Raw genomic sequence first — 50,619 nt, 5'->3', positions numbered from 1 at the left:
ATTAGACAACCATATCGGTGCAATCTGGTATTTCATCCATCATTATAATGCATCATTACTTGTTTAGCACTACCGGAATTTCGATGATAAATTCGGTGCCTTTACCAGGTTCCGAGAGGCACTGCAATTTGCCGTTGTGTTTTTCAACGACAATTTGGTGCGAAATTGATAAACCCAAACCTGTGCCTTTGCCTACGGGTTTTGTGGTAAAAAATGGGTCAAACAAACGCACGATCTGATCTTCGGGAATGCCCGGGCCGTTGTCTTTAATCCGAATATAAATGCGATTGTTATCAATCATTTCAGTTTGAATCGTAATTGTAGGAAAGATAGTATCGGCTGTATTTTTTGCTTTGCTGCTGCTTTCTTCCAAGGCGTCAATCGCATTGGCCAATAGATTCATAAAAACCTGATTTAACAGTCCGGGATGGCATTGTATTTGCGGCAGTTCTCCGTATTTTTTTATCACTTCAATGCCCTGCCAGTTTGCCTTGGCTTTCAGCCGGCTGTTCAACATTAACAAGGTACTTTCTAAACCTTCGTGAATGTCGGCAGTCTTGATTTTCGCTTCGTCCGCCCGCGAGAAATTGCGCAGAGTTTGAATAATTTCTACAATGCGCTCGCATCCTATCTGCATCGAATTGAGCAATTTTGGCAGGTCTTTTGCTAGAAATTCTAAGTCTATATCATCGGCTTGTTGCTGAATTTTGGCAGGGGAATCTGGGTACTCTGCTTGATACACTTGCACGATTTCTAACAAGTCGAGAACGTAGTCTCGGACATGGCAGAGGTTGCCGGCGACAAAGCCTACTGGGTTGTTAATTTCGTGGGCAATTCCTGCTAGCACCTGTCCGAGGGAAGACATTTTTTCGGTTTGTACTAACTGCATTTGAGTTTGCTGCAATTCGTGCAAAGCTGTTTGCAGTTCTTGGGATTTTTGGCGATCGCGATCGGCGGCGGCGGCCCGTTCTTCCTCAACTCCGATCGCCCCGGCAATAATTCCGATCAGCTTGCAGTCGGCTTCTGTGGGCGCGATCGGGTCAGTGTAGAGAACGCACAGCGCACCCACGTAATTGTCGCCCAGCCGCACTGCTTGTCCCAGATAGCTTCGCAGTTGGTAGCGGATGACAGCGGGATCGATTTTGCCGTAGATCGTGTTCTGCAAGTCAGGAATAGCCACAGCCCGATCGCTTCCTTTGCTGCATACGTCGGTGCAGATGTGGCCCTCGGCGCGATCGACCAGCGGGTAGTCCGACGGCGCTTGCCAAGTCGCGATCGCGCGCAGCAGACCGCCACCGAGGCGGCTGTAGATAGCGCAACTTCCGCCCAAAAGCTCGCCTGCTAAGGATGTCAGGCGCTGGATGTTGTCACTGGCGTCGGTGGTGAATCCCAAAAAGCACTCGTTAATTTTGCTGAGGCGGTACTCTGCTTGCCTGCGCGCCGTCATGTCGCGGGAGTTGATCACAATTCCGCTCACAGCGGGGTCTGCTAGCAAGTTGATGCCGACGCCTTCGAGAAAACACCAAGAACCGTCAGCGCGCCGGAACCGACCTTCTAGGGCGATCGGATCGCCTGGATTTGCGATCATTTTTTCGCCGTCGGACATCAGCGACGGCAGGTCGTCTGGGTGGATGAAATCGACGGCAATTTGACGGGCGAGTTCCTCGGGTTCGTAGCCCAAAACTGTTTCTACAGAAGGGCTTTCGTAAACAATACGACCGCTGGCGTCGACAATAGTAATCATGTCGGAACTGTTGAGAATCAGCGATCGCCATTTAGCTTCATTTTGCAACAAAGCTGACTCGGCTTGTTTGCGATCGGTAATGTCCTCTACCATTTGCAAAATAAACTGCGGCGTTCCCTGACTGCTGTCGATGACAGAGGCGCTGAGGCGTCCCCACCTGATGCTGCCGTCTGGGCGGAGGTAGCGTTTCTCGATTTGGTAAGCTTCGCGCGAACCCGCGGCCAACTGTTGGCGCAACTCGCGCGAAGCTTGTACGTCTTCCGGGTGCGTGCATTCGTCCAGGCCCGCACCCCGCAGTTGAGCTTCCGATCGCCCCAGCATAGCTTGAAATGCCGGATTAGTGGCGATCGCCATACCTTCGAGGGTAGCGACTACCATGCCGATCGCAGCGCGTTCAAAAATTGCCCGAAACCGCTGTTCGCTGTCTCGCAAAGCTGCATCCGCTGCCACTTCCTGGGTGATGTCGCGCCCCGCGACTGCCAAACCTTTGCGCGAACCGTCGGGGTTGAACAGCGGCACTTTCCGCACTTCAAACAAATTGCTGCCGCCTGTGGGCAAGGGGACAATTTGGCGGCTGGAGGTAAGAGTGCCTGCTTGCCAGGTGGTTTCGTCGGTTTCCTGCCAATTTAGCAGGATTTCTCTGACTCTGGCATCGGCGGCGGCAGCGAGTTCGGCAGTAGTTTTGCCCTGGTAGTCTGCGGTTTCCCAGCCCAAAAGTTGGAGGGCGCAGTCGTTGGCAATCAGCCAGCGCCCCTCGCTGTCTGTGAGGTTGATCGCGTCGGGCACGGCGTCGATCGCGGTTTTCAGCCAGTATTCTTGATTTCGCAAGGCTGCTTCGGCTTGTTTGCGGGCGGCGATTTCGGCGACGGTTCCTTCGTAGTAAAGGAGTTCGCCGCCTGCGCCGCGGACTTCGCGCACGTTTTCCGAGATCCAGGTAGTGCTGCCGTCTTTGCGGTGGACGCAGGATTCAAACTCTTTCAGGGAACCGTTTTTGCTGATTTCGGCAATGAAGGAAGCGCGGCGGGCGCGATCGGCGTAAAGGTTTTTTGCCGAACATTTTGCGATCAGTTCTGACGGGGAATCGTAGCCGTACATTCGGGCGAGTGCCTGGTTGGCGCTGAGGTAGCGCCCGTCTGGGGCGGTTTGAAAGATGCCTTCGGTGGCGTTTTCAAAGATGCTGCGGTATTTTGCCTCGGCTTGTTTGAGGGCTTCTTCTGCTTGTTTGCGATCGGTGATATCAGATTGGACGCCGATGAAGTGAGTGACGATCCCGCTGCTGTCGCGCACGGGCGAGATGGTGAGTTCGTTCCAGAAGGGGGTGCCGTCTTTGCGGTAGTTTTTCAGAACTACTTTGCAGTCGTGTTGTTCTTTCAGGGCCGCGCGGATTTGAGCGACGGCAGCGCCATCGGTATCCGGGCCTTGCAGGAAGCGGCAGTTGTGCCCGATTATTTCGCTGCGATCGTAGCCTGTAATCCGCTCGAAAGCCTGGTTGCAGTAGACTATGGGCTTGTCCGGCCGGGTAGCGTCCGCGATCGAGATGCCGTTGCTGGTAGCTGCCAGGGCGCGATCGTACAGCCGAAATACTTCTTCTATTAAATTCGGTGGATTGCCGCCAGTGCGAGTCGGCGATAGCGTTTCAGAAGGAATGCTTATATCGATCTGCATGAGTTTCTATAAATTGAGTTTATTGTCTATCCCGACTGGCCGCACCCTATATTTTAACAGAATTTCCTGTTTGCCGAAGGCAGAAGTTAGAAGGCTCTTATGCAGAATTTTGGCTGTAAATTTTACCTAGAAAAAATCAGGCTTCCCTCGTTTTTTTCTTTCTGCCTTTTGCTTTCTGCTTTCTACCTTCTCAAGAATCCTAATTGTTAACTTATAATAACTGTTACCGCGATAACTCTATCTTTGGTATGGTTTATTGGGCAGCCTTTGGGTGGCTTACAGGTTCGGGCATTTATTTTTTCACTTCAATCAAAAAAATAGAGCGTCCGGCTATATTAAAATATTTCTTAGTTAATGTCTTTTACTTAAATGATTCAAACTCTTCTGAAAAAAATAAGGAAAAATTAATTTTTAACGAACACAGCAAGTTCCGAAATATCGTCGATCGCGAAAGTCGGTTCTAGGGCGAGACACTGAGCGCGATCGCCGTATCCGTAAGCCGCCCAACAAACATCTATCCCAGCATTTTTAGCAAACAGCAAATCAATCGCTGTATCGCCAATCATTAAAATTTGACTGTTATCCAATTCCGGGAACAGCGGTTTAATAATCGAGTGAAAAACAGCCGAATTTGGTTTCGGGATTATTTGTCCGTTATCACCTAAAATTAAATCAAAAAAACTGTGGATTTTGAAATTTTTTAGTAATAAATCAACAAAACTAACGTGTTTGTTGCTGAAAACTCCCAAGCTCAATCCCGACTGGCGCGCCAACTGCAAGACTTGCTTTGTCCCCGGAAATAAATCTACCTGCTTTTCACCTTCAGTCCGATAATAAGAGCGGTAAGTTTCAACCCATTCGGGAATTGCGCTTTCCTCGATCGCCGGATGGAGGATTTTAAAACTATTTGGTAAATTGATGCCGATCGTACCTATAATAGTATCAGCAGCAGGCGGGGTAATATTGAAAGTTTCAAAAGTTTTGGTAAAGCAAAATACAATAGCTTTGTGAGTAATTGCCAAAGTGCCGTCGAAGTCAAAAATAATTAACTTGTACTTACTCATATTTATGAAAATTTTCTATATAGCAACCGGAGGCTTCCAATGACATAATAGCATTATTAATCTCTAAGTCACCAATTATAACTATAATTTTTTAACATTCAAGAGGTCAACATGAGTGTCGCCGAAAAACTAGAAATTATAGCAACAGATTTCCCCGACCCCACTCAATTACCAGACTCCGACGGTACTTTTGTAAAAAACTTCCAAGAACATCCTCAAAGCATCCTGTTAACAACTTCAATTCGACCCATTCTAGACCAAATTCATCCCGACGGACAATACTGCATCGGTCAAGATTCCGGTATTTATTGGCGAGTGCTCCGGCCCCCGGAACCGCCAGAAAGAGGAGCCTCAACACCTGATTGGTTTTACGTGCCCGACGTGGCGCCAACTATTGACGGAAATCTTCGCCGCTCCTATGTAATGTGGCAGGAATTAATGCTGCCTCTAATTGTACTTGAATTTGTTTCTGGCGATGGCAGTGAAGAAAGAGATAGGACTCCTCGCCAGGGCAAATTCTGGATTTACGAGCGGATAATTAGACCTGCTTTTTACGGCATTTATGAAGTCAAAAAGGCACAAGTTGAAGTGTATCATTTGGTAGAGGATCGGTTCGAGTTAGTCCCACAAAATAAGCGCGGACATTACCCGATCGCACAAATACGAGTGGAATTAGGCATTTTGCAAGGGGTCGATCGGGGCGTAGAACTGCCTTGGCTGCCCTGGTGGGATGCTTCCGGGAATTTGCTGCCGGCGGCCGAGGAACGGGCAGAACAAGCCGAATTGGCTGCTGAACGAGAACGACAGAGGCGCACAGAAGCTGAGCTGCGAATTCAAGCTTTAGAAGCGCGTTTGCGAGAGTTAGAAGGCGAGTAATTCGATTTTAGATTTTAGATTTTAGATTTTAGATTGGGGATGACTGATGATTATCGGGGTTGGGTTCTTCATAAGTCATTGGCAATTCTTCAATCAAAAACTTAAATTCGCATAAGTCGCAGATGCCGGTAGAGACACGGCAATTCAGTGTCCCTAGGAATATCATGTGCTGTAAAAATGCGATCGCCTAGCAGCCTCCTCAGAAACTATATAAACATTCATCGGTTATTATCAAAAATTTGCGTATATTAGCTTAAGTATTGCATCACTTTTTGTATAAGTCCTATGGCACTAATTGTTCAGAAATATGGCGGAACCTCGGTTGGTACAGTCGATCGCATTCTGGAAGTAGCCCGACGAGTTGTAAAAACAGCACAGCTCGGCAACTCTCTGGTTGTCGTACTTTCAGCGATGGGCAAAACCACCGACGGTTTAGTTAAACTCGCCAAGGAAATTTCCGCAAATCCCAACAAGCGGGAAATGGATATGTTGCTTTCCACTGGGGAACAAGTCTCGATCGCACTTTTGAGCATGGCATTGCAGGAAATGGGACAGCCCGCAATTTCCCTCACCGGCGCCCAAGTTGGCATTGTCACCGAAGCCGCCCACACCCGCGCCCGGATTTTGCGAATCGACCCGAATCGGCTTGAAACCCAGTTAAAAAGCGGTAAAGTCGTTGTGGTTGCGGGTTTCCAAGGCATCGCCAATGCCGGAGAATTGGAAATTACCACCTTGGGGCGCGGCGGTTCCGACACAACAGCAGTGGCCCTCGCCGCAGCGCTGCGGGCCGACAGGTGCGAAATTTATACCGACGTGCCCGGAATTCTGACTACAGATCCGCGCTTGGTTGCCGACGCCCAATTGATGGACGAAATCACTTGCGACGAAATGCTGGAATTGGCGAGTTTGGGCGCAAAAGTCCTCCACCCGCGCGCTGTAGAAATTGCCAAGAATTACGGCGTGCCCCTGGTAGTGCTTTCTAGCTGGAGTGACGCCCCCGGTACGCGGGTAGTGTCGCCGCCCGCCCAATCCCGGCCTTTGGAGGGCTTGGAACTCGCAAAAGCGGTGGATGCGGTGGAATTTGACTTGGATCAGGCGGGGGTGTCGCTGTTGCGTTTGCCCGATCGCCCCGGCGTAGCAGCGCGGTTGTTTGGTGCGATTGCGCAACAAAACCTCGATGTAGACTTAATTATCCAGTCAATTCACGAAGGAAATACTAACGATATTGCCTTCACAGTGAGGCGAAATTCCCTCAATCAAGCTGTCGCCGTTGCAGATGCGATCGTGCCAACCCTCGGCAAGAATTCTCGCCCAGAATTGGGAGAACCGGAAGTGAAAGCAGAAGAAAAGCCGATCGCTAAAGTTAGCATTGCGGGTGCAGGAATGATCGGGCGTCCGAGGGTAGCGGCGCAGATGTTTAAGACTTTAGCGGATGCGGGAATTAACATTCAAATGATTTCCACTTCCGAGGTAAAAGTTAGTTGTGCGATCGATGCCGAAGATTGCGATCGGGCCGTTGCCGAACTCTGCAAAGCATTTGATGTCGCCAACTCCCCTATTGGGCGGCGTTCATCATCCCAAAAACCGCCCGCAGTCCGCGCCGTTGCGTTGGATATCAATCAAGCGCGTCTAGCAATTCGCCAATTGCCCGATCGACCCGGAGTAGCAGCAAAACTGTTCGGACTTTTAGCCGAGGAAAATATCAGCGTAGACACGATCATTCAGTCGCAGCGCTGCCATAATATCGACGGCATATTAAGTCGCGACATTGCATTTACCGTAGCACAAATTGACGCCGAAGCTGCTAAAGACGCCCTCAAAAAAGCCGCCCCCGAATTCGGATGGGGCGAAGTAGCTGTCGATACACAAATTGCCAAAGTTAGCGTTGTCGGTTCCGGGATGGTAGCGCATCCGGGAGTAGCGGCAAAGATGTTTGAAGCGCTTTCTCGCCAGCAAATCAACATTCAAATGATTGCTACTTCCGAGATTAAAATTAGCTGCGTTGTGGATGAGGAACAAGGTGTAACTGCTTTGAAGGCAATTCACGCAGCCTTTGAACTTGCCGGCACCGAAAAAATCCAAGTTCCCGCCTAATCGAGGTTTGTAGTTGCGCTTCAGCGCCGGCAGACTCAAGCGCAACTACAAGCTTAAAAATTTCATTAATTAGGGTTTTCGGTAGGGACACGGCAGTGCCGTGTCCTGGCAAATATCGGGGACACAGCAGTGCTGTATCCCTACAAATATATTCGGATTTGGACAAGGCAATGCTGTGTCCTTGCAAATATCGATCGACAGTCAACGATCGGAGTTTTGAGTGCAATTTTCACAGCATGAGGCTGTGTTAAAATGAAACTGGCGCCTAAAAGGGATTGAATCTTATGACTGTAGCGAAAGAACAGATTACTGATAGCAGTAGCCATAGCGGTTTATCAAATTTCCGCATCACGGTCGAACGTCTGCTCGAACTTTTAGATTTAGAACAAGAGGATGAGTACGGGATTTTGAGACCGACTGAGTATGCTTTCAGAACCGCGATGAAATGGATTGTAGAAACCTATGATATTTTGGGTGATAATTTTCCTAAAGCATCCACTGGTACAGACGATCTAGGTAGTATCAGACTTGCGTGGCAAAATGTAAATGCCGATCGGAGAGTACGCTTGTTCTGCCCGCATAATGCTGATGAGAAAGCTTACATTTATCATCAAAAGAGTGAGGAGTATGGATCGGAAGATATTACTTCAGCAGCAACCTTAGCCCATTGGCTAGAGTGGTATAATAAGGTATGACCGATAAATATTCTCGGAGGGAATCAGATGTAGTCATAAATATCTAATGATTCATTACAGTGGCAAGTAAAATACCAGGTAGCTCCTATATTTATTGTAAAACACTCTTATAAGTCTTAAAAACTGCTATAATATCTATTATTCTTAGACAGAGTTTATTCTCTCTGCTCTCCGAATGATATGTTATAACTAACGACTTATGAATACGAAATATCAATTCAATACTTTACCTGACAGTGCTATTGTCTATAGAGCTTTACTCCGGAGACAATGGATTGACGAAGCAAATTTAGTTGTATCTTCCGCTTATTTACTGCGAGCGAATGAACCGGGTTTATCGGTGACAATTGCCAGTGTTTGTTCCCCCGAACAATGTGCAGCAAAGTTCAACTATTGTTACGGAGTTGCTAGTCTGCAAGTAGGACAAATTCGTGAATTAGGTTTAGATGCAGTACCTGATTCAGCATCCCACGCTCAAATTGTCGGTTTACCTTATGTCACAGATGACCGAGACACGGCTGAAAGATTAGCTGATTTGTTAGCAGAGCGATCGAGGATTGTATGGCAACCTTCGCCAACATAGCTTAGCACTTTGTCAGATAAAATCCGCGTTAAAAACCCCTGATAATACTGAGCGGTTGAAACCGCCCAGTATTTCTTTGGCGATCGCCTCTACCACCGGTACACAAACCGAATTGCCAATTTGCTTGTAACTTTCCCCCGCACTCGGATAACTCTTAAAATCTTCAGGAAAACCCATAAGACGGTAACATTCCTTCAGCGTCAACTTTCTCACCATATCTTGCTCGGGAATGTAGATAAAAAACCTGCCCGATGTTTCTTGCGACGGAATTGTCGGATGCACTCCATCTACCGAATAAATGCGATTAGGCTGTCTGTGAACTCTCGATAAATGTTCTGTATTCGGCCTCACGCCAGTTTTCCAAGTACCTTTATTTCTGTAACCTACAAATACAAGTCCCGAATCTTGCTTTCTCGGATAATCAATTAAAGTATACTCTGATTTGTCCAATATTTCAAAATCCCCTGTCTCGTCTAGAAATTCCCTGAGTTGCGGAGGAAACTTGCTTTTAAGCCGAGAAAAATTAAATTCTTTACCTTTAGTTGCAATGATAAATATTCTTTCACGATGTTGAGCAATTCCAAAGTCTTTAGCATTCAGTATTTTGTAATTCACGCTGTACCCCAAATATTCCAGACTGGCAATAATTACTTTTAATGTATTTCCCTTGTCGTGATGGATTAAGTGCTTGACATTTTCGAGAACAACTACTTGAGGTTGCTTTATTTTTATAATTTTACAAATATCAAAGAATAGCGTACCTCTCGTATCTTCAAAACCTAGCTTTTTGCCGCAGATGCTAAAAGGTTGGCACGGAAACCCGGCGACTAAAATATCAAAGTCTTCTAACTCGACGGGATTAATTTTAATGATGTCTGCAAAAGGAACATCGCCGAAATTTTCCCTGTAAACTTCTCGGCATTTGCTGTTGATTTCGCAGGAAAAAACGCATTTAAATCCCTGTTTTTCAAAACCTTGTCTGAAACCTCCAATTCCTGAAAACAAATCTATAAATTTCATTTTTGCTTAGCTTTAATAAAAACAAATTCTCTATATAACAATAACCGAGTTTGCATCAGAGATAAGTGAGCAACGGCTAAAAAAAGACAATACCCCGAGTCCCGACTTCTTCAAGAAGTCGGGGATCTAACAGCGATCGCGTCTTAAGTTCACTCATCAATTTCTCTGTCGAGCCCGATCGACTGTAGCATAGGAGCGGCAAATTGCAGGAATTGTCGATCGCCCAAAACTTTCTCCCGCATTCAACCAACCAATGTCCCAAACTTGTCCCGCAGCCCACTAAACTAGAAATAGCAGAACAAATCACAGCTATTGTCTATTTTCTTTCACTAACCATGAGTCAAACCTTGGAAAACCTCACCGCAATTGATGACAAGCTATCCAAACGCCACCTCGACCTCGATCCCGGCGGCTACTTCATCATCTATATCGATCGCGAAACCAGTTTAATTTGTGCCAAACATTTCACCAACATCATCGACGATCGAGGCCTCGCCGTCGATCCCGAAACTGGTAAACCCATCCCCGCCCGCGGCAAAGTTGAACGCACTCAGGCAACACTTTTTACCGGCAGAACCGCCAAAGAACTTTGCGTCAAAATCCTAGAAGAAACCCGCCCCAGCCCGGTGACAATGTTAGATCACGCGGCTTATCTGGGACGGGAATTTGTGCGGGCAGAAATTGCATTGTTGAGCGATCGAGAATACGTTCAAGATTAGTGCAGCCCTGCCATACTTTCTTGACAAAACGGCAACCGATCGGATGCAAGCAGCACCGATCACGAAAAACCTTGATACCAGAAATAAGTCACCATCGGAATCACTGTCGCCAATACCAACAGCACAACCACAACAACTGTGGCATTGCCTTGGTCTGTTTCTTCAGCTTTTTTAAACGTGCCTTCAACTTGAATGTTGTCAACAACTTCAGGAGGACCCGGATCGGGTTCGCCCGACAAAACAGTTGCAATGCGCGTACTTGCAGCCGCAAATGCCTCGTTGTATTTATTGCCTTCGCGCAGCGGCACTTGCACGGTTTCCCCAGCCACACTCTGGGCAATTTCATCGGTTAGCAGGGATTTGACTCCTTCCCCCGTCCGAATTGCCGCGCTGTTGGTAACAGTGTCGAGAACGAGTAAAATTTGATTAGTCCGATCTTCTTTTGCGGGAAACCACTGTTCAAACAGTTGGTCGGTGAAAGTGGCAGTCGTTTCGCCGTAGTCTAAGCGGTGGATGGTGACCAACCTGACTTGTTTCCCTGTTTTGTTTTCCAGGTTGTCGAGTACGCTGCTGATATTGCTTTCGCTGCTGCGGCTGAGCACGTCGCCTTTGTCGAACACCCAAGTACGATCGCCCGCCGACAACACCGGCATTTCGTACACGCCAGTCGCCAATGCCGGCAATACCGCCATCTGCGATGCGATTAGGGCGATCGCGATCGCCGCGGCCAAAGGTTGGAGATATTTTCTCCAGTTAAATAATTGCTTCAGGAGTCTAGTCATGAGGTTAACCGTAAAACTGACTTTTTTCCAAAAATACTATAGAAATCCCCGTAAAATTCATTTTACACAGGGCAATATTTACAATTAGCTCGCCACTCGAACTCCCCGCCCGATTATTTTAGGATTCTAACTATGGAACCAGCAGACACTTATAAAGGTTGGATTATTCAATCCCAGAAAGTCTTCTACGTCGAGGTTTGGGATAGCCGCGGCAACCGCCACGTCGCCGTCCAAAATGCCAAGACTGAGGAGGAAGCTTTGGAATTGGCCAAAAAGTGGATAGAAAAATATGAGTCCAAACCTGGAAGAATGGCGATCGATGTACCCCATCCTTTCGGAGACATGATCGATATGCCATTTTAACTCAGTTGACTATTGACTGTTAACATTACAGCTTGTAGGGTGCTCTGCTAGAGACAAAACCTCTTCAAATTGATCAATTAGGGGGATGGACGCACCCAAAGACTATGCCAGTTGCGTCCCAAACTACATTTGTCATGAGATAAAATTACGAAATGGCTCGCAATTTCCGCGTATTTTCCACTAAACTCAGAGCAAATTCGTCGAACCTTTCAGACAGTTTTTCATCCAACAATTTACCGTCGGGACTAAAAGCTTTCCAAGCTTGTCCGATCGCAATTTGTTCCGGAATTACCCAAGCGTGCACCCATCTCAAAATCACGCGCATATCGTTGAGTGCGTTGCTGTTAACTTGCCCTCCCAAAACGCTAATCGCACCCGCAACCTTCCCGTCTAAATGCTCAAAACTCATCAAATCCAGGGCATTCTTGAGAGCACCGCTGACGCTACCGTGATACTCCGGCGTTGCCAAAATCAAGCCGTCGGCTTGCTTAACCGCATTTCGCAGCTTTTCCACATCCGGGTAATCGAGATAATCATTCTCGCCGTCGCAGAAGGGCAGCTTGAGCGATCGCAAATCCAATATTTCAACTTCCGCGCCCAGGGCCTGCGCCCGTTCTGCTGCCACCTTCAACGCTAACTGGCTGTAGGAGCCAGCCCGCAAACTTCCGCCAATGCCGACAATCTTTACCATAAAACTCAAAAACAATCACTGCTCGACTAAAGCGTACTCATTCCGACTATGAATAACATAGCAAGTTCGATCGGCAACTGTCAATCGATTTTAGATTTTAGATTTTAGATTTTAGATTTACGGAGGGGGCCTAGAAACCGGGTTTTTTGAGCAAAATCCATCGATTTTAGATTTTAGATTTTAGATTTTAGATTTACGGAGGGGGCCCAGAAACCGGGTTTTTTGAGCAAAATCCATCGATTTTAGATTTTAGATTTTAGATTTTAGATTTACGGAGGGGGCCTAGAAACCGGGTTTTTTGAGCAAAATCCTTGGTTATAGCCCGCAGATTACGTAAAAAACCCGGTTTCTAGAGGAGCCGTGGATTCAAAACCCCCCCTCTTGAGGTGCCTCTTAAGATGCCAGCGAGAGATAAACCCATTCAACACCCGCCCTCTTGTTAACATAAATAAAGGTAGCAAACCAAAAGCGGTCAATCTTGGCAGTCTTCAACCTTGGGCAAAGCAATATGAAAAATTCTTGGAAACACGCATGGCTGGGGCATCTAGCTGTAAACAAAGACAAATCGAGCCAGAATCCTAAAAAATCAATTCCAGGACGGAATCTGTGGCGCATCCTGGGCAGTTTGGTGATTTCTCAAGGAATATTGCTCTCGGCCCCGGTTTTTGCCGAGAGCACCCCAACCACCATGAGTTACAGCCAACTGATTGACAACATAGAAAAAGGGCAAGTCAGTAAAATCGAAGTAGACGAAACTCAAAGAACTGCCAAAGTTAGGCTAAAAAATCAAAAAAGCGATCAGGCCCAATCAGTTACCCTATTCGACTACAACAACCGAGAACTGTACTCGCAAATCCGCGCCAAAAAGATTGACTTTGAAGTCAAACAAACAGCCGACAACGCGGCCGCAGTCAGTTTAGTAGTAAACTTGCTAGTGATTTTTGCAGTGTTGGCAGTGTTGATGGCAATCCTGCGCCGATCGACCCAATCTCAAGGAAATGCCATGAACTTCGGCAAATCCAGGGCCCGTTTCCAAATGGAAGCCAAAACCGGCGTGATGTTCGACGACGTAGCAGGCATCGAAGAAGCTAAAGAAGAACTTCAAGAAGTCGTAACCTTCCTCAAAAAACCCGAACGCTTCAACGCCATCGGCGCCAAAATTCCCAGAGGAGTTCTGTTAATCGGGCCTCCGGGAACCGGCAAAACAATGCTGGCAAAAGCCATCGCAGGCGAAGCAGCCGTCCCCTTCTTCAGTATCTCGGGTTCCGAATTTGTCGAAATGTTTGTCGGAGTCGGCGCCTCGCGCGTCCGCGACTTGTTCCGCAAAGCTAAAGAAAATTCCCCCTGCATCGTCTTCATCGACGAAATAGACGCCGTAGGAAGGCAGCGCGGCGCTGGTATCGGCGGCGGCAACGACGAACGCGAACAAACTCTCAACCAGTTGCTGACAGAAATGGACGGCTTTGAGGGTAACAGCGGCGTGATTGTGATTGCAGCTACCAACCGCCCCGACGTGCTCGATACCGCCCTGCTGCGCCCCGGCAGGTTCGATCGGCAAGTAACGGTAGATTTGCCCAGTTACAAAGGGCGTTTGGGGATTTTGCAAGTTCACGCGCGCAACAAAAAACTCGACCCAGAAGTTGCCCTAGACACGATCGCCCGCCGCACTCCCGGCTTTTCCGGCGCTGACTTGGCAAACTTGCTCAACGAAGCAGCTATTCTCACAGCGCGGCGGCGTAAAGACACGATTACTAACTTAGAAGTTCACGACGCGATCGACCGGATCACGATCGGGCTTACGCTTAACCCGCTGCTGGACAGCAAGAAAAAGTGGATGACAGCATACCACGAAGTCGGACACGCCCTAGTCGCGACCATGCTCACAAATGCCGACCCGGTGGAAAAAGTAACGATTATTCCCCGTTCCGGCGGCATCGAAGGCTTTACTAGCTTCGTGCTCGACGACGAAATGCTCGACAGCGAAGGTTTGAGGAGTCGGGCTTTGCTGTTAAACCGAATTAAAGTAGCTTTGGGGGGACGGGCGGCGGAGGCAGAAATTTATGGCGATGCTGAAATAGACACCGGTGCCAGCAGCGATCTCAGAAAAGTTAGCAGTCTTGCGAGGGAGATGGTAACGCTTTATGGAATGTCGGATTTGGGGCCTGTGGCTTTGGAAAGTCCGAACAATGAGGTGTTTTTGGGTCAGAACTGGAATTCACGATCCGAGTATTCCGAAGAAATGGCAATCAAGATCGATCGGCAAGTCCGGGAAATTGCCTTTGACTGCTACGAAGAAGCTCGCCGGATTATCCGCGAAAACCGCGCTTTGGTAGACAAACTTGTCGAAGCGCTGTTGGATGAAGAAACGATCGACGGCGACGAATTCCGCCAAATTGTCGCTCGGTACACCGAGTTAACAAAAAAAGAGTTGGCCCCAACATAAAGAGTCATTAATCCTTGGTCATTAGTCATTAGTTATTCAAGTTTGTAGTGAGGACTTTATTCCTAATTATCCAAAAAATAAGGACTTTATTCCTTACTACAAACCAACAAAAATGACTGCTAACTAATGACTAATGACTGCTAACTAATGACTAATTAAGATTGTTGCGCGTACATTTCCCTGAGTACCAAAGCCGGGTCTACCCAGCGACCGCCGTACTTCAATCCCCAGTGCAGGAGAGGTTTGACAGGCTCGGACGCCTGTCCCACAACGAGATCCGTACGAAGAGAGTTTTTTACACTTCTATTGCTGCTGAAGGCCAATCCTCCTTTGATGTGGTTTCCGGCATAGCGAACCAGAAGGTCGCCAAAGCAACCGCAGCGATCGCAGCCAAAGTCAAAAATCCAGCATTATATCCAGCTTTTTGAACGATAAACCCAGTCATTAAATTGCTACTGCTAGCCCCTATTCCCACCGCCGTGCCGATCGCCGCTTGCGTGAGGTTAAAGCGTCCCGTCCCCTTCGTTAAATCAGCAACCACAAGCACCGAAAGCACCCCAAAAATTCCCGCCCCAATGCCGTCAAGCGCCTGCACTGAAACCAAAAAATAGGGATTGTCGCTCAAAGTATAAAGTACGCCGCGAATGGGCAGCACAGCAAAGGCAATCAAAAAAATTCTTTTGCGCCCGCCGTGCGCCAAACGCCCCGCCCAGCTAGACACCGGAATCATCACTAGCTGAGCTACAATAATACAGGCGGACATATAAAGAGATGCGCCCGTTGCTTTGCCAGCAGAGAGTTCTTGACCGACGAGAGGCAACATCGCGGCATTAGCAAAGTGAAAAAGTACGGCACAAAGAGCAAAAATGGCAAGGCGGCGATCGCTAAATAGCTGCGCGAACCCAGAAACGCCAGCCTGATTTCCACCCTCTGCCTCTGCCTCCTCCATTTCGGCCCCCCGCGCCCACTCGTGATTTATATCCTCTTCGCGCACCCGGAGCACCACGATCGCGCTGGCGATCGCCATTCCCCCCACCAGCAAAAAGATCCCCTCCCGTGCAATAAAGTGGCCCACTAAACCCGCCAGTGTCGCCGCAGCCACATTACCTGCATGATTGAACGATTCATTGCGGCCGATCCGCTTGTCTAACTTGCTGTGCCCAACTATGCCCAGCGTAATCGCTGCTACCGCCGGCGGGAAAATTGCAGCCGCAACGCCGTTCAAAGCTTGCGCCGAGATCACCACCGCAAAAGTTGGCAGCAAAATAATCGAGCCGCAGCCGAGCGCTACCAGCCCCGCCGCGAGCGCGATTAAAAGCCGTTTAGCCCGCAGCCGATCTACCAAAGCCCCGGCAGGAGTTTGAGCAATTACTGTAGCGATGCCCATCGCAGACATAGCAATCCCGATATCAGCCGGGTTCCAGTTGCGGGAAGCTTGCAGGTAGATTGCCAGATAGGGCCCCACACCGTCGCGCACGTCGGCCAGAAAAAAATTCAAATAGTCCAGGGCGCGCAAACTCTGGCGGTGCAGCCTTTTAGAGGTTTCTTGCATGAGTTTTTAGAGGATCGGTAGCCTTCTCCTTAGTTCTAGGAATTGGACGAGGTAGAGAAGTTAGAGCTTTGCTGAGAGTACATTTCCCGCAATACCAAAGCCGGGTCTACCCAGCGACCGTCATACTTCAATCCCCAGTGCAGGTGAGGGCCGGTCGTGCGGCCGGTCATCCCAACTCTGGCAATTCTCGCACCGGCCGGCACAGTTTGACCCTGCCAAATTACCAGGCCGCCTTCGCGATCGACATAATAACGCCCGCCGTTAGCTGTTTCCACCCGACCTCTGAGGTGACAGTAGATGTGTTCCCAATTTCCCGATCGCACCACCATACCAGTGCCGCACCGGCCATCTTCCCAAACTTCCACAATTTGCCCGCCCCACCAGTTGCGGATATAGCTGCCTTCCGGGGCGGCCAAGTCCAAACCGTAATGAAAATCGCCGCCGCGGGGGCCGAAGGCGGAACTGTAGGCTTCAAAATTTTCGACGGGAAAAGAAGCTTCTTGCCACAAATTACCCGTCGCTACTCTGCTTGGTAAGCCAGACTGAGCTGTTACCAACTGCTGCTGCAAATAAGGGCCGATCGAAACAATGCCGATCGAAAGTGCCACTAGCAGCATCTGTCTGGGACGAAAAAAGCGTTTTGCCGTCAGCGGGCCTGTAGAGTCTTGCACGATTTTTTTCACGGCTGAAAGTTGAATGTATTTGGGGGTGTGGGTTGTCGGGCCAATTCGCTGCAAGATTGCCTTCGTCAGCTCTACCCGCCAAACGAATCAGTTGACCAACGTGTATCTTACTGCATACAGAGCCGGTGTCAAGGCTTCGGGTTAAATGCTATAGGGAACAGAAAATTATTTTCCTGCGGAATTCCTGATGCGGTTGAATTCGATCGAGCTTTTGCTTGACACTATAGTTAGTTCGGGGATTTTGGATGCCGTCTGAAATCTCAAATTCATCACCAACATCAAGCAATGCTTACTGAAATTTTTCCCTTTAGTTTTGCTATAGACGCAACTGCGATCGCAGGTGCGTCTTTGTGGTCTTTGGCCCTCTATTGGGGCCTGTCGCCCCTGACAGAATGGGTAATCCTGCAACTCAACCGCTGGATGAATTTTGCTGAGAGATCCCTCTACACCTCGGAAGCCGAGTTTGAAAGAACCCGCCAAGCCAGAGAAGCTCAAAATGCTTTTTACGCCTCGCTGTTAAGCATTCTGCCCTTTTTGATTGTCGGCGGATTGTGCAATTGGGGCGTCGAATGGTCGCTGGGCACTGGTTGGGCGGTATCTATGGGTACGATCGCCTGTATTGGCGGCGGCGTTTACGAACTCGGCCGCCGAGACGGTCAATCTTAGGCGATTTTAGATTTTAGATTTTGGATTTTGGATCGATCGAGATATTCGGAGATTTACCAGTCTCTAGAATTGATCGTAATCTCAAATCCAAAACTCAAAATCTAAAAGAAATATGACATATCGCGTCTATTATCACTCGCGCCTCAAACAAAATTAGCAATGTATTTTAACCGTAATTTGACTCAGGATGTTTGCCTAAAAGCCGCAGTTGCCGTTCAGTAGCGGTAGCGAGAATTTCGGGATTGAACTGCCACGGCCAAGGCGAAAATTTCTGCGCTATGTCGCGGTGGGAATAATGCACTTGGAGTAAGTAGCGAGTTCCATCTGTTGTCGTATTTTTGCCGCCGGAATGCCAAATTTCACTGCGGAAAAACAGCACATCTCCTGCTTTGCATAAAACTGGTTCTGGGGAATGTCCGTTCCAAGTTTCTTCCCCGCGATCGGGTTTTCGACCAGATTTGTGACTGCCAGGAATAATGTAGGTAGGACAGAGGTCTTCAGCGATGTCGCTGAGATAGAAATGGGCTGTACAAATCCATACTGGCAGTTGAAAAGTGCGATCCTCTCCGAGGGCTGCGCTAACGGCAAACACGCTTTCTGGTATTGGTACAAACACCTGATCGACGTGGACGCGCCAACCGTCATAACCGGGCCCGCTTTTCCACGCAGTCATGCCGATAATGTGGCAATCGCTGCCCATTAATGCTTCTGCTAACTCAATTATACCGGGTCGATCGGCATAGGAAAGCCACAGGCGATCGCGATTAAAAACGCATTTAAAATGATGGTTCAATTCACTCCAACTGCTGCCGTCGAGTCCGAAGGGTTGCAGGCGATCGAGTGCTTCCCGCGCCGCCGCTATTTCCGACGCGCTGAGCACACCGGGAATCAGCGCAAAACCATCTTCGCGCACCGCCTCTACCGCCCCCGCTGTGTCGAAAATGTCACAAGTCTTTTGCCGATAGCTGAAAACTTCGCTTAACGTGCTTGCGTTCATAATTCAAATCAGAGTAAAATTATTAACTGTTATTAAATTAACACTAATTATGCTGGATATTTACATACTATGGAGCCAGCAATCCGGTTTCTTGGTACATTAGGACTTACACAAAATCTAATTATGTATGGTGCGCACTGCGCACATTATGTCTGATTTGGGGATAAATTAAATGCAATACCAACCAGAACCAACATCATTAAATCAAGCCCGCGCCGCCTTCCAAAAAATCTGGGGATACGACGACTTTCGACCGCCACAAGGAGAAATCGTCGGCAGTTTATTAGCCGGAAAAGATACAATAATAATTATGCCGACAGGTGGTGGCAAATCAATCTGCTTTCAACTGCCAGCTTTGTTGCAAACAGGCTTAACTTTGGTAGTTTCGCCGTTAGTCGCACTGATGGAAAATCAAGTACAAGAATTGCGCGATCGCAATCTGCCCGCTTCCCTCCTCCACAGTCAATTGCCAACACAGCAGCGCCGACAAACTATGCAATCGCTGCAACAAAACAAATTAAGATTGCTGTACCTGTCTCCCGAAACATTACTCAGTAAGCCTGTTTGGGAAATTATCAGTCAGCCGCACATCCAAATCAACGGTTTAATATTAGATGAAGCTCACTGTTTAGTGCAGTGGGGTGATACTTTTCGACCAGCTTACCGCCGTTTGGGAACAGTGCGATCGGCTTTGTTGAAAGCTAAACCAGCCAACAGTAAAATTGCGATCGCAGCTTTTACCGCTACCGCCAACCCCGACGCGCAGCAGACAATCAAAAATGTCTTGCAACTGCAAAAACCCGAAGCATTTTTGCTAAGTCCCTACCGTTCTAATCTGCACCTGCAAGTGCAAACAGTCTGGACGCCGAGAGGACGCAGGCAGCAGTTATTAAATTTTATTAAAGCTCGACAAAAACAAGCAGGTTTAGTCTATGTCCGCACTAGGAAAGATAGCGAAAGCTTGGCGGATTTGTTGGAAGCAGCCGGTTATGAAACAGCAGCATATCATGCAGGTTTAAGTCCAGAAGCACGACGAAACATAGAAAAAGCTTGGCTGAACAATGAGCTTAAATTTGTGACTTGTACCTCAGCATTCGGGATGGGAATTAACAAGCCAGATGTCCGGTGGGTGGTTCACTTTCAAGCACCTTTGCTATTATCGGAATACATCCAGGAAATTGGTAGAGGCGGACGCGACGGCAAATCGGCGATCGCCCTGACATTGATTAGCGAACCGACGGGTTTGCTTTATCCCGAAGATAAACAAAGAGCACAATTTTTTCAAGATAAATTGCGATCGCAATATCGAGAAGCTCAGCAATTAGCCAAAAAACTGCCAGTTAAAGGCGATATAGAAGCAGTTTCCCGCGAATTTCCTGAAAGCGCGATCGCCCTTTCGATTCTCCACAGCAGCGGACAATTAACATGGCAAGATCCTTTTAATTATGCGATCGACAAATCCGCACAGCAAAAAGGCGAAAAACAAAACTTTACCGCAGCGGAAGAAATGGCAAAATATCTCAAACATCGCGAGTGCAGGTGGCAATTTTTGCTGCAAGCTTTTGGCTTTACCAAGGAAGCTACATCTATGCGGTGCGGCCACTGTGACAATTGTCGATAGAATTGACAATTATACTCAAACGACTTAACCACTCCAACCCAAGAAACCGGGTTTTTTACCCAGTCTGCGGGCCCAAAGGAAGTATTGCTGTGAAACAATCCGGTTTCGACGCACCCGTGCGCTCGCGAACTCACTCACAGATGTTATGATTAAGATATTTGCTTTACACACTTGGCAAAAAATAGTAAAAAGTAAATGATAGAAACAGACACTGCGGCACAGATTTACACAGTAGAAAATACAGAGGAATTCGATCGCAGTAATCTCAATCAGCGATTAGATATTTGGCTGTCAAACCAGATACCGGACTTATCCCGATCGCGAATCCAAAGCCTCATATCACAAGGCAACGTCAAAGTCAACGACGAAACCTGCACCTCGAAAAAAATATCAGTAAAAACGGGCGATCGCATCCACCTCACTTTACCCGAAGCACAGCCCACTTCCTTGCAGGCTGAAGCAATTCCCCTCGACATCCTCTACGAAGACGACAGCCTAATTATCATCAACAAACCAGCCGGATTAGTCGTCCACCCAGCCGCCGGACACCAAGACGGTACATTAGTCAACGCTCTCTTAGCCCACTGTCCCCTAGCAGAAATAGGCGGAGTTCAGCGGCCGGGAATCGTGCACAGATTAGACAAAGATACAACAGGTGCGATCGCGATCGCCAAAACCGACATTGCCCACCAACACCTGCAAGCCCAACTCAAAACCAAAACCGCCCGCCGCGAATATTTAGGCATAGTTTACGGGGCTCCCAACACCGAAACAGGCACAATAGACTTACCCATCGGGCGGCATCCCACAGACCGCAAAAAAATGGCAGTAGTACCAGTAGAAAAAGGCGGTCGCCCCGCAGTTACTCACTGGACAATCAAAGAAAGAATCGGCAACTATTGCTTAATGCACTATCAATTAGAAACCGGCCGCACCCATCAAATTCGCGTGCATACAGCCGAAATAAAACATCCCATTGTCGGCGACCCGATGTACAGTTCCAACCGTTCCATCGGCGTCAATTTAACCGGACAAGCCCTCCACGCATGGCGGCTGACATTGCAGCATCCAGTAACAGGAGAATTAATAGAGGCGATCGCACCTTTACCCGATCAATTCAACACCCTATTAAAAATATTGCGCCTGCGCTCTCACACTTGATCTCTTGGGCAGTTAAAACTGCTAAAGTTCTTACTATAAACATTTTTTGCCCTTCCTTTTTTCTTCATTAAACTTCTTGCCTAAATCTTTGATGCAAGAGGGAAACCGCAGATGAAAGTAGATGCACGCAGATCGACGCAGATATATTTAAAGATAGTTTGCGAAGGCATTCAATTCAAGTCTAATATTTCTCCATTAAATCCCGTACATTGCTCGTTGGCGAAATTCTTCCCAAAAAATTATGAGTCCTAAGTTTTGGATTCCAAGTTTATCAAAAAACTCAAACCTCAAAACTCAAGACTCAAAACTCTCTCAGCCTAAAAGCCGATCGATTCAGTCGATCGCCCGACACAAATAATCGCATCAGGGCAGCATCAATTACCGGCGACGGGGAACCATCGTGTCGATATTGATATTAGCTAGAGGCACGCGCTGCGGCGGAGTAGCAGGCAGGGGCATATTGCGCGCCATACCCAAATAGTTCGACGGATCGCCAGCTTTGGGCTGCTGCTCTTGAGGAACAAAACGGCGGACACTTGTTTGCCAGATGATTTGCGGGAAGCCAAGCTGCGAACGGTGGTACTCACCGTAGCGGGGCGTCTTCAAGTTGAAAGGAGTGTCCCCTCCAACTCGCTGAGGCAAAATTCGGCGCTGCTGGTAAGGTACTGTATCGTAGCCGAACTTTTCCAGGTACTCATCGCTATTGACCAACTCGTCAATAAAGCCTTGAGGCCCCTTATTGGCTACCACGATCGACCAAGCAATCTTTTCGCGCTCGCTGTACACATCCCGGCCCAAAATGCGCTGCACGCACATTTCCACAAACCGATAGTTGCTGTTAGTTTGATAATTCCGCTCCAAGAAAGGAGAAGAAGTCGCCAAACCGCGAATAAAGTCCCGCACAGTAATTTGGCCGAACTTGAGTTGCGACTCCAAAGACTTTTGGCGGTTGCTCTTGAGGATTTGGTGTTCGCTGTAAATCTGGCGATATCCAGCCCAAATCAAATTTTCCATGTCTCCAGATGAGAGCACATTTTCAGTTGTGAAAACTCTGGGCTTCTCGTCGCTCCCCACTTCAAAACCAGCAACGCGCTGGTTTTGGCTCTTGGGGGCGTAGCTTATCAAAGGTAGCGCCACGTTAAAATCTCCGTTATCTCAAATTTCAGAAATAGTTGACACCGTGAGCTGCCAGCATAACGGATACAACTAACCAACATACAGATTAGGGGATTCCCGCAATCTAAATCTGATTTTCCTGAATTTTTGCAACAATCTGTAACATTTGTTGACTTTGGGGAAGTCAGCAGTCAGTAATTAGCAATCACCCAGGTTCCCAGTCTCTGGCTGGGAACGCCACTTGAGAGGCTCTGCCTCGTCTAATCTAACCGGAGGCAGAGCCTGAGACCCAGGATTCCCAGGCTGAGTCTGGAAACGAAGCCAAAGTTATGACCGATGACTAATGACTAATGACTAAATTACCAGCCCAGAGCCGAATAAAACTCGCTGGCGGCCACTTGATCTCCTGCGGCTTCTGATGTTGCATCCGAGTCTGGTTCCACCCGAATTTCGGTACAAAAAGTCGAAGTGCTGAAACCGCCAAAGCGCTTTACACTACTCGTCCGCATCCGCACGTTGGGATTAGCAAACCAGAAACGCTCGATCGAACTCATCGTCTCGTATTCGGTAATCAGCAGCAGCCCATCCTCGTCATCCATCTCAAAACGGCCAGCCACCGGCACAATTTCCGCATAGCCGCGTTCCCGCAACATCAAACCCTGCCGGGGATTTTCAGGATCGGGGACGATCGCGAACACCGTAGATCCCTTGTGATTCTCATCATCTTTATCCCACGCCATCGAACCGTGCCAAGTTACAAAAGCCCCCCCAGCAGCCCGGCTCGGATCGACTTCGTGCATTTGGCAAATCTCGGCCACTCGCGCGTCATCCGCAGCCAGCGCCGTTACCTGAATATTTGAATCCCCAATCTCCGCTTGGCGGAAAGCGAGGTGGTGAGTGCTGCGCTGAGAACGCCACTCCCCAGCACTGCTTTGAAAAAACTCCATTGCATCCATACAAACTATCTCCTTTGGCTTATGCTTCCCGCTCTTGACGCCTTTTTATGATAGAGCTCCCCCCACTTAGATGTACTTTTGCGACACAAATTAGTCTCAAAATGTCTACTTTGGACATATTGTCAAGGGAATGTTATGATAGTTTACAATGTAGGAACACAACAAATCCTGCGAAACGTCATCCCGATCAATCTCGCATCGATCTCAGCAAACTGGAGGAGCGACTTATGGATATGCCTACAACCAGCCTCAGCATGGAACAGCAGTTCAAACTGCAAGTGCTGCGCGAAGAAGTCAAAAGGTTAAGCCAAGACCAAGCTCAGGAATACTTGCTCGAAGTTATGCGGCAAAACATGGTCAAAGAAAACCTGTTAAAGCATTGGATGAAGAATATGTGAACTCTTCAGCATTTCTTGACAAAAATCAGTGGCTTGTATTTGCAAAAAGTACGATCGAGCTTTTAATCATAAAACCCAGAATCCCGCTTTCTCCAAGAAAGCGGGATTCTCAATTCAGAAAAGTTTTACGCAGTTTTTTTTGTCGCTACCATACTCAGAAAATAAAATGTTTTTAGTCTCTTATAGAGGGACGACAGTTTTTGTAGCGACAGGCTTCAACCTGTCGGGGACTCAACCAAAACGGCCGCTCACATAATCTAAAGTAGACTCTTCCTTCGGACTTTGGAAAATGACCTCAGTCTTGTCACACTCCACAAGATAGCCAAACCGCTTCCCATCGTCAGAAAGTTTAGCATTGAAAAAAGCAGTCAGGTCAGAAACCCGAGAAGCCTGCTGCATATTGTGAGTAACGATCACAATCGTATACTTCTCCTTGAGTTCCCGCATCAACTCCTCAATCTTAATCGTAGAAATCGGGTCAAGAGAAGCGCAAGGTTCATCCATTAACACTACATCAGGATTAATCGCGATCGCCCTAGCAATACACAAACGCTGCTGCTGGCCGCCCGAAAGAGAAAAACCGCTTTGCTTCAACTTATCCTTCACCTCATCCCACAAATAAGCTTGGCGGAGCGACTTCTCCACCAGCTCATCCATATCCCCCTTATAATTGTTCACCCTCGCACCGTAAGCAATATTGTCATAAATCGACTTCGGGAAAGGATTCGGCTTTTGGAATACCATCCCAATCTTGCGGCGCACCTCTACAGCATCAATATCAGGAGCGTAAAGATTTTGACCGTAGTAATCAATTCTACCCTCTAAACGAAAACCGTTAACTAAATCGTTGAGGCGGTTAAAACATCGCAGAATTGTACTTTTACCGCATCCAGACGGCCCAATCAAAGCAGTAATGCGATTTTTAGGAATCTCCATACAAACATTTTTAACCGCGTGAAAAGCGCCGTAAAAAATATTGATATTTTCTGTCCGTAAAATTGTTTCCGTTTGCTTGTCTAAATCCATCATCATACAGGTAAAAATCCTCTCAAATTTTACTCAAGACCTGGGTTACATTCGGCCTTCACCATAAGTGCATGAATGCCTTTTTAAAACTCACCCTTTAATACACTTTTTTGTGAGTAGCCCAGCGAGAAAGAATACTCGTCAGCAACACCATACACACCAAAATCAAAGATGCAGCCCAAGCCAATTCTTTCTGTGCCTTAAAAGGAACCGTTGCAAAGTTGTACACTAAAACCGAAAGACTCGGAGTTGGCTTATCAAATCCTGCCGGCCAAAAAGGCGAATTCAGCGCCGTGAAAATCAAAGGAGCCGTTTCTCCAGCAGCGCGAGCAATTGCCAGCGTCACACCCGTTAAAATAGCCGGAATTGCCGCAGGCAAAACCACCTGCAACACTGTCTGATAATTAGAAGCACCCACACCAACCGACGCCCATCTAATATCTTGCGGGACGATTTGTAGAGCTTCGTCAGTAGTCCGCACAATCGTGGGCAACATCAGCACTGCCAGCGCCGCGCCCCCTGCAATTGCCGAAAAACCTCCCATATTTACCACGAACAAACCGTAGGCAAATACCCCGGCAATAATCGAAGGAACGCCGCTGAGGACATTAGTAGCAAAGCGCACCCAGCGAGCGATTTGGCCGCTGCTGAACTCCGACAAATAAACTGCTGCCAATACACCAAAAGGAACAGCAATTAAAGAAGCAATTCCCACCGTCATCAATGTACCGAGAATTGCATTAGCAATCCCGCCTCCCGACAGTCCGGGCGGTGGCGGCAGCTTGGTAAACAAATCTAAATTCAGGCGATTGAAACCTTGTACGGTGACGTAGGAAAGCACTGCAAACAAAGGTAGCAGAGTGATGGCCAAAGCTGATCCAGCCAGTACAGTCATCCCCAGATTAAACAGCGCTTGCGGGCTGTTTTTAACCTTATTCAAACTGCCTGTTTTCGATACCAAAGGATTCTCGTCGGAGACGCTATTTGACATAAACTAAAACTATGTAGGAAATTGCGGCAAACTTCTAGTTGTACTTTGCTCTTACTTGAGAAACAATCCACTCTGCCAAGATATTAACAATCAGCGTCAGAATAAACAGAATTAGCCCCGCGTACATCAGAGCTGCTACTTGCAAGCCAGAGGCTTCGGCAAACTGATTTGCCATCAGAGAAGCAATAGTATTTGCAGGAGCTAGCAGAGAAGCACTTAACTGATTGGAATTGCCAATTAACAGAGTAGCTGCCATTGTTTCTCCCATCGCGCGACCGAGCCCGAGCATAATTCCGCCGACAATGCCGGAAAAAGCCGCCGGTACGAGCACTCTAAAAATTGTTGTCCAGCGAGTAGCTCCCAAACCCAGAGATGCTTGTCGCAATTCGGGCGGGAGACTTGCTAAAGAGTCGCGGGAGATAGCAGTAATAATGGGCAAAGTCATGATTCCCAAAATTACTCCGGCTGGTAACATTCCCGGGCCCACTGGCGGGGTGCTAAAAATCGGCAGCCATCCGAAGTTACCGTTGAGAAACTTTCCGATGCTGCTAATTATAGGAATTAATACAGCAATTCCCCACAAACCGTAGACTACGCTGGGAATGGCGGCTAAGAGTTCTACTAAAAAAACCAAAGCTGTGCGGATTTGTAGTGGTATGAAATCTTCGCTCAAGAAGATGGCAGTCCCTACTCCTAATGGTACTGCAATTAGGAGCGCGATCGCCGAACTGACGATCGTCCCGTAAATCATCGGCAGCGCGCCGTACTCTTCTTTAACCGGATTCCAGCTACTGCTAAACAGAAAGCCCAAACCGTACTGTTGAATCGCAGGTAAAGCTCTGTAAGCAACGGTGAGCGCGATTACCAGCAAAATTACACCAACTCCTATTCCCAAAATCCGACTCAGCCAGATAAAGCCTTGGTCTAAGGATTTTTCTGCTTGAGAGCGCGATCGGCTCTCTGATTGAGCGCTGTTACGATCTGAAATCATAGAAAAAAAAACCAAATATATAGTAGCGGAAAATAGCCTGTTTCGGAAAAAGCTAGAAGGAAGCAGAAAGAAAGACGATAAATAAAATCAAAGAGGGGCGGGTTTATTAATCCCCTGACTTTTCAACAAATTTTTCTGGTAAAACCCGCCCCTACAGAAATATCTCTCTTTTTTTCTTCCTTCTTCCGTCTTTCTTCTTCCTTCTTCCCTCTTCCTTCTTCCCTCTTCCTTCAATTACTATTTGGCAACCTCAATCTTGTAGTCTGGGCTGATGCCGTCAGCGGCCGCGGCTACTTTTTCTTTAACGCTTTGGGGCAGAGGAACGTAGCCCAATTCGGAACTAACTTTTTGACCTTCATTCAAGCCGTATTCAACCATTGCCTCGATTGCTTTGGCTTTGTTGGGGTCAGCAACTGTTTTGGGGACGAGCATCCAAGTGTAGGTGACAATTGGATAGGATTGAGCGCCTTCTGGGTCTTCGATAAATGCTCGCAGGTTTTCCGGCAGAGGCACAGTCGCTAGAGCTGCTGAAGCTGACTCGTCGTTAGGTACTACAAATGTGCCTGCTTTGTTTTGTAGCGATGCAAATTTGAGATTGTTGTTTTTGGCGTAGCCGTATTCTACGTAGCCAATGCTGCCGACGGTTTGCAGAACTTGGGCTGTGACGCCTTCGTTGCCTTTTGCGCCTACGCCTACGGGCCACTGTACTGTTTTGCCGTCGCCTACTGCACTTTTCCAGTCGGGGCTGATGGCACTCAGGTGTTTGGTGAAGACGGCGGTGGTACCGCTGCCGTCGGAACGGTGGACGATGGTGATGGCTTGGTCTGGCAATTTAGCGCCCGGATTGGCTGCTGCAATTTTGGGGTCGTTCCACTTGGTTATTTTTCCGGCGAAGATATCTGCGTAAACATCCCTGGGCAATTTCAGTTCGGGTACATCTGGCAGGTTGTAGCCCATGACGATGCTGCCGGCTGTCATGGGCAGTAAGAGCACGCCTTTGTCTGCTGGAACTTTGGCGATTTCGTCGTCTTTCATTGCGGTGTCGCTGGCCCCAAAGTCTACTGTGCCTTTGGTAAATTGTTCGACTCCGGCGCCGCTGCCTACTGATTGATAGTTAATTTGTACTTTGGGGTTGATTTTGTTGAAGTCTTGAAACCAACGCTGGTACAGAGGGGCGGGGAATGAGGCGCCGGCTGCGGTGATGGCTACGTCTGAGGCTAGGGCGAGTTTGGTGTTTTCCGCTGTGCCAGTGGCTGCAACGGGGGATGCTGCGGTGTCGCCGGGGCTGGGGCTGCTGCTTGTGGTTGTGCTGCCGCCGCCACAAGCTGCTAAACTCAGGGCGATCGCCATAGCAGAAATTGCTGTAGTCAGACGGTTTGGATTAATCAAGTTGAGACGAAAAAGCATAGGTATAAAAAATCTGCGATCGTTATATGGGTGTCGGCATCAGCATAGCGCGCGAAAGTAAAGGTTAGGTTAAGAATCTTTACACTTTATGGCAATTTAATATTAATTAATATTATTAATGTTATTTATGAGCTTGACAATTTTCAATTTATAAGATACATGGTCGAGAAATAGCTACGGAAACAAGCAGTCGATCGCCCTCGGGCGCAAAATTCCCGATTAAACGATCGCAAGATCCAGGCTGGAGAACCAGAAAACCATACAATGGTGGTTATTTTGACAGTAGTGCTAGTATTAAGAATTTAAAAGCTGCGGGCATTGAAGCTTGCCTCGGACAAATGCCTTCTGCCTTATACCTTCTGACGAATGCCGTTTGATGATAATGCCTGCTCCTATTGAATTAATCTGGGCTGTTATTGGTTTGCTCCTGACGATAGGAGGCACTTTTTTGCCTGCATCTGTCACAATTCCTATTGGGTTGTGGGACGATCGAGGACTTCAGGCGTACTCTTTAGGTGTTACCTATCAAATTGGAGCCGTTTTGCTAGTAGGCTGCATGGGGGGAAAAAATGCTGCGGCTCTCTCGCAAATTGCTTATTTGGCATTAGGATTAACTTTGTGGCCAGTTTTTTCTCAAGGCGGCGGCATCGGCTATCTCAAAGAAGCGAGTTTTGGGTATTTGCTGGGTTTTGTGCCTGGTGCTTGGGTGTGCGGCTGGGTAGCTTTTAAGGTGGCTTCGCGGCTGGAATCTATGGCTTTTAGCTGTTTGTGCGGTTTGTTCACTGTTCACGCGATCGGCTTAATTTATCTAGTTTTTACTTACTGGCTGCCTCCGGCAAAAAAAACACCTTTATTCGATGAGATTCTTAAATATTCGATTTATCCTCTGCCGGGACAATTGGCGGTAGTTTGTGCGATCGCAGTGCTGTCATTTACTTTGCGCCGCTTGATGTTTTATTGATTGGGTAATTGGTAATCGGTAAGGTAGTTACAAATAAATATTAGATGGGGAGGGCGGGTGAGAGCAGTCATAAAATCGCTTGTCTCATAGATTGTTAGCTAAACCCACCCTTACAAGATACTATGTTTTTTTGCCTTTACTTACTTAATCAAGAATTGGTAATCGGCGATTGATAATGGGGGATTGGTAGTTGTGTCAAATAAGGTTATACTGTCATTGCGCAACGGGAGAGTCTTCTCGCTGCGGCTGGGATTTCTTTGCTGCACTGAATTCTGCTGGTAATAACTAGCGAAATTTGAGTAAATTATCCCATGCCCGATGCCCCATTTTCTATTCCCCAATCCATGCGTTTTAAAAGAAATCCCTTGTTCTGGGTTGCTGCTGTTATCAGTTTAGTTTTAGACCACCTGACTAAGTTTTGGGTGGTACAAAATTTTGACTTGACACTTCCTCCGCAGACGCAGCCGCTGTTACCCGGGGTGTTTCACTTCACTTATGTTGTTAATACCGGTGCCGCTTTTAGTCTGTTCAGCAATGGCGGGGCGATTTGGTTGCGGTGGCTGTCTTTGGGCGTTAGTTTGGGATTGATTGTGCTGGCTTGGTTCGGGCCGCGAATTAACCGCTGGGAACAAGCTGGCTACGGTTTGATTTTGGGGGGAGCACTGGGGAACGGGATCGATCGATTTGTTTCTGGCCATGTTGTAGATTTTATCGATTTTCGGCTGATTCGGTTCCCGGTATTTAATCTGGCAGATGTGTTTATTAATGCTGGGATTGTCTGTTTGCTGATTGCAACTTTTCACAGTGCACCGCCGACTCCGAGAACTCAGGACGATCGCAATTCTATTTCAGACTAACTTTTAACAAGTCAATCGATTTTCGATTTTCGATTTTCGATTTTCGATTAACCACCCACGGGTTGTACCGTTCTCAGGTTTATCGGAGGCCGAGCTTTTTTGTGCTTATCCACTGATGAATCCGGCGGCCTCGCAACCAATTGCTTTCGGTCATTTGTCAGTTGTCTGTTAGCAGAAGGTATAGGTGTCAACTTAAGATTAGAGTCATTTATGAGCTATAATTAGATTCTTTATTGCTAAGGCTAAACTTGCCAGCTATCCAAAGCAATTGGGTCACAAACCCCCGGATTTATCCGTGGGAGAAATTCCATAATCTAAAATCTAAAATCTAAAATCTAAAATCGGATGACTCCTAATCCATTTGCTCAAGAACGCTTACTATTTGCCCCAGCAACCCCCGATGCTGATGCTATCCCGACTATTTTTGCTTTTCCCAACGAGTACACGGTGGGTATTACCAGTCTCGGCTATCAGATAGTGTGGGCAACTTTGGCTGTGCGATCGGATATTGAAGTCAGCCGTTTATTTACTGATATCCGCGAACAACTTCCCCGACATCCAGAATTACTGGGATTTTCGCTTTCTTGGGAACTAGACTATGTAAATATTCTAAATTTATTGGAATCTCTAGAAATTCCGATTTGGGCGTCAAAACGAACTGATAATCATCCGATCGTTTTCGGCGGTGGCCCGGTTTTTACTGCTAATCCAGAACCTTTTGCCGATTTTTTTGATGTGATTTTGCTGGGAGATGGCGAACATCTCATTGACAATTTTATTGATGCTTGTAAACAAGTCCGTACCGCCGACAGACAAACTAAATTGCGGCATTTAGCCCAAGTTCCGGGAGTTTACGTCCCCAGTTTGTACGAAGTAACTTATCTGGATGCGGCTGAGGGTATTAAATCGATTCAGCCTGTCGATTCGGGAATTCCCAGTATGGTTGAAAAACAGACTTATCGCGGCAATACTTTATCTGCTTCCACTGTGGTGACAGAAAAAGCGGCTTGGGAAAATATTTACATGGTGGAAGTGGTTCGGAGTTGTCCAGAAATGTGCCGTTTTTGTTTGGCAAGTTATCTGACTTTGCCGTTTAGAACTGCGAGTTTGGAGGATTCGCTAATTCCGGCGATCGATCGCGGTTTAGCTGTGACTAATCGTTTGGGTTTGTTGGGTGCTTCGGTCACTCAGCACCCGGAATTTGAAGCGTTGCTGGATCATTTGAATCATCCGAAATACGACGGCGTGCGGCTGAGTCTTTCTTCGGTAAGGACGAATACGGTGACAGTTAAATTGGCAGAAATATTGACAAACAGAGACAGCAAATCTGTGACGATTGCGGTGGAAAGCGGGAGCGATCGCCTCCGCCAAATCGTTAACAAAAAACTCACAAATGACGAAATTATTCAAGCTGCTATCAATGCTAAGGCTGGCGGCTTAAAGGGAATTAAACTTTACGGGATGGCGGGAATTCCCGGCGAAGAAATGGAGGATTTAGAGGAGACGGTGGCGATGATGCGGGCGATTAGAAAAGCCGCTCCCGGTTTGCGGTTGACTCTGGGATGCAGCACTTTTGTACCGAAATCTCACACTCCTTTTCAGTGGTTTGGAGTGAATAAAGATGCGGAGAAGAGGCTGAAGTTTTTAGACAAAGAATTGCGGAAGTTAGGTTTAGAATTTAGACCTGAAAGCTATAACTGGTCTGTGATTCAGGGTTTGTTGTCAAAGGGCGATCGGCGGCTGTCTCGGCTGTTGGAATTAGTGCGGCATTATGGCGATACTTTGGGCAGTTATCGGCGGGCATTTAAGGAGTTGCGGGGACAGTTGCCGGAGATGGATTTTTATGTTTTTCAAGAGTGGAAATTGGATCGGGTTTTGCCTTGGAGTCATTTAAAAGGGCCGCTACCGGAGGCGACCTTGAAGAAGCATTTAGCGGAGGCGATGAGTCATACAACACGACAGCCAAATCAAGAATGTGAGAATTCACTAAGTCCCGTTTAGTAAATTAGATTATAATAGTCTCATGCGTGTCATTGCCAAAGAGCCGAAATCCATCTGGCATAAGGCTCACGGTAACAGGAATAGATCTCAAATGGGTTCTATATTTCACAGCTCAAATTCATTGGATATAAAAATTTGTGAGGGTTTACTATTATGAAATGGAAAAAATTGATCCTTACACTCCTAGTTATTTTGCCAGTTTCAGGTACTTTTCATAAGATATCTGCTTCCTATGGAAACACAATATTCATCGCCCAAGAGAATAGAGAACCCGATAAGTTGGAACTTTGCTATATTGCCCAATCGTTTAGGAAAATCGAGGACTTAGAATTTGTTACTATAATTGACTATAAGGCTCTCAGTAGAGATGAAGGACAGGGCTACGGAGCAAAATGGAAAAATAAAGACAATACTCTCGATTTATATCTGTACGATCTTAATTATCAAGATATTGGAAATTCTTTGGATTCTCCTTTTGTAGAAGAAGCACTTAATTCAGCTATAGAAGGAGTTAGATACGCTCTTCAAAAGGGAATATACCAAAAAGCAGATATTGGAGTCACTTCCACTCGGGAATTCGGTGAATTAAAATTTTTATTTGTACCGATGAAAATTATAGTTTCTGGAAGACAGGCAGAATCTGTAATTATCTTGACTGTACTTCAAGGGCGGTTTTTCAAAGTTCGCTTAACATCTTTTGAAGAAAATCCAAAACAAAAAATAGAACGTATTCTTACGAAATTGCCTCAACTCATTCCCACAAAATCCAAAGTAGCTAGTAACTGTCCTACTGACCCATCCTAAGTTCACCTTTGGCAAACTCGAAATTATTTTGGGGACTTTGGGAGATTGTCAATCAGTTGGAAATGGAGTCTTTGAATTAAGGATAAACTATGGCTCTGGTTTCCGAATTTATTTTGGGCAAATAGGAATGACAATTGTGATTCTCATCTGCGGAGGCGATAAAAGCACTCAAGACAGAGATATCCGCCAAGCTAAAGAATACTGGACAGATTATAGGAGTTAAGACAATGCCTAAAAGCCTACCTTATCATCCATTTTTGATTGAATCTCTCAGAAAAAATCCCGAACTAGCAGCAGCCTATATAACGGCGACATTAGAGGAGGAAGAGCCGGAACCTGAACTGCTAAAACGAGCTCTCAGCGATGTAGCAGAAGCTCTCGGTCAACCAAAAATGAATCCTGAACAATATGAATTGCACTTAAAAAAAATGGATGAATTGCTGTCGCAGCAAGGAAGTGATGCGATTTATAATCTGGGAAATTGGCTGAATGCTTTGGGATTGAAACTAACTGTTGCTGTTTGTACTGATACCGAGGATAATACTGCAAATGCTGAAACGCGATCGCACTTAACTGTCTAGCCCAACGATACAATGCCCAATTTTAAATATTCGTCGCTGATTAATGCCACCGTTGAAGCAGTCTGGAACTTTCACGAAAAGCCGGACATTCTGCAACTTTTGACTCCGCCTTGGCAACTGGTTCAAGATAAGATGAGGAGCGACATACTATAATACAATTATGGCAGAAGTCCAACCCAGGGAAATTCAGCGTTATGTTGCCTCAGACGGTCAAGTGCCGTTTGATAACTGGTATGATTCGCTCCGAGATAGCAAAATTTCAACAATTATTAATAAAAGACTTAACCGAGTTATTTTGGGGAATTTGGGAGATTTTCAATCAGTTGGAAATGGAGTCTTTGAATTAAGGATAGACTATGGCCCTGGTTTCCGAATCTATTTTGGGCAAGTAGGCACAACAATTATACTTATTCTGTGCGGAGGAGATAAAAGCACTCAAGACCGAGACATTCGCCAAGCAATAGAATACTGGACAGATTATAGGAGTTAAAAAAATGCCTAAAAGTTTACCGTATCATGACTTTTTGATGGCACGGCTAAAAAACCCCAGTTATGCGGCAGTCTATCTCGAAACTCATTTTGAATTAGATGAAGGCGAAGAACCTGACGAAGCATTGCTGAAACGATCTCTGAGCGATGTAGCTGAAGCTCTAGGTCAACCAAAAATGACTCCAGAAGAATATGAATTGCACTTAAAAAAACTGGATGAATTGCTGTCGCAGCAAGGAAGTGATGCGATTTATAATCTGGGAACTTGGCTGAATGCTTTGGGATTGAAACTAACTGTTGCTGTTTGTACTGATACCGAGGATAATACTGCAAATGCTGAAATGCGATCGCACTTAACTGTCTAGCCCAACGATACAATGCCCAATTTTAAATACTCGTCGCTGATTAATGCCACCGTTGAAGCAGTCTGGAACTTTCACGAAAAGCCCGACATTCTGCAACTTTTGACTCCGCCTTGGCAACCGGTGAAAATCATTCGCCGCGAAGGGGGACTCGATGTGGGTGCTGTATCAGAATTTCGCCTGTTATTGGGGCCGATTCCTGTAAAATGGGTGGCGACTCACACTCAGTGCGAACAATATCGCTTGTTTGTTGATGAACAAACTGAGGGGCCGATGGCAAGTTGGACTCACCGACACGAGTTTACCTCAGAAAATGGCAAGACTAGATTGACAGATGCGATCGCATTTTCGATACCGGGCGGCCCGATTGTCGATTTGTTGTTAGGTTGGTGGGTGGAAATGCGGTTAACAGATATGTTTCGCTACCGCCACGAAGTCACCAAAAGAGAGTGTGAAAAAGATGCAAACAACGGCTGAATATTACTGTGCTTTTTGTGGCGAACCGAGTACAACTTTTGTTGATATCAGCGCAGGTATGGAACAATCTTATATTGAAGATTGCCAAGTTTGCTGTCGCCCGAATGTTCTGTATGTCAGAATAGATGAAGATACTCTCGATATTGAGATAGACACTGACTATCAAGAATAAGTGACTATAAAAATGTATGAATTGTATTTGATGCTGACTTGGTAGAATTCATGAATTTTGAAGCTGCTGCTTCCACGAACGCCCGAAAAATTCGAGAGTTTACCGAACAGTTTGGCGACATTTCCGGATGCCATTGAATTGCTATCATCCAAGGGTGATAGCAGTGTTCCATTGCTTCTACCAAAGTGTCAGGTGCATCGGCTACAATTCGCCAATCGGATGTTACTTTCCGCACTGCTTGATGATGCCAGGAAACAACTGTTGTTGAAGTTTTTCCCATAATTTTTGCTAGCCGACTGTTTGGCTCAATTTCAATGGTATGCTCGATCGCACGCGGGGGAATGCCCGATCCGTGATTAACCTCGTCTCCGTAAGCATCCGGTACGTGAATCACCAAACTGCCACCGCTGGCTACGTTCAGCATTTGCATTCCCCGGCAAATTCCCAACACAGGTATGTCAGCCTTCAAAGCTAGCTTTGCTAAGTTTAATTCAAAATTGTCGCGTTCTGCATTAACCGAGTAAACTGTGCGATCGACATAACCGCCATAAAGTTCTGGGTTGATATCTCCGCCCCCGGAAAAAATTAAACCGTCTACTGCATCCAAAATACTACCCGGATCTAATTGATTGGGCGGCAATAAAATCGGAATGCCACCAGCCGCCTGAACAGCATCAATATAAGTTCCATTTAAGCGATATGCGCCTGCTGAACAGCGGTTATGTGTTGTGATGCCAACGATAGGAAATTTTTTCATTTGCTAGAGACTGGGAGATAATTATTTAGATTAATACTCAGATTTTGCACTATTTGTAATCATTTTTTTATCAGCGGACTCGAAGCCCACCCACAATAAAACTTACTTATTGTGAAACAGGCATCTTGCCTGTTTCTTGTCTGATTACTTGTGATAGATTCCTAGATTAAACTGAAAATTCCCTGCACTGCTGTCTAATTTGTAACAGTTTTAGTATTAGTTTCTGGCAGCGGTTTGCGCGTACACAGATAAGCCAATGGCCCGAACAGCGGTACTAATGTTACTGCCCAAAATGCTGTAGAGTTCTGCATTCCTCGGCGCGCCATATCGTCTCCTAACAAGGCAGGAAATAGCAGGCAAAGCATACAAAAATCTAAACTGCTTACATGGATAAAACGGCTGGTTTGCCACTGTCCAATAAAATCAGACCAATCGCCTTTTGTCAAGCCAAAGGCAACTAAACCAACAGCAGCTAATGTTAAGAAAATTCCAGTAAAACGGGAGTCTAATATCTTTAAAAAGATATTTTTATGACCGGGAAATTCTGGATTCGGTTCCCGCAGGGCTAAATAAGGCAGCAAGGCAAAGGCACCGACGCCAAAGGATAAAGTGGCAAATAACCATGCAGGTATTTTCTGCCCCCTGCCGTCAGCAAATAAGACGCAACTGTAGATGAGCGGCCAGACTCCCATGATGTTGAATAAAGCTACAATTAAAGGGTTGATGTCTGCTATTTGGCCTGTGGAAAGATTGGTAATTAGTGTGATGGTTTTTTCTGGGCTGTCGGGTGGTGCAAATACAAAGGCGTAGGTGATAAATGCAATCCACAGCAGCCCAAATCCACTTTTTCTGAACATAGTTAGTTTTTCTGACTTCTGATATTACTATAACAATCTTAAAGGGTTTTTCAATAAGACTTTTTTATTTACCGCAGAGGACGCTATTGACGCAGAGGAAGAGAGGAGAATATCTGAATGTATTGCTATTTGGTATTGCGGGTTTTGGGCAGATTGCTAAATTTTTGCATAAATTGGCGATCGATCCAATCTTTCCAGTACCACAGCAGCGCCGATTCCCACATGAAAGATCCGCGAGATGCGATCGCCCTTTTATTCCCCGTACCAATTAACCCTAAGTATTGTTCCTGCGGTGCAAAGGGTTTCAGCGGTTTTTCCAATAAAAACTGCTGCAAATTTTCAAACAGCGGTTTGCCCTGACGCACTGCAAACACGCCTGCTTTGGGACGGGGATAATTAACCATCGCAGCGATATCGCCAGCCGCAAATACGTTGGGGTGAGAGACTGATTGGAGGCAGTCGTTGACTTGCATAAAGCCGTTTGAGTCTGTGGCTAAACCGGATTTTCTGAGCCAATTAGCGGCGGATGCTTGTGTCACCCAAAAAATGCGATCGCACTCTAATTCTAAACCTGATTTACAGGAAATTTGGTAATCGGTAATGGGGATTTTGGAATTGGTTTCTCTGTCAAGTTTTTCTACAGCACAGACTTTTTCCTTTAAATGCAATTGAATGCCGCGATTGATAAGAATTTCTTGAATGCGGCGACGCACTCGATGGTTATGTGCAGGCATTAATTCAGCACCGCTGTGCAACAAATGAATTTCTGATAATAAATTTTCTAAATTTTCTTCTCTCTTCCTTCTTCCCTCTTCCTTCTTCCCTCTTCCTTCTTCCTTCTTCCCTCTTCCTTCTTCCCTCTTCCTTCTTCCCTCTTCCTTCCCCAATCGAGATTGCATATTTAATGCTAATTCTACGCCGCCTGCACCGCCCCCCACAATGGCGATCCGCAGCGGTTTTTGGGGATGATTTTGCCTTTCGGAAATTAACTGATTCCAGCTAGCTAAAAACTCCGGTACGGGTTTAGCTGCAATTGCATATTCTGCGGCACCCGGTACCGATAAAGTCGCAGGAGTGCTGCCGATATCCACAGAAAGCAAATCAAAATTAACCGGAGGGCGAGTTTGACAAATCACTAAATTTTTGTTAAGGTCGATCGCGATCGCCCGATCGATTAATATTTGACATCCAGCAAATTCAGCGAGCGATCGCAAATCGATGTGACATTCATCGTAATCGTAAAACCCGGCAACGTGCCCCGGCAGCATCCCCGAATAAGGCGCGTGCAGCACGTCGCTAATCAGAGTCAAACGCACTCCCGGCAGCGGTTTGATACCGAACATTTTTAATACGATAGCATGACTGTGACCGCCGCCAATTAACACTAAATGTTTCACAATTACAGATGTTCGATCGAGATGTTCCAGCACCAATATTGTACAGCACTAGGCATCCTTGGGGGCAATGTCCGGTAAGGAGAGCTTGCAGTGCGTAATCAATGATCTCCCAGCATTTTGACAGAATGCTCTCACCTACTCTCTGTCTCATGGATTATACTTCGCTCAGTTGCGATTGCATAACATCAATCCACCCATTGCACTTAACCGATTCCACATTCAGCGCCAATGGTTGTAGACTGTAGAGCGAGCAAATTTTATCACCAAATTATGCCGGGGTGTGTTTCTACAGCTAACTCACCATTCAAAACTATGACATTACGCATCATTCCCCGCAGTTGGCAGCGATCGATTAAAACTCTTTTACCGCTTCTGTTTGCCCTCTCATTCATTATAGTATTGCTGGCGAACAACTTGATTCCGGCGATCGCCCAGCAACCCCGCCAGGAAATTCGCGGCGTTTGGATGACGACAAACGACAAAGACATCCTCAGAGATCGTCGCAAACTCAAAGATGCTGTCACCCAACTAAAACGGTTAAATTTCAACACTATTTATCCTGTAGCCTGGAATTCTGGCTATGCAATGTATCCCAGCTATGTAGCGCAGCAAAGAGACATTCAACCCTTTGTTTACAGAGGGTTAGACGGACAAGATATGCTCGCAGATTTAATTGATAAAGCTCACCGCCAAGGCCTGCTAGTAATCCCTTGGTTTGAGTTTGGTTTCATGGCCCCTCCCACATCAGAATTAGCCTTAAATCATCCCGAGTGGCTGACACAAAAACAGGACGGCAGCCAAACATCAAACGACGCCGGCGGCGAAGTAGTTTGGCTCAATCCCTTTCATCCAGAAGTGCAGCAATTCATTACCGAACTCGTACTAGAAATCACCACTCAATATAACGCAGACGGCATTCAATTTGACGATCACATGAGTTTGCCGTCGGAATTTGGCTACGATGACTACACAGTTGCTTTGTATACCAAAGAAACAAAAAAAGCTCCGCCCAAAGATTTTCAAAACCCAGCATGGGTGCAGTGGCGAGCAAATAAAATTACCGCTTTTATGTCGCAGCTAAATCAAGCCGTCAAAGCAGTCAAACCCAATGCAATTTTCTCGATTTCTCCCAATTACTACGAGTTTGCTTACAAACATCACCTGCAAGATTGGCTGACTTGGGTGCGTTTGGATATTGCCGACGAGTTAATCGTGCAAGTGTACCGTCCCAATTTAGAATCATTTGTAGACAAGATTAACCGTCCCGAAATGCAAGAAGCACACCAAAAAATTCCCACCGGAGTTGGGATTATGACAGGTTTGAGAAATAACCCCGTACCGATTCAGCAAATTAAATCTCAGGTGAACGCAGTCCAAGAATACGGCTTAGGCGTCGCTTTCTTCTACTACGAAAGCTTGTGGGAATATGCACCAGAACCCATTGCAGTTCGACTTTCTCAATTTAGCGATTTCTTCCCGTCTTCTGCATTCCGAACAGCGCTACAAATACCCAGACGTGCGGCGACTTTCCCTCCGCCTGCGCCACCCAAACCAGACCCCAAAGCTAAGCCGGATCAACCTACCAAAAACAGCGCACCTTCGCCCTCGCCAACCACGTAAAAAAATTAAAAATTAGGGTGCGCATGGCGCACCTTACCGCGATCTCAATCATTAATCATCAATAAAAATGCAAACTAACCAAAAAATTTTACTGCCAAAAATGGGCTGCGGCACTTGGGCTTGGGGCAACAGATTCCTCTGGGGCTACAATGAAAGTATGGACGAGGAATTGCAAGCCGCGTTCAATCTTTGCGTCAGCAGCGGTGTCACTTTATTTGATACCGGCGACTCTTACGGAACTGGGAAATTAAATGGACGCAGCGAGCAGCTTTTGGGGCAGTTTTCTCAACAATATCAAGGTGCAAATAAAGACAGTATTTGTATTGCGACAAAACTGGCTGCTTATCCTTGGAGACTGACGCGACAATCAATGATTTCGGCTTGCAAAGCCTCTGCTGCGCGCCTCGGAAAAAATGTAGATTTGGTGCAAATGCACTGGTCTACAGCCAATTACGCTCCTTGGCAAGAAAACGCTCTTTTAGACGGTTTGGCTGACCTTTACGAGCAAGGATTGGTCAAGGGAGTGGGCTTGTCTAATTACGGACCGAAACGGCTGAAATGGGTGCATCGGAAATTTAGCGATCGCCAAATTCCTATTGTTACTTTACAAGTGCAATATTCGCTACTTTCTACCTATCCGGTGACGGAACTCGGGTTGAAAGATGTTTGCGATGAATTGGGGATAAAATTGATTGCTTACAGTCCTCTAGCCTTGGGTTTGCTGACGGGTAAATATTCCGAAAACGGCTCGTTGCCTAAAGGTATCCGAGGTTTGGCGTGCAAGCAGATACTTCCGGGAATGCGATCGCTTTTGGAATGTTTGCGAGAAATAGCGGCATTCAGAAACAAGACTGTTTCGCAGGTAGCAATCAACTGGTGCATCTGCAAAGAAACTATTCCGATTCCGGGGGCGAAATCTGCGGCACAGGCGAGGGATAATATCGGTGCTTTGGGCTGGGAGTTAGACTCCGGGGAGATTGCCGAATTGGATAAGGCGGCGGCGAGTGTAGATAAAAAAATGGTGCAGAATATCTTTCAAACTAGGTAATATCTGAGATGTTGTACCATTCTCCTGAACAGGCAAGATGCCTGTTCCACAAGACATGAATTTGCCTGTTCCACAAAGAATGAATTTCTTGTGGGGTGGGCTTCTAGCCCGCCCATAAAAGGCTTATTTACATCGCACAAAAATTTTCCACACACCGCACAAACATTTCTACACCCATCCCCAGCGCAGTTTCATCAAAATCAAAACGCGGGTGATGGTGCGGGTAAGCCAAGTTTTTCTCTGGATTTGCTGAGCCCAAAAAGAAATAACAACCGGGGACTTCTTGCAAAAAGAACGACATATCCTCGCCGCCCATTGTTTGACATTCCGGCACGATTCCCGCAGGAGTTTCGACAACCGATTCTGCCACGCTGCGCACCAATTCAGCTATTCTCGAATCATTAATAACTGGTGGGTAAAGCGCACAATAATCTAATTTGTAATTAGCCCCGTGACTCTGACAAATTCCGGCAATTAATTGCTCGATCCGCTTGGCAAAATAACCTTGATATGATGGATTGAAATAGCGCACCGTGCCGCCGATTTGAGCGGTGTCGGCAATCACGTTGTGGGCGTCGCCTGCGTGGAATTTGCCGACAGTTACTACCGCTGAGTCGATCGGGTCAATGTTGCGCGCGACAATTGCCTGCAAAGCGCTGACAATTTGGGCTGTAACTACGATCGAGTCCACAGTCTGATGTGGCATTGCGCCGTGTCCGCCTTGGCCAAAAATCGTGCAGTCAAAAACTTCGACAGCCGCCATCAACGCGCCGCTGCGGACGCCTACAGTGCCCAAAGGCAGATTGTTCCACAAATGCAAGCCGACGATCGCATCAACATCAGGATTCTTCAAAACTCCCGCTTCAATCATCGGTTTTGCGCCCCCTGGCCCTTCTTCGGCGGGCTGAAAGATAAATTTTACTTTACCCGAAAAGCTGTGTTTGTGCTTTGCGAGATAACAAACAGTACCGAGGGCGATCGCAGTGTGGCCGTCGTGACCGCAAGCGTGCATAATTCCATCATGCTGCGATCGATAATCCACCTCATTTTCCTCTTGAATAGGCAAAGCATCCATATCCGCCCGAATTGCCAAAACCCGCCCCGGTTTGCCGCTGTCTATAGTGGCGACAATACCAGTTTTAGCAATATTAGTTTCATGATCTATTCCCCATTCCTGCAACTTTTGCGAGACAAACTGCGCCGTTAAATTTTCATCAAAACTCAACTCCGGTTTTTGGTGCAAAAGGCGACGCCATTCTACTAGCTGAGGCTGCAAATTTCTAATCTCCAGCCGCAATTGAGATAAATCGACAGAGGTTAAATTCGGTAAAGTAGAAACCATGTTTTCTTCTCCTTTTTTTTGATTAACTTTGCTCTTTAATCACTTAATAAATGGTAATCACTCATTATAGCAAGCCAGAATAAGTTGTGAAACTCTCTCTGATCTTTCTCTGCGGTCTCTGCGGTCTCTGCGGTTAAAATAAAATCTTTTTCAATCCTATCTGAGTTGTGCCGGATATTTTTTTAAATGAACCGCAGAGGGCGCAGAGTACGCAGAGGAAGAGAAGAATGAGAAACAGAGGTGTTTAGAATAGGGTTATTTAGAAGTCTGAGGAACTAAATTAACCCCAGGTAGCAACCGCTCTAAATCTAATTGGGAAGCTGCTTTAGCTAATTTAGCAAGGTCAGTCGGGTCATCTAAATACGGCAAAATACCCAACACAGGTATTTGAGTTAGCGACTGGATCAAATCTACCGGCGCTCGATCGGCAATTTCTTGTTCGGAATAAGCTTTAACGCAATTAAGCACAATTCCTCTGAGCTTAAAACCAGTGTGTCTGGCGAGAGCAACATTCGCCACAGCTTGCCCGATCGCCCCCAACCTCACAGGTACTACCAAAACCCCCCTCAGCCGCCAATCCCTGGCAATATCGGCCACCGTCAGTTCCCACGTTACAGGCGATCCCAGTCCTCCCAAAGCTTCCACCAACACAAAATCCTTGCGCTCAGAGAGGCTTTGCCACGCCGTCCAAACCTTTTCGAGTTCGATATGTCTCCCCTCCAGTTTGGCGGCGATCGGCGGTGCTAGAGGCGCATCAAAGTGCAGCGGATTGAGTTCTTCGGGGGATTGGTCGAGGGCAAACAAACGGGTGTAGAGTTCGCGATCGCCCGTTCCCGTTTGCAACAGCTTCATAATTCCCAAACTGCGATCGGGAAAATACATTTGCCAATAAGCAGCCAGAGCGCTGGTCAAAACAGTTTTGCCCGCGTCGGTATCAGTTCCAGCAATTAGCAAGGAGTTCATTGACAAATAGCTAACAAATAATTGGCCTCAACATCAGTCTAGGGGAATTTTGCCAGAAGTTTAGAGTTCCGGCGACGGTGCGGGAGTTGGGGCAGGTTCCGGCGACGGTGCGGGTTCCGGTTCCGGTGCGGGAGTTGGGGCAGGTTCCGGCGACGGTGCGGGAGTTGGGGCAGGTTCCGGCGACGGTGCGGGAGTTGGGGCAGGTTCCGGTGACGGTGCGGGAGTTGGTGCGGGCGTCGGTTTGGGTGCGGGAGTTGGTGCGGGCGTCGGTTTGGGTGCGGGAGTTGGTGCGGGCGTCGGTTTCGGAGTCGGTTTGGGCGCTGGAGTCGGCGCTGGCGTCGGTTTGGGTGTCGGTGTTGGCGCTGGGCTTGGTTCTGGGCTTGGTTCCGGCAAAGGTTCTGGGCTTGGTTCCGGCAAAGGTTCTGGGCTCGGTTCCGGCAAAGGTTCTGGGCTCGGTTCCGGCAAAGGTTCTGGGCTCGGTTCCGGCAAAGGTTCTGGACTTGGTTCCGGCAAAGGTTCTGGGCTTGGGGTTGGCAAAGGTTGCGGGGTTGGGGTTGGCAAAGGTAGCGGGTTTGGTACCGGAGTTAGTGTCGGCGTCGGACTTGTAAGCGCTGGCGGTGTCGGAGTGGGTTTGGGGCGCGAATTGTTGAGAAATGAGCCGACTAAAGCCCAGGAACCGAAGCCAGTCAAGATTACTAAGCCCGTCAGCAGTCCGATCGCAGCGATGGGATTGTCCCAAAAAGAGCCGCCAACAGGCTCAATTAACGGGTCTGGCTGGTTTTGGGGGTGGGAACTCTGGGCGGCTGGCTCCGGCGACCGGCCCACGGCCACCGTTGGTATTAGCGAAGCATTTGACGGCACCGGTGCTGGCGCGGGGGGTACAGTTGGCGGGTTAGGCTTAGGATTAGTTTGGTTGTCGAGTGCTTGGGCGACTTCGCTGACAGATTGATATCGATCGCCCGGAGACCGGCTCAACATCCGATTCAGCACCAAAGCCAAACCCGTGCTCACCTGCACACGCTGCTGCCAATTCCACTGCAGCGTTGTTTGATCGAGCAATTCCTGCGGTTCTTTGCCCGTCAGCAGGACGATCGCCGTTACAGCTAAAGCGTAGAGGTCGCTGCTGGCAGTTGCCCGCCCGCTTTGCAACTGTTCCATCGGCGCGTAGCCGATTTTACCGACAGTTGTCGCGTGGGCTGTTCCTTCGGGAGACTGGACTTTGGTGGCGAGTTCCTTCACCACACCAAAGTCAATCAGTACCGGCATTTGGTCGTTTTCCCTGCGGATGATATTTTCTGGGGAGATGTCGCGGTGGATGATGCCGCGGGCGTGGATGTGAGCCAGTACCGGCAGCATTTGCCGGATAAATACCAAGACTTCGGCTTCGGTGAAGGTGCGGCCTGTTGAAGTTCGATCGAGCATCAGTTCGCGGTAAGTCATCCCTTCCACGTAATCCTGCACTAAAAACAAACGCTGGTTCTCTTCAAATATTGCCCGAAACTGGGGAATTTGTGGGTGCCCAATTTGGTAAAGTATTGCCGCCTCTCTTTGAAACAATTCCTTCGATTTTTCCAAAACGTAAGGCCCGCTTTGCACCGGAATCAATTCCTTCAGGGCGCAGCGTTCTTGAAACCGCCCCAAATCTTCTACTAAATAAGTCCGGCCAAATCCTCCTTGACCTAAAATATTCACCAAGCGGTAGCGGTTTTGTAGGAGAGTTCCAATAGCAATAGGTGGCTGCATAAGTTTAAGTAGAAACTGTTAAAAAATAGACGATCGCTCACAGACTTAGTAATGCTATGTCTTTAATGCTCTTGAGCATACTTCACTGTCTGTAGTCCCCAGTCCCGACCAAAATTAGCATTGTACATTTTTTTGACATTATTGAACGCAAGGATGCTGAGAAACCGGGTCTTTTCACGAAAATACACAGGTTGCAACCCGCATATCCGAGCAAAAACCCGGTTTCTGCGTCAATATCTCAAGGGAGAAATGCACGATTTTTCGTAGAAACCGGGTTTTTTGGTCTTAGCCCTAATAAATTGTCGCCCCTCGGCCTAAGCCATACATCTCTATAAAGCTTGAAATTATTTATGGGAGATGCCTACTGACTACTGACTGCTGACTACTGACTAAGCTTTGCTTTCACCATGTCTTGAATTCTGTTACCGTCTGCTTTGCCTTTAAGCTGCTGCATTGCCTTGCCCATCACCTTGCCCATATCTTTTGCAGAAGTAGCGCCAACCGAAGCAATCACTTCGTCAACGACTTGACTCACCTCTTCGTCTGACATCTGCGGCGGCAAATACTCTTCAACAATTGCTAACTCCGCCTCCTCTTGTGCGACTAAATCTTCGCGGCCGCCTTTGCGGTATTGTTCGATCGAATCCCGGCGCTGTTTCGCTATTTGCATCAAAATTTCCAGTTCTTGAGCTTCTGTCAGCGTGTCTTGGCCGGAGGGACGGAGGCTGACTTCTTTTTCGAGAATAAATTTCTTGATGCCGCGAACTGTTTCCAAGCGAACTTTGTCCTTGGACTTCATGGCTGCTTTGATTTCTGCGTCAATGCGTTCTCTTAAGCTCATCGATTTCTACCTTGCTTTGCCCGATATCAAAAATCTGGAGTGCGCTCCCGATTCTTAATTTTTTTTACAGTATTTTTCAAGTTTATTGCCTGTTGGTGGCATTTTTATTGCATTAAACCCGGATGCCTTCGGCCTTCGACTGAATTTTGGGCGGCTAGACTTCCAGCCTCGACTCCAAATTGGCTCGCGCCAGAATTTTGAGACGTAGGGGCAGAAGTGCGATCGTACTTCTGCCAGTAATGATATCGCTAGTGCCCACATTCCGCACCCTGGGGTATCGCACAGCACAATTACGTAGAAAACTCTATCTTTTACCCACATTCCGCACCCTGGGGTGTCACACAGCATAATTACGCAGGAAACTCTATCTTTAAAGTAATAAATTATGCCTTTAAAAAGTTTTTTACCCGTTAACCTACGGTATTAAAGTATGATTTATAGCTTTATTGCTGGATAAAAATAAGTAAAAACCGATTGTGACCGTTGAGGGTGCGGAATGTCGGCTCGAAAGTAAAGTAAGAAATTATGCCTTTAAAAAGTTTTTTACCGGTTAACCTACGGTATCAAAGTATAATTTATAGCTTTATTGCTGGATAAAAATAACTAAAAACCGATTGTGACCGTTGAAAATGCGGAAGGTGGGCTAGAAACCAGGTCGATCGGACATATTTCTGCAAGTCCTATTCAGCTCGCCTAACTTAACACTTGTGGCAGCTCCGAAAGTTAAATCTCTCCAAGAATTGGCTGAATATTTCTAGTTTCCGATGGTAAGATAGCGGTGGAATAAACGTCCTGCAAGAGGCCTGCTGTGATCCGTTCTGCTACTTTACCGCTTTCGCTTCCCGAGCCGCCGGTTTCCGCTCACGACCGTCTCCGGCTGTTCTCCGGTTCTGCTAATGTTCCCCTCGCCCAAGAGGTGGCTCGCTATCTGGGGATTGATTTGGGGCCGATGGTTCGCAAGCGGTTCGCTGATGGGGAACTCTACGTTCAAATTCAAGAATCGATTCGGGGTTGCGATGTTTACTTGATTCAGCCCACTTGTGGTCCGGTAAACGATCGCCTCATGGAATTGTTAATTATGATCGATGCTTGTCGGCGCGCTTCGGCCAGACAAATTACTGCCGTCATTCCCTACTACGGATATGCAAGGGCTGACCGCAAAACGGCTGGAAGAGAGTCGATTACTGCGAAGTTGGTGGCTAATTTGATTACTGAAGCTGGGGCCGGTCGCATTTTGGCGATGGATTTGCACTCGGCTCAGATTCAAGGTTATTTTGACATTCCTTTTGACCACGTTTACGGTTCGCCAGTGCTTTTGGATTATCTGGCGAGCAAGAAGTTGACGGATATTGTTGTGGTTTCGCCGGATGTTGGCGGAGTCGCTAGGGCGAGAGCTTTTGCCAAAAAACTTGGCGATGCTCCCCTGGCAATTATTGACAAGCGCCGCCAAGCTCACAACGTGGCAGAAGTGATGAACCTCATCGGTGATGTGAGGGGCAAAACAGCCGTGTTGGTGGACGACATGATCGATACTGCCGGCACGATTTCTGAGGGCGCGAGATTGTTGCGCCGCGAGGGTGCGAGGCAGGTTTATGCTTGTGCTACTCATGCGGTGTTTTCGCCTCCGGCGATCGAGCGTTTGTCTAGCGGGGTGTTGGAAGAGGTAATTGTTACGAATACAATTCCTGTGCTTGAAGAGAACCGTTTTAAGCAGTTGACAGTGCTTTCGGTAGCGAATTTGCTGGGAGAAACTATTTGGCGGATTCACGAAGATAGTTCTGTTAGCAGTATGTTCCGCTAGACAGGAAAGGCGCTTTTTGAATGTTTGTTTTAGGGTGCGTTACACTTGGTTAACGCACCATTTTTTTTGCGGATAGTGCGATCGTTTCCCGCAAGTAATATCAAGTACCTCGGTAAAATAGCCATAACACTTGTAGGGGCGGATCTCACGAAGAATGTGTAATTCACATCCAGAATATCTATAAACCCGCCCTCACCGGGCTACAAACCAATTTTATTGTCGTTGTGCGATCGCTTGGTACCACCGGAACAAGAGATGCTAAAATCCTATCTTGTTGTGTAAAGAACACGACTTTTTTATATTCTAGATAAGTCTCATTCAAATAAGGAGCCAATAGGCAAAAATCATGAAACATTCACTTGTACGAACAGTGGCCGCACTGGCAGGTTCAGCAATTTTAACACTCGGGGCGATCGGTTCGGCTAAAGGATTTACTTTTGACGAAACCGAAATTAGCCAAGACCGAGTAATTGTCATCGCCCAACCCCGCCCTTACGGTGGCTACCAATTGCTAATTTTAGAACAGGTATCTGACAAACGGCAGTGCTGGAGCGAAAGCGGCTCTAATCCCGTGAAAGTTAATCCGTTATTAGTTACTTTTGATTTCACCGGTATTTGTGGTCGCGCAACAGATAGTAACGGCTTTTCAATTCGCATGGCCGGCACCGATTTAGCATTAAAATACAGCCTGACATTGGAAAGTGTTGATGGCAATGTTCTATTAATGGGAACTCCGGTAGATTTCCAAGGTGATTCGGTGATTATCGGTCGGACAAACGGCGATGTTAACGACTTCATGAAAATCAGTCTCGATCCTGCTTGGCACTTGAGTAAAAGAGCTTACCAAGGCCGCACATTAGGTCACTTTTATTTCACTACCAATCAACCCGCACCGGGAGCAATTGGCAACACCGGAGGCAATACCGAAGCAATACCGCAGCCAATACCGCAGCCAATACCGCAGCCAATACCAATACCAATACCGCAGCCAACACCGCAGCCAATACCGCAGCCAATACCGCAGCCATTACCGCAGCCAACACCGCAGGAAATACCGCAGCCAATACCGCAGGAAATACCGCAGGAAATACCAATACCGTAGGCAATACTGGCTTTTCTACAATTCGGAGATAGCTACCGATGATATCTACGCTTCCGAAATTAAAGAAGCTGTGGGCTTTGGGTTTGTAGCCCGGTTTTCTCAAAATAATACCTTTCGACCGCAACTTGCTGTTACCAGAGAGCAATTGGTATCTTTAGTTTGGGAATCCTTAAAAGGAATACAAGGTGCTAATATCATATTTCCTAGCCATGTTTCTATCCGTCCCTATAGCGACGTTGATATTTCCCGCTGGAGTGCCGGAAAAGTTCTATTTGCGCGGGACAACAAGATAGTTAGCGGCTATCAAGATGGAACTTTTAAACCTACGCAGCCCGTCACTCGCGCTGAATTGATGGCGGTGCGTCGTCGAGCGGCGGAATTTGGTTTGTCGGCGCGGGGAATGCAGCCGAATTTAGTTGCTAAAGAGCCGTCTCAAACTTTTTCAGACACTCAAAATTATTGGGCTGCTTCTATTATTACTCAAATGTCTTCTTATTGTTCTGTTGCTGCCGCTATTAACGCAATTGGCTCGGTTTGCTTTCGATGATTCTGCAAAGCGGAATTACGCGGAGGGTACTTTGCGATGCTGAAATGCGTTAAGGCTCAGTAGGGCGAATTAGATCCCCGACTTCTTCAAGAAGTGGGGAATCTGAGTATTCGGTTTTTTTAACTGGACATTTTACGCTACGCCGTAATCAGTATACTGCCGTTTGTAGGGGGGTTGCAACCCCAAAATAATATCCTCTCTCGGTACTCCCATTGCAACTAATTCCTCGGCAGGATTTTGGTCTGTCAAATTTTGCTGAAGCCAGATTTTTCCATCTTTGATGTCAATGTGAATGATGCTTCGATAAATCCGGGTTAAGTGTTCCCAGCCGACATTCATCCACTGATAATGATCTCGTTCTGTGTCTAAGATTAGTTGCACTTCGACTTCATCATCGGAAACATCATCTTCGGCATAACGGGTGATTAATGTCTGAACGTATTGACGATATTGAGCTAGTTTGTCCATTGCACAATTACCTCATTTGTTGGATCGTATACGATTAGCAACACCTGATACTGTTGTACCGCAGTTTGAGTGAACTCGTACTGAAAAAATGTTTAATACAGGTCAATTGGTACTGCCAAATACAATTTTCGATTAGGTTCAACCGATGCCAGGCCAACCCGATAACCTACAAATCTTTTGGTAGTGAGGGAGTAAAGCCGAGATACGTGCAAAATCGGACATAATGTAAATTTTTGTAACAATATCGGCTGTACCCCTAGTGGGGGCGAGCGCTTTTTTCATATGAGAAAATTATAAATAACACCAAATTGGTGTGTAAAAAGCACCTAAAGTTATTTTTTTGGTTTATGATAGGTGTAGAGATAATGTCATGTGAACACAAACCTAACTACCACCACTTCGCAATGAATACTAAGCAGTTTAAAAACACACACCCCCCCCCTCCCCCAAATGTTAAGCGGATGTCCGTCACCTTATCTTCGGATGCTGCTCAACTATTGGAATGGCTTGCTGCAACCCAAGGGATAACTCAAACTGAAGCGCTTCGGAAAGCTATTGCAACTGAAGCTTACCTTTATAAAGAGATAAAACAAGGGTCTAAAGTTTTACTTCTGACTTCCGATAAGGAAGTACGGGAAGTTATTTTTAGATGAAGCAAGCTGCGGGAGGCTCTGACCCATTATTTAGGAGCCAAATTCCGTGCAAAAACATTACCATCCGCATAACTATTCCCATATCCAGCAAGAGCAGCGCGATATTTTTGAGCCTATCGTTCTGGACGGTAAGCTGGATATCAACAACTACATTATTAGCGTTCCGCCTAAAAAGGAAGTACGCGCAGATGTAAAAGCTTGGGTTGATAAGGAGCGAGAGCGAGAGCAGACTCGCTCAAAAACGACCAATCATTTACTGACAGTCTTCACTGCTTCAGTGTTTGGGGTTTTTGTTTTAGTAGGTTCAAGCTCTCTAATTCCAAATTCAGGTAAAGAGTTGGCAAAGGATTTAATTCCTGTCATTCTTTCCTCTCAAATAACTCTGCTAGGAGTTATAGGGCGTCGGTTCAGTATTAGGAGTTGACAAAAAAAGGAATTTATGAAATTAGCCAGTGCATGAGTTCGAGTCTAT

Annotated in this window: 51 protein-coding genes and 3 pseudogenes; 29 read left to right on the top strand and 25 right to left on the bottom strand. The window is 46.9% G+C overall.

Annotation, left to right across the window (positions count from 1 at the left end):
* Positions 1–55: 55 nt before the first annotated feature.
* Together QUA54_RS27025 and QUA54_RS27020 are read right to left on the bottom strand one after the other, a co-directional pair.
* Positions 56–3,409: a PAS domain S-box protein gene (locus QUA54_RS27025; protein ID WP_333417278.1), complete on the bottom strand. Its 3,354-nt coding sequence runs from the start codon at positions 3,407–3,409 to the stop codon at positions 56–58.
* 404 nt (positions 3,410–3,813) lie between these two features.
* Entirely contained in the window at positions 3,814–4,473 is a 660-nt protein-coding gene (locus tag QUA54_RS27020; protein WP_333417276.1) for an HAD family hydrolase, read from the bottom strand.
* Between the two features lie 111 nt (positions 4,474–4,584).
* On the opposite strand from QUA54_RS27020, the gene QUA54_RS27015 reads away from it, so the two are divergent.
* The 4 genes from QUA54_RS27015 (at position 4,585) to QUA54_RS27000 (ending at position 8,721) form a co-directional block, all read left to right on the top strand.
* The gene (locus tag QUA54_RS27015) at positions 4,585–5,349 is read left to right on the top strand and encodes a Uma2 family endonuclease (RefSeq protein ID WP_333417274.1); all 765 of its coding nucleotides are present in this window, start codon (positions 4,585–4,587) and stop codon (positions 5,347–5,349) included.
* Positions 5,350–5,634: 285 nt separating this feature from the next.
* Positions 5,635–7,443, top strand: coding sequence for an aspartate kinase (locus QUA54_RS27010; RefSeq protein ID WP_333417272.1), 1,809 nt, complete (start codon positions 5,635–5,637; stop codon positions 7,441–7,443).
* Between the two features lie 284 nt (positions 7,444–7,727).
* A complete protein-coding gene (locus QUA54_RS27005) occupies positions 7,728–8,138 on the top strand; it encodes a hypothetical protein (RefSeq protein WP_333417270.1) in 411 nt (136 codons plus the stop codon).
* 199 nt (positions 8,139–8,337) lie between these two features.
* Positions 8,338–8,721 (top strand): hypothetical protein, encoded by a 384-nt coding sequence (locus tag QUA54_RS27000; RefSeq protein WP_333417268.1) that lies wholly within the window; start codon positions 8,338–8,340, stop codon positions 8,719–8,721.
* 12 nt (positions 8,722–8,733) lie between these two features.
* Here the strand turns inward: QUA54_RS27000 and dcm are convergent, their stop codons facing one another.
* Together dcm and QUA54_RS26990 are read right to left on the bottom strand one after the other, a co-directional pair.
* Positions 8,734–9,741, bottom strand: coding sequence for a DNA (cytosine-5-)-methyltransferase (gene dcm, locus QUA54_RS26995; protein ID WP_333417266.1), 1,008 nt, complete (start codon positions 9,739–9,741; stop codon positions 8,734–8,736).
* A 76-nt stretch (positions 9,742–9,817) separates the two neighbouring features.
* Positions 9,818–10,048: a hypothetical protein gene (locus QUA54_RS26990; protein ID WP_333417264.1), complete on the bottom strand. Its 231-nt coding sequence runs from the start codon at positions 10,046–10,048 to the stop codon at positions 9,818–9,820.
* 28 nt (positions 10,049–10,076) lie between these two features.
* On the opposite strand from QUA54_RS26990, the gene QUA54_RS26985 reads away from it, so the two are divergent.
* Positions 10,077–10,460 (top strand): DUF4346 domain-containing protein, encoded by a 384-nt coding sequence (locus QUA54_RS26985; protein WP_333417262.1) that lies wholly within the window; start codon positions 10,077–10,079, stop codon positions 10,458–10,460.
* A gap of 59 nt (positions 10,461–10,519) precedes the next feature.
* On the opposite strand, the gene psb32 is transcribed toward QUA54_RS26985, so the two are convergent.
* The gene (gene psb32 / locus QUA54_RS26980; RefSeq protein WP_333417260.1) at positions 10,520–11,242 is read right to left on the bottom strand and encodes a photosystem II repair protein Psb32; all 723 of its coding nucleotides are present in this window, start codon (positions 11,240–11,242) and stop codon (positions 10,520–10,522) included.
* Positions 11,243–11,374: 132 nt separating this feature from the next.
* On the opposite strand from psb32, the gene QUA54_RS26975 reads away from it, so the two are divergent.
* The gene (locus tag QUA54_RS26975; RefSeq protein WP_172189601.1) at positions 11,375–11,605 is read left to right on the top strand and encodes a hypothetical protein; all 231 of its coding nucleotides are present in this window, start codon (positions 11,375–11,377) and stop codon (positions 11,603–11,605) included.
* A 145-nt stretch (positions 11,606–11,750) separates the two neighbouring features.
* Here the strand turns inward: QUA54_RS26975 and QUA54_RS26970 are convergent, their stop codons facing one another.
* Positions 11,751–12,296, bottom strand: coding sequence for an NADPH-dependent FMN reductase (locus tag QUA54_RS26970; protein WP_333417258.1), 546 nt, complete (start codon positions 12,294–12,296; stop codon positions 11,751–11,753).
* A 508-nt stretch (positions 12,297–12,804) separates the two neighbouring features.
* Between QUA54_RS26970 and ftsH the strand changes: the two genes are divergently transcribed.
* Complete coding sequence (gene ftsH / locus QUA54_RS26965) at positions 12,805–14,739, top strand: ATP-dependent zinc metalloprotease FtsH (RefSeq protein ID WP_172189599.1); 1,935 nt, start codon at positions 12,805–12,807, stop codon at positions 14,737–14,739.
* 155 nt (positions 14,740–14,894) lie between these two features.
* Here ftsH and QUA54_RS26960 read toward each other — a convergent pair.
* The 3 genes and pseudogenes from QUA54_RS26960 to QUA54_RS26950 all read right to left on the bottom strand — a co-directional run.
* Positions 14,895–14,981 (bottom strand): annotated as a pseudogene (locus tag QUA54_RS26960) (M23 family peptidase); the annotation flags it as partial.
* 53 nt (positions 14,982–15,034) lie between these two features.
* Positions 15,035–16,291: an MFS transporter gene (locus QUA54_RS26955; protein WP_333417256.1), complete on the bottom strand. Its 1,257-nt coding sequence runs from the start codon at positions 16,289–16,291 to the stop codon at positions 15,035–15,037.
* 35 nt (positions 16,292–16,326) lie between these two features.
* Positions 16,327–16,908: a M23 family metallopeptidase gene (locus tag QUA54_RS26950; RefSeq protein ID WP_333417283.1), complete on the bottom strand. Its 582-nt coding sequence runs from the start codon at positions 16,906–16,908 to the stop codon at positions 16,327–16,329.
* 351 nt (positions 16,909–17,259) lie between these two features.
* Here QUA54_RS26950 and QUA54_RS26945 point away from each other — a divergent pair, with 351 nt between their 5' ends.
* Positions 17,260–17,640 (top strand): hypothetical protein, encoded by a 381-nt coding sequence (locus QUA54_RS26945; RefSeq protein WP_172189597.1) that lies wholly within the window; start codon positions 17,260–17,262, stop codon positions 17,638–17,640.
* A 166-nt stretch (positions 17,641–17,806) separates the two neighbouring features.
* Here QUA54_RS26945 and QUA54_RS26940 read toward each other — a convergent pair whose 3' ends face one another.
* Complete coding sequence (locus QUA54_RS26940; protein WP_333417254.1) at positions 17,807–18,637, bottom strand: phytanoyl-CoA dioxygenase family protein; 831 nt, start codon at positions 18,635–18,637, stop codon at positions 17,807–17,809.
* Positions 18,638–18,809: 172 nt separating this feature from the next.
* Here QUA54_RS26940 and QUA54_RS26935 point away from each other — a divergent pair, with 172 nt between their 5' ends.
* Both QUA54_RS26935 and QUA54_RS26930 read left to right on the top strand, forming a co-directional pair.
* Positions 18,810–20,258, top strand: coding sequence for a RecQ family ATP-dependent DNA helicase (locus tag QUA54_RS26935; RefSeq protein ID WP_333417252.1), 1,449 nt, complete (start codon positions 18,810–18,812; stop codon positions 20,256–20,258).
* A gap of 195 nt (positions 20,259–20,453) precedes the next feature.
* Positions 20,454–21,419 (top strand): RluA family pseudouridine synthase, encoded by a 966-nt coding sequence (locus QUA54_RS26930; protein WP_333417250.1) that lies wholly within the window; start codon positions 20,454–20,456, stop codon positions 21,417–21,419.
* 378 nt (positions 21,420–21,797) lie between these two features.
* Here QUA54_RS26930 and QUA54_RS26925 read toward each other — a convergent pair whose 3' ends face one another.
* Both QUA54_RS26925 and QUA54_RS26920 read right to left on the bottom strand, forming a co-directional pair.
* Positions 21,798–22,556 (bottom strand): phycobilisome rod-core linker polypeptide, encoded by a 759-nt coding sequence (locus QUA54_RS26925; protein ID WP_172189583.1) that lies wholly within the window; start codon positions 22,554–22,556, stop codon positions 21,798–21,800.
* A gap of 338 nt (positions 22,557–22,894) precedes the next feature.
* Positions 22,895–23,491 (bottom strand): phycobiliprotein lyase, encoded by a 597-nt coding sequence (locus QUA54_RS26920; protein WP_333196088.1) that lies wholly within the window; start codon positions 23,489–23,491, stop codon positions 22,895–22,897.
* Positions 23,492–23,718: 227 nt separating this feature from the next.
* Between QUA54_RS26920 and QUA54_RS26915 the strand changes: the two genes are divergently transcribed.
* On the top strand, positions 23,719–23,889 hold the full coding sequence (locus tag QUA54_RS26915; RefSeq protein WP_242716365.1) for an NblA/ycf18 family protein: 171 nt from the start codon (positions 23,719–23,721) through the stop codon (positions 23,887–23,889).
* A 231-nt stretch (positions 23,890–24,120) separates the two neighbouring features.
* Here QUA54_RS26915 and pstB read toward each other — a convergent pair whose 3' ends face one another.
* The 4 genes from pstB to pstS all read right to left on the bottom strand — a co-directional run bounded on the left by pstB (position 24,121) and on the right by pstS (position 28,304).
* The gene (gene pstB / locus QUA54_RS26910) at positions 24,121–24,921 is read right to left on the bottom strand and encodes a phosphate ABC transporter ATP-binding protein PstB (RefSeq protein ID WP_015176818.1); all 801 of its coding nucleotides are present in this window, start codon (positions 24,919–24,921) and stop codon (positions 24,121–24,123) included.
* 91 nt (positions 24,922–25,012) lie between these two features.
* Positions 25,013–25,906, bottom strand: coding sequence for a phosphate ABC transporter permease PstA (gene pstA, locus QUA54_RS26905; RefSeq protein ID WP_333417248.1), 894 nt, complete (start codon positions 25,904–25,906; stop codon positions 25,013–25,015).
* A gap of 34 nt (positions 25,907–25,940) precedes the next feature.
* Positions 25,941–26,897, bottom strand: a complete 957-nt coding sequence (gene pstC, locus QUA54_RS26900; protein WP_333417246.1) for a phosphate ABC transporter permease subunit PstC — start codon at positions 26,895–26,897, stop codon at positions 25,941–25,943.
* A gap of 237 nt (positions 26,898–27,134) precedes the next feature.
* On the bottom strand, positions 27,135–28,304 hold the full coding sequence (gene pstS / locus QUA54_RS26895) for a phosphate ABC transporter substrate-binding protein PstS (protein WP_333417244.1): 1,170 nt from the start codon (positions 28,302–28,304) through the stop codon (positions 27,135–27,137).
* A 382-nt stretch (positions 28,305–28,686) separates the two neighbouring features.
* Between pstS and QUA54_RS26890 the strand changes: the two genes are divergently transcribed.
* The 11 genes and pseudogenes from QUA54_RS26890 (at position 28,687) to QUA54_RS26840 (ending at position 35,008) form a co-directional block, all read left to right on the top strand.
* Positions 28,687–29,265: a biotin transporter BioY gene (locus tag QUA54_RS26890; RefSeq protein WP_333417242.1), complete on the top strand. Its 579-nt coding sequence runs from the start codon at positions 28,687–28,689 to the stop codon at positions 29,263–29,265.
* A gap of 344 nt (positions 29,266–29,609) precedes the next feature.
* Complete coding sequence (gene lspA, locus QUA54_RS26885; protein WP_333417281.1) at positions 29,610–30,122, top strand: signal peptidase II; 513 nt, start codon at positions 29,610–29,612, stop codon at positions 30,120–30,122.
* Between the two features lie 345 nt (positions 30,123–30,467).
* A complete protein-coding gene (locus QUA54_RS26880) occupies positions 30,468–32,123 on the top strand; it encodes a radical SAM protein (RefSeq protein WP_333417240.1) in 1,656 nt (551 codons plus the stop codon).
* A 153-nt stretch (positions 32,124–32,276) separates the two neighbouring features.
* Positions 32,277–32,927 carry a hypothetical protein gene (locus tag QUA54_RS26875; RefSeq protein WP_333417239.1) on the top strand — a complete coding sequence of 217 codons (651 nt, stop codon included), beginning with the start codon at positions 32,277–32,279 and terminating at the stop codon, positions 32,925–32,927.
* A gap of 31 nt (positions 32,928–32,958) precedes the next feature.
* Positions 32,959–33,150, top strand: a pseudogene (locus QUA54_RS26870) (type II toxin-antitoxin system RelE/ParE family toxin); the annotation flags it as partial.
* Between the two features lie 4 nt (positions 33,151–33,154).
* The gene (locus QUA54_RS26865) at positions 33,155–33,508 is read left to right on the top strand and encodes a transcriptional regulator (protein WP_333417237.1); all 354 of its coding nucleotides are present in this window, start codon (positions 33,155–33,157) and stop codon (positions 33,506–33,508) included.
* Between the two features lie 12 nt (positions 33,509–33,520).
* A pseudogene (locus tag QUA54_RS26860) lies at positions 33,521–33,634 on the top strand (SRPBCC family protein); the annotation flags it as partial.
* A gap of 34 nt (positions 33,635–33,668) precedes the next feature.
* Complete coding sequence (locus QUA54_RS26855) at positions 33,669–33,998, top strand: type II toxin-antitoxin system RelE/ParE family toxin (RefSeq protein WP_333417235.1); 330 nt, start codon at positions 33,669–33,671, stop codon at positions 33,996–33,998.
* Positions 33,999–34,002: 4 nt separating this feature from the next.
* Positions 34,003–34,362 (top strand): transcriptional regulator, encoded by a 360-nt coding sequence (locus tag QUA54_RS26850; protein WP_333417233.1) that lies wholly within the window; start codon positions 34,003–34,005, stop codon positions 34,360–34,362.
* 12 nt (positions 34,363–34,374) lie between these two features.
* Entirely contained in the window at positions 34,375–34,836 is a 462-nt protein-coding gene (locus QUA54_RS26845; protein WP_333417231.1) for an SRPBCC family protein, read from the top strand.
* On the top strand, positions 34,820–35,008 hold the full coding sequence (locus QUA54_RS26840; RefSeq protein WP_015176827.1) for a CPXCG motif-containing cysteine-rich protein: 189 nt from the start codon (positions 34,820–34,822) through the stop codon (positions 35,006–35,008). Before QUA54_RS26845 ends, QUA54_RS26840 begins: the two co-directional genes overlap by 17 nt.
* A 4-nt stretch (positions 35,009–35,012) precedes the next feature.
* Here QUA54_RS26840 and QUA54_RS26835 read toward each other — a convergent pair whose 3' ends face one another.
* The 3 genes from QUA54_RS26835 to QUA54_RS26825 all read right to left on the bottom strand — a co-directional run bounded on the left by QUA54_RS26835 (position 35,013) and on the right by QUA54_RS26825 (position 37,965).
* Positions 35,013–35,765 carry a gamma-glutamyl-gamma-aminobutyrate hydrolase family protein gene (locus QUA54_RS26835; protein ID WP_172189567.1) on the bottom strand — a complete coding sequence of 251 codons (753 nt, stop codon included), beginning with the start codon at positions 35,763–35,765 and terminating at the stop codon, positions 35,013–35,015.
* 194 nt (positions 35,766–35,959) lie between these two features.
* Positions 35,960–36,622, bottom strand: a complete 663-nt coding sequence (locus tag QUA54_RS26830) for a DUF2834 domain-containing protein (protein ID WP_333417229.1) — start codon at positions 36,620–36,622, stop codon at positions 35,960–35,962.
* Between the two features lie 125 nt (positions 36,623–36,747).
* Positions 36,748–37,965 (bottom strand): FAD-dependent oxidoreductase, encoded by a 1,218-nt coding sequence (locus QUA54_RS26825; RefSeq protein ID WP_445301592.1) that lies wholly within the window; start codon positions 37,963–37,965, stop codon positions 36,748–36,750.
* A gap of 282 nt (positions 37,966–38,247) precedes the next feature.
* On the opposite strand from QUA54_RS26825, the gene QUA54_RS26820 reads away from it, so the two are divergent.
* Together QUA54_RS26820 and QUA54_RS26815 are read left to right on the top strand one after the other, a co-directional pair.
* Complete coding sequence (locus QUA54_RS26820; RefSeq protein WP_333417226.1) at positions 38,248–39,639, top strand: glycoside hydrolase family 10 protein; 1,392 nt, start codon at positions 38,248–38,250, stop codon at positions 39,637–39,639.
* Positions 39,640–39,706: 67 nt separating this feature from the next.
* Positions 39,707–40,687 carry an aldo/keto reductase gene (locus tag QUA54_RS26815; RefSeq protein WP_333417224.1) on the top strand — a complete coding sequence of 327 codons (981 nt, stop codon included), beginning with the start codon at positions 39,707–39,709 and terminating at the stop codon, positions 40,685–40,687.
* Between the two features lie 127 nt (positions 40,688–40,814).
* On the opposite strand, the gene QUA54_RS26810 is transcribed toward QUA54_RS26815, so the two are convergent.
* The 5 genes from QUA54_RS26810 to QUA54_RS26790 all read right to left on the bottom strand — a co-directional run bounded on the left by QUA54_RS26810 (position 40,815) and on the right by QUA54_RS26790 (position 45,859).
* Positions 40,815–42,029, bottom strand: a complete 1,215-nt coding sequence (locus QUA54_RS26810) for a M20 family metallopeptidase (protein ID WP_333417222.1) — start codon at positions 42,027–42,029, stop codon at positions 40,815–40,817.
* 255 nt (positions 42,030–42,284) lie between these two features.
* Positions 42,285–42,992 carry a dethiobiotin synthase gene (gene bioD / locus QUA54_RS26805; RefSeq protein ID WP_333417220.1) on the bottom strand — a complete coding sequence of 236 codons (708 nt, stop codon included), beginning with the start codon at positions 42,990–42,992 and terminating at the stop codon, positions 42,285–42,287.
* A 60-nt stretch (positions 42,993–43,052) separates the two neighbouring features.
* Entirely contained in the window at positions 43,053–44,735 is a 1,683-nt protein-coding gene (locus QUA54_RS26800) for a serine/threonine-protein kinase (RefSeq protein WP_333417218.1), read from the bottom strand.
* Between the two features lie 382 nt (positions 44,736–45,117).
* Entirely contained in the window at positions 45,118–45,576 is a 459-nt protein-coding gene (locus QUA54_RS26795) for a GatB/YqeY domain-containing protein (RefSeq protein WP_172193402.1), read from the bottom strand.
* Between the two features lie 154 nt (positions 45,577–45,730).
* On the bottom strand, positions 45,731–45,859 hold the full coding sequence (locus QUA54_RS26790; protein ID WP_333417216.1) for a hypothetical protein: 129 nt from the start codon (positions 45,857–45,859) through the stop codon (positions 45,731–45,733).
* Positions 45,860–46,384: 525 nt separating this feature from the next.
* On the opposite strand from QUA54_RS26790, the gene QUA54_RS26785 reads away from it, so the two are divergent.
* From QUA54_RS26785 to QUA54_RS26775, 3 genes are all read left to right on the top strand, one after another.
* Complete coding sequence (locus QUA54_RS26785) at positions 46,385–47,377, top strand: ribose-phosphate pyrophosphokinase (RefSeq protein WP_333184463.1); 993 nt, start codon at positions 46,385–46,387, stop codon at positions 47,375–47,377.
* Positions 47,378–47,723: 346 nt separating this feature from the next.
* Positions 47,724–48,479, top strand: coding sequence for a DUF3747 domain-containing protein (locus QUA54_RS26780; protein ID WP_333417214.1), 756 nt, complete (start codon positions 47,724–47,726; stop codon positions 48,477–48,479).
* A 145-nt stretch (positions 48,480–48,624) separates the two neighbouring features.
* A complete protein-coding gene (locus QUA54_RS26775; RefSeq protein ID WP_333417279.1) occupies positions 48,625–49,026 on the top strand; it encodes an S-layer homology domain-containing protein in 402 nt (133 codons plus the stop codon).
* Between the two features lie 132 nt (positions 49,027–49,158).
* Here QUA54_RS26775 and QUA54_RS26770 read toward each other — a convergent pair whose 3' ends face one another.
* Positions 49,159–49,494 carry a XisI protein gene (locus QUA54_RS26770; protein ID WP_333417212.1) on the bottom strand — a complete coding sequence of 112 codons (336 nt, stop codon included), beginning with the start codon at positions 49,492–49,494 and terminating at the stop codon, positions 49,159–49,161.
* A 404-nt stretch (positions 49,495–49,898) separates the two neighbouring features.
* Between QUA54_RS26770 and QUA54_RS26765 the strand changes: the two genes are divergently transcribed.
* Both QUA54_RS26765 and QUA54_RS26760 read left to right on the top strand, forming a co-directional pair.
* Entirely contained in the window at positions 49,899–50,147 is a 249-nt protein-coding gene (locus tag QUA54_RS26765; RefSeq protein WP_333417210.1) for a hypothetical protein, read from the top strand.
* 46 nt (positions 50,148–50,193) lie between these two features.
* Entirely contained in the window at positions 50,194–50,571 is a 378-nt protein-coding gene (locus QUA54_RS26760; RefSeq protein WP_333417208.1) for a hypothetical protein, read from the top strand.
* Positions 50,572–50,619 lie beyond the last annotated feature (48 nt).

It is taken from the genome of Microcoleus sp. MOSTC5 (assembly GCF_036701825.1).
Taxonomy (GTDB): domain Bacteria; phylum Cyanobacteriota; class Cyanobacteriia; order Cyanobacteriales; family Microcoleaceae; genus Microcoleus; species Microcoleus asticus.
The sequence above is the reverse complement of the archived record's forward strand: the minus strand, read 5'-3'. Positions and strand labels throughout refer to the sequence as shown.

What these genes read in the sequence shown, in the direction of transcription:
- QUA54_RS27025 (WP_333417278.1), bottom strand. Translation starts at nt 3,409, where the DNA reads ATGCAGATCGATATAAGCATTCCTTCTGAAACGCTATCGCCGACTCGC.
- QUA54_RS27020 (WP_333417276.1), bottom strand. Translation starts at nt 4,473, where the DNA reads ATGAGTAAGTACAAGTTAATTATTTTTGACTTCGACGGCACTTTGGCA.
- QUA54_RS27015 (WP_333417274.1), top strand. Translation starts at nt 4,585, where the DNA reads ATGAGTGTCGCCGAAAAACTAGAAATTATAGCAACAGATTTCCCCGAC.
- QUA54_RS27010 (WP_333417272.1), top strand. Translation starts at nt 5,635, where the DNA reads ATGGCACTAATTGTTCAGAAATATGGCGGAACCTCGGTTGGTACAGTC.
- QUA54_RS27005 (WP_333417270.1), top strand. Translation starts at nt 7,728, where the DNA reads ATGACTGTAGCGAAAGAACAGATTACTGATAGCAGTAGCCATAGCGGT.
- QUA54_RS27000 (WP_333417268.1), top strand. Translation starts at nt 8,338, where the DNA reads ATGAATACGAAATATCAATTCAATACTTTACCTGACAGTGCTATTGTC.
- dcm (WP_333417266.1), bottom strand. Translation starts at nt 9,741, where the DNA reads ATGAAATTTATAGATTTGTTTTCAGGAATTGGAGGTTTCAGACAAGGT.
- QUA54_RS26985 (WP_333417262.1), top strand. Translation starts at nt 10,077, where the DNA reads ATGAGTCAAACCTTGGAAAACCTCACCGCAATTGATGACAAGCTATCC.
- psb32 (WP_333417260.1), bottom strand. Translation starts at nt 11,242, where the DNA reads ATGACTAGACTCCTGAAGCAATTATTTAACTGGAGAAAATATCTCCAA.
- QUA54_RS26975 (WP_172189601.1), top strand. Translation starts at nt 11,375, where the DNA reads ATGGAACCAGCAGACACTTATAAAGGTTGGATTATTCAATCCCAGAAA.
- QUA54_RS26970 (WP_333417258.1), bottom strand. Translation starts at nt 12,296, where the DNA reads ATGGTAAAGATTGTCGGCATTGGCGGAAGTTTGCGGGCTGGCTCCTAC.
- ftsH (WP_172189599.1), top strand. Translation starts at nt 12,805, where the DNA reads ATGAAAAATTCTTGGAAACACGCATGGCTGGGGCATCTAGCTGTAAAC.
- QUA54_RS26955 (WP_333417256.1), bottom strand. Translation starts at nt 16,291, where the DNA reads ATGCAAGAAACCTCTAAAAGGCTGCACCGCCAGAGTTTGCGCGCCCTG.
- QUA54_RS26950 (WP_333417283.1), bottom strand. Translation starts at nt 16,908, where the DNA reads ATGCTGCTAGTGGCACTTTCGATCGGCATTGTTTCGATCGGCCCTTAT.
- QUA54_RS26945 (WP_172189597.1), top strand. Translation starts at nt 17,260, where the DNA reads ATGCTTACTGAAATTTTTCCCTTTAGTTTTGCTATAGACGCAACTGCG.
- QUA54_RS26940 (WP_333417254.1), bottom strand. Translation starts at nt 18,637, where the DNA reads ATGAACGCAAGCACGTTAAGCGAAGTTTTCAGCTATCGGCAAAAGACT.
- QUA54_RS26935 (WP_333417252.1), top strand. Translation starts at nt 18,810, where the DNA reads ATGCAATACCAACCAGAACCAACATCATTAAATCAAGCCCGCGCCGCC.
- QUA54_RS26930 (WP_333417250.1), top strand. Translation starts at nt 20,454, where the DNA reads ATGATAGAAACAGACACTGCGGCACAGATTTACACAGTAGAAAATACA.
- QUA54_RS26920 (WP_333196088.1), bottom strand. Translation starts at nt 23,491, where the DNA reads ATGGATGCAATGGAGTTTTTTCAAAGCAGTGCTGGGGAGTGGCGTTCT.
- QUA54_RS26915 (WP_242716365.1), top strand. Translation starts at nt 23,719, where the DNA reads ATGGATATGCCTACAACCAGCCTCAGCATGGAACAGCAGTTCAAACTG.
- pstB (WP_015176818.1), bottom strand. Translation starts at nt 24,921, where the DNA reads ATGATGATGGATTTAGACAAGCAAACGGAAACAATTTTACGGACAGAA.
- pstA (WP_333417248.1), bottom strand. Translation starts at nt 25,906, where the DNA reads ATGTCAAATAGCGTCTCCGACGAGAATCCTTTGGTATCGAAAACAGGC.
- pstC (WP_333417246.1), bottom strand. Translation starts at nt 26,897, where the DNA reads ATGATTTCAGATCGTAACAGCGCTCAATCAGAGAGCCGATCGCGCTCT.
- pstS (WP_333417244.1), bottom strand. Translation starts at nt 28,304, where the DNA reads ATGCTTTTTCGTCTCAACTTGATTAATCCAAACCGTCTGACTACAGCA.
- QUA54_RS26890 (WP_333417242.1), top strand. Translation starts at nt 28,687, where the DNA reads ATGCCTGCTCCTATTGAATTAATCTGGGCTGTTATTGGTTTGCTCCTG.
- lspA (WP_333417281.1), top strand. Translation starts at nt 29,610, where the DNA reads ATGCGTTTTAAAAGAAATCCCTTGTTCTGGGTTGCTGCTGTTATCAGT.
- QUA54_RS26880 (WP_333417240.1), top strand. Translation starts at nt 30,468, where the DNA reads ATGACTCCTAATCCATTTGCTCAAGAACGCTTACTATTTGCCCCAGCA.
- QUA54_RS26875 (WP_333417239.1), top strand. Translation starts at nt 32,277, where the DNA reads ATGAAATGGAAAAAATTGATCCTTACACTCCTAGTTATTTTGCCAGTT.
- QUA54_RS26865 (WP_333417237.1), top strand. Translation starts at nt 33,155, where the DNA reads ATGCCTAAAAGCCTACCTTATCATCCATTTTTGATTGAATCTCTCAGA.
- QUA54_RS26855 (WP_333417235.1), top strand. Translation starts at nt 33,669, where the DNA reads ATGGCAGAAGTCCAACCCAGGGAAATTCAGCGTTATGTTGCCTCAGAC.
- QUA54_RS26850 (WP_333417233.1), top strand. Translation starts at nt 34,003, where the DNA reads ATGCCTAAAAGTTTACCGTATCATGACTTTTTGATGGCACGGCTAAAA.
- QUA54_RS26845 (WP_333417231.1), top strand. Translation starts at nt 34,375, where the DNA reads ATGCCCAATTTTAAATACTCGTCGCTGATTAATGCCACCGTTGAAGCA.
- QUA54_RS26840 (WP_015176827.1), top strand. Translation starts at nt 34,820, where the DNA reads ATGCAAACAACGGCTGAATATTACTGTGCTTTTTGTGGCGAACCGAGT.
- QUA54_RS26835 (WP_172189567.1), bottom strand. Translation starts at nt 35,765, where the DNA reads ATGAAAAAATTTCCTATCGTTGGCATCACAACACATAACCGCTGTTCA.
- QUA54_RS26830 (WP_333417229.1), bottom strand. Translation starts at nt 36,622, where the DNA reads ATGTTCAGAAAAAGTGGATTTGGGCTGCTGTGGATTGCATTTATCACC.
- QUA54_RS26825 (WP_445301592.1), bottom strand. Translation starts at nt 37,965, where the DNA reads ATGTTCGGTATCAAACCGCTGCCGGGAGTGCGTTTGACTCTGATTAGC.
- QUA54_RS26820 (WP_333417226.1), top strand. Translation starts at nt 38,248, where the DNA reads ATGGTTGTAGACTGTAGAGCGAGCAAATTTTATCACCAAATTATGCCG.
- QUA54_RS26815 (WP_333417224.1), top strand. Translation starts at nt 39,707, where the DNA reads ATGCAAACTAACCAAAAAATTTTACTGCCAAAAATGGGCTGCGGCACT.
- QUA54_RS26810 (WP_333417222.1), bottom strand. Translation starts at nt 42,029, where the DNA reads ATGGTTTCTACTTTACCGAATTTAACCTCTGTCGATTTATCTCAATTG.
- bioD (WP_333417220.1), bottom strand. Translation starts at nt 42,992, where the DNA reads ATGAACTCCTTGCTAATTGCTGGAACTGATACCGACGCGGGCAAAACT.
- QUA54_RS26800 (WP_333417218.1), bottom strand. Translation starts at nt 44,735, where the DNA reads ATGCAGCCACCTATTGCTATTGGAACTCTCCTACAAAACCGCTACCGC.
- QUA54_RS26795 (WP_172193402.1), bottom strand. Translation starts at nt 45,576, where the DNA reads ATGAGCTTAAGAGAACGCATTGACGCAGAAATCAAAGCAGCCATGAAG.
- QUA54_RS26780 (WP_333417214.1), top strand. Translation starts at nt 47,724, where the DNA reads ATGAAACATTCACTTGTACGAACAGTGGCCGCACTGGCAGGTTCAGCA.
- QUA54_RS26770 (WP_333417212.1), bottom strand. Translation starts at nt 49,494, where the DNA reads ATGGACAAACTAGCTCAATATCGTCAATACGTTCAGACATTAATCACC.
- QUA54_RS26765 (WP_333417210.1), top strand. Translation starts at nt 49,899, where the DNA reads ATGAATACTAAGCAGTTTAAAAACACACACCCCCCCCCTCCCCCAAAT.